This is a genomic window from Rossellomorea vietnamensis, from assembly GCF_001305855.1.
Classification (GTDB): Bacteria; Bacillota; Bacilli; order Bacillales; family Bacillaceae_B; genus Rossellomorea; species Rossellomorea vietnamensis_A.
This window is the reverse complement of record NZ_LIXZ01000019.1, coordinates 1-56,086: the sequence shown is the minus strand read 5'-3', so window position 1 is coordinate 56,086 and position 56,086 is coordinate 1. Positions and strand designations below refer to the sequence as shown.

The 56,086-nt window shown below is 42.8% G+C and carries 72 protein-coding genes, 1 rRNA gene and 2 other annotated features (1 of these 75 cut by a window edge); of the genes, 71 read left to right on the top strand and 2 right to left on the bottom strand.

The window, feature by feature from the left end; translation table 11 throughout:
* From clpC to AM506_RS18195, 68 genes are all read left to right on the top strand, one after another.
* On the top strand, positions 1-1,022 hold the 3' portion of the coding sequence (clpC, locus tag AM506_RS18525; protein ID WP_060674165.1) for an ATP-dependent protease ATP-binding subunit ClpC. Its footprint begins 1,426 nt before the window's first position; only the last 1,022 of its 2,448 coding nucleotides appear in the window; its start codon lies beyond the left edge, outside the window; the stop codon is at positions 1,020-1,022.
* Between the two features lie 319 nt (positions 1,023-1,341).
* On the top strand, positions 1,342-2,718 hold the full coding sequence (radA, locus tag AM506_RS18520; RefSeq protein WP_060674163.1) for a DNA repair protein RadA: 1,377 nt from the start codon (positions 1,342-1,344) through the stop codon (positions 2,716-2,718).
* A 3-nt stretch (positions 2,719-2,721) separates the two neighbouring features.
* Complete coding sequence (disA, locus tag AM506_RS18515) at positions 2,722-3,795, top strand: DNA integrity scanning diadenylate cyclase DisA (protein WP_034766024.1); 1,074 nt, start codon at positions 2,722-2,724, stop codon at positions 3,793-3,795.
* A 213-nt stretch (positions 3,796-4,008) separates the two neighbouring features.
* Positions 4,009-5,100, top strand: coding sequence for a PIN/TRAM domain-containing protein (locus AM506_RS18510; RefSeq protein ID WP_060674161.1), 1,092 nt, complete (start codon positions 4,009-4,011; stop codon positions 5,098-5,100).
* A gap of 80 nt (positions 5,101-5,180) precedes the next feature.
* The gene (ispD, locus tag AM506_RS18505) at positions 5,181-5,885 is read left to right on the top strand and encodes a 2-C-methyl-D-erythritol 4-phosphate cytidylyltransferase (protein WP_060674159.1); all 705 of its coding nucleotides are present in this window, start codon (positions 5,181-5,183) and stop codon (positions 5,883-5,885) included.
* Positions 5,878-6,354, top strand: coding sequence for a 2-C-methyl-D-erythritol 2,4-cyclodiphosphate synthase (ispF, locus tag AM506_RS18500; RefSeq protein WP_060674157.1), 477 nt, complete (start codon positions 5,878-5,880; stop codon positions 6,352-6,354). The genes ispD and ispF overlap by 8 nt, the downstream gene beginning before the upstream one ends.
* 82 nt (positions 6,355-6,436) lie before the next feature.
* Positions 6,437-7,894 (top strand): glutamate--tRNA ligase, encoded by a 1,458-nt coding sequence (gene gltX, locus AM506_RS18495; protein ID WP_060674155.1) that lies wholly within the window; start codon positions 6,437-6,439, stop codon positions 7,892-7,894.
* 43 nt (positions 7,895-7,937) lie between these two features.
* Positions 7,938-8,157: a binding site (T-box leader), on the top strand.
* A 73-nt stretch (positions 8,158-8,230) separates the two neighbouring features.
* Positions 8,231-8,881, top strand: a complete 651-nt coding sequence (gene cysE, locus AM506_RS18490; RefSeq protein ID WP_034766017.1) for a serine O-acetyltransferase — start codon at positions 8,231-8,233, stop codon at positions 8,879-8,881.
* Positions 8,878-10,278, top strand: coding sequence for a cysteine--tRNA ligase (gene cysS, locus AM506_RS18485; protein ID WP_060674153.1), 1,401 nt, complete (start codon positions 8,878-8,880; stop codon positions 10,276-10,278). The genes cysE and cysS overlap by 4 nt, the downstream gene beginning before the upstream one ends.
* Positions 10,278-10,703 (top strand): Mini-ribonuclease 3, encoded by a 426-nt coding sequence (locus AM506_RS18480; RefSeq protein ID WP_060674151.1) that lies wholly within the window; start codon positions 10,278-10,280, stop codon positions 10,701-10,703. Before cysS ends, AM506_RS18480 begins: the two co-directional genes overlap by 1 nt.
* Complete coding sequence (gene rlmB / locus AM506_RS18475; RefSeq protein ID WP_060674149.1) at positions 10,700-11,443, top strand: 23S rRNA (guanosine(2251)-2'-O)-methyltransferase RlmB; 744 nt, start codon at positions 10,700-10,702, stop codon at positions 11,441-11,443. The genes AM506_RS18480 and rlmB overlap by 4 nt, the downstream gene beginning before the upstream one ends.
* A 4-nt stretch (positions 11,444-11,447) precedes the next feature.
* Positions 11,448-11,957, top strand: coding sequence for an NYN domain-containing protein (locus tag AM506_RS18470; RefSeq protein ID WP_060674147.1), 510 nt, complete (start codon positions 11,448-11,450; stop codon positions 11,955-11,957).
* A 62-nt stretch (positions 11,958-12,019) separates the two neighbouring features.
* The gene (sigH, locus tag AM506_RS18465; protein ID WP_152968631.1) at positions 12,020-12,679 is read left to right on the top strand and encodes an RNA polymerase sporulation sigma factor SigH; all 660 of its coding nucleotides are present in this window, start codon (positions 12,020-12,022) and stop codon (positions 12,677-12,679) included.
* Between the two features lie 72 nt (positions 12,680-12,751).
* Positions 12,752-12,898, top strand: coding sequence for a 50S ribosomal protein L33 (rpmG, locus tag AM506_RS22290; protein ID WP_082386443.1), 147 nt, complete (start codon positions 12,752-12,754; stop codon positions 12,896-12,898).
* A gap of 44 nt (positions 12,899-12,942) precedes the next feature.
* Positions 12,943-13,122 (top strand): preprotein translocase subunit SecE, encoded by a 180-nt coding sequence (gene secE, locus AM506_RS18460; RefSeq protein WP_044340513.1) that lies wholly within the window; start codon positions 12,943-12,945, stop codon positions 13,120-13,122.
* A 170-nt stretch (positions 13,123-13,292) separates the two neighbouring features.
* The gene (gene nusG, locus AM506_RS18455) at positions 13,293-13,826 is read left to right on the top strand and encodes a transcription termination/antitermination protein NusG (protein ID WP_060674143.1); all 534 of its coding nucleotides are present in this window, start codon (positions 13,293-13,295) and stop codon (positions 13,824-13,826) included.
* Positions 13,827-14,002: 176 nt separating this feature from the next.
* Positions 14,003-14,428 (top strand): 50S ribosomal protein L11, encoded by a 426-nt coding sequence (gene rplK / locus AM506_RS18450; RefSeq protein WP_032085258.1) that lies wholly within the window; start codon positions 14,003-14,005, stop codon positions 14,426-14,428.
* Between the two features lie 125 nt (positions 14,429-14,553).
* Entirely contained in the window at positions 14,554-15,255 is a 702-nt protein-coding gene (rplA, locus tag AM506_RS18445) for a 50S ribosomal protein L1 (RefSeq protein WP_060674142.1), read from the top strand.
* Between the two features lie 51 nt (positions 15,256-15,306).
* Positions 15,307-15,451, top strand: a sequence feature (ribosomal protein L10 leader region).
* A 42-nt stretch (positions 15,452-15,493) separates the two neighbouring features.
* Entirely contained in the window at positions 15,494-15,994 is a 501-nt protein-coding gene (rplJ, locus tag AM506_RS18440; RefSeq protein WP_060674140.1) for a 50S ribosomal protein L10, read from the top strand.
* A gap of 57 nt (positions 15,995-16,051) precedes the next feature.
* On the top strand, positions 16,052-16,411 hold the full coding sequence (rplL, locus tag AM506_RS18435; RefSeq protein ID WP_060674138.1) for a 50S ribosomal protein L7/L12: 360 nt from the start codon (positions 16,052-16,054) through the stop codon (positions 16,409-16,411).
* A 114-nt stretch (positions 16,412-16,525) separates the two neighbouring features.
* Positions 16,526-17,134, top strand: coding sequence for a class I SAM-dependent methyltransferase (locus tag AM506_RS18430; RefSeq protein WP_060674136.1), 609 nt, complete (start codon positions 16,526-16,528; stop codon positions 17,132-17,134).
* A gap of 232 nt (positions 17,135-17,366) precedes the next feature.
* Positions 17,367-20,924, top strand: a complete 3,558-nt coding sequence (rpoB, locus tag AM506_RS18425) for a DNA-directed RNA polymerase subunit beta (protein ID WP_060674134.1) — start codon at positions 17,367-17,369, stop codon at positions 20,922-20,924.
* Between the two features lie 51 nt (positions 20,925-20,975).
* A complete protein-coding gene (gene rpoC, locus AM506_RS18420; protein WP_060674131.1) occupies positions 20,976-24,575 on the top strand; it encodes a DNA-directed RNA polymerase subunit beta' in 3,600 nt (1,199 codons plus the stop codon).
* Positions 24,576-24,735: 160 nt separating this feature from the next.
* Positions 24,736-24,984, top strand: a complete 249-nt coding sequence (locus tag AM506_RS18415) for a 50S ribosomal protein L7ae-like protein (protein ID WP_034765997.1) — start codon at positions 24,736-24,738, stop codon at positions 24,982-24,984.
* A 99-nt stretch (positions 24,985-25,083) separates the two neighbouring features.
* Positions 25,084-25,506, top strand: a complete 423-nt coding sequence (rpsL, locus tag AM506_RS18410; protein WP_034765995.1) for a 30S ribosomal protein S12 — start codon at positions 25,084-25,086, stop codon at positions 25,504-25,506.
* 44 nt (positions 25,507-25,550) lie between these two features.
* Positions 25,551-26,021, top strand: coding sequence for a 30S ribosomal protein S7 (rpsG, locus tag AM506_RS18405; protein ID WP_034765993.1), 471 nt, complete (start codon positions 25,551-25,553; stop codon positions 26,019-26,021).
* A 51-nt stretch (positions 26,022-26,072) separates the two neighbouring features.
* Positions 26,073-28,151, top strand: coding sequence for an elongation factor G (gene fusA / locus AM506_RS18400; RefSeq protein ID WP_060674128.1), 2,079 nt, complete (start codon positions 26,073-26,075; stop codon positions 28,149-28,151).
* Positions 28,152-28,277: 126 nt separating this feature from the next.
* A complete protein-coding gene (gene tuf, locus AM506_RS18395) occupies positions 28,278-29,468 on the top strand; it encodes an elongation factor Tu (protein ID WP_060674126.1) in 1,191 nt (396 codons plus the stop codon).
* 959 nt (positions 29,469-30,427) lie between these two features.
* Positions 30,428-30,736, top strand: coding sequence for a 30S ribosomal protein S10 (rpsJ, locus tag AM506_RS18390; RefSeq protein ID WP_034676072.1), 309 nt, complete (start codon positions 30,428-30,430; stop codon positions 30,734-30,736).
* Positions 30,737-30,771: 35 nt separating this feature from the next.
* Positions 30,772-31,401, top strand: coding sequence for a 50S ribosomal protein L3 (rplC, locus tag AM506_RS18385; RefSeq protein ID WP_060674124.1), 630 nt, complete (start codon positions 30,772-30,774; stop codon positions 31,399-31,401).
* 30 nt (positions 31,402-31,431) lie between these two features.
* Complete coding sequence (rplD, locus tag AM506_RS18380) at positions 31,432-32,055, top strand: 50S ribosomal protein L4 (protein ID WP_034765984.1); 624 nt, start codon at positions 31,432-31,434, stop codon at positions 32,053-32,055.
* A complete protein-coding gene (rplW, locus tag AM506_RS18375) occupies positions 32,055-32,339 on the top strand; it encodes a 50S ribosomal protein L23 (RefSeq protein ID WP_034765982.1) in 285 nt (94 codons plus the stop codon). The genes rplD and rplW overlap by 1 nt, the downstream gene beginning before the upstream one ends.
* A gap of 31 nt (positions 32,340-32,370) precedes the next feature.
* Positions 32,371-33,201, top strand: coding sequence for a 50S ribosomal protein L2 (rplB, locus tag AM506_RS18370; RefSeq protein WP_060674122.1), 831 nt, complete (start codon positions 32,371-32,373; stop codon positions 33,199-33,201).
* Positions 33,202-33,261: 60 nt separating this feature from the next.
* The gene (gene rpsS / locus AM506_RS18365; protein WP_060674120.1) at positions 33,262-33,540 is read left to right on the top strand and encodes a 30S ribosomal protein S19; all 279 of its coding nucleotides are present in this window, start codon (positions 33,262-33,264) and stop codon (positions 33,538-33,540) included.
* A 19-nt stretch (positions 33,541-33,559) separates the two neighbouring features.
* Positions 33,560-33,901, top strand: coding sequence for a 50S ribosomal protein L22 (gene rplV, locus AM506_RS18360; protein WP_034765976.1), 342 nt, complete (start codon positions 33,560-33,562; stop codon positions 33,899-33,901).
* 3 nt (positions 33,902-33,904) lie between these two features.
* Entirely contained in the window at positions 33,905-34,561 is a 657-nt protein-coding gene (gene rpsC / locus AM506_RS18355) for a 30S ribosomal protein S3 (RefSeq protein ID WP_060674118.1), read from the top strand.
* A 2-nt stretch (positions 34,562-34,563) separates the two neighbouring features.
* A complete protein-coding gene (gene rplP / locus AM506_RS18350) occupies positions 34,564-34,998 on the top strand; it encodes a 50S ribosomal protein L16 (protein ID WP_060674116.1) in 435 nt (144 codons plus the stop codon).
* Entirely contained in the window at positions 34,988-35,191 is a 204-nt protein-coding gene (rpmC, locus tag AM506_RS18345) for a 50S ribosomal protein L29 (RefSeq protein ID WP_060674114.1), read from the top strand. Before rplP ends, rpmC begins: the two co-directional genes overlap by 11 nt.
* Before the next feature lie 20 nt (positions 35,192-35,211).
* Positions 35,212-35,475 carry a 30S ribosomal protein S17 gene (gene rpsQ, locus AM506_RS18340; RefSeq protein ID WP_032085279.1) on the top strand — a complete coding sequence of 88 codons (264 nt, stop codon included), beginning with the start codon at positions 35,212-35,214 and terminating at the stop codon, positions 35,473-35,475.
* A 44-nt stretch (positions 35,476-35,519) separates the two neighbouring features.
* Positions 35,520-35,888 carry a 50S ribosomal protein L14 gene (gene rplN, locus AM506_RS18335; protein WP_060674112.1) on the top strand — a complete coding sequence of 123 codons (369 nt, stop codon included), beginning with the start codon at positions 35,520-35,522 and terminating at the stop codon, positions 35,886-35,888.
* A 39-nt stretch (positions 35,889-35,927) separates the two neighbouring features.
* Positions 35,928-36,239, top strand: coding sequence for a 50S ribosomal protein L24 (gene rplX, locus AM506_RS18330; RefSeq protein WP_034765969.1), 312 nt, complete (start codon positions 35,928-35,930; stop codon positions 36,237-36,239).
* A gap of 26 nt (positions 36,240-36,265) precedes the next feature.
* A complete protein-coding gene (gene rplE / locus AM506_RS18325; protein WP_060674110.1) occupies positions 36,266-36,805 on the top strand; it encodes a 50S ribosomal protein L5 in 540 nt (179 codons plus the stop codon).
* 24 nt (positions 36,806-36,829) lie between these two features.
* Complete coding sequence (locus AM506_RS18320; protein ID WP_010191505.1) at positions 36,830-37,015, top strand: type Z 30S ribosomal protein S14; 186 nt, start codon at positions 36,830-36,832, stop codon at positions 37,013-37,015.
* Positions 37,016-37,045: 30 nt separating this feature from the next.
* Positions 37,046-37,444 carry a 30S ribosomal protein S8 gene (rpsH, locus tag AM506_RS18315; protein WP_060674108.1) on the top strand — a complete coding sequence of 133 codons (399 nt, stop codon included), beginning with the start codon at positions 37,046-37,048 and terminating at the stop codon, positions 37,442-37,444.
* Positions 37,445-37,474: 30 nt separating this feature from the next.
* A complete protein-coding gene (gene rplF / locus AM506_RS18310; protein WP_060674106.1) occupies positions 37,475-38,014 on the top strand; it encodes a 50S ribosomal protein L6 in 540 nt (179 codons plus the stop codon).
* A 33-nt stretch (positions 38,015-38,047) separates the two neighbouring features.
* The gene (gene rplR, locus AM506_RS18305; protein ID WP_060674105.1) at positions 38,048-38,410 is read left to right on the top strand and encodes a 50S ribosomal protein L18; all 363 of its coding nucleotides are present in this window, start codon (positions 38,048-38,050) and stop codon (positions 38,408-38,410) included.
* A 23-nt stretch (positions 38,411-38,433) separates the two neighbouring features.
* Positions 38,434-38,934, top strand: coding sequence for a 30S ribosomal protein S5 (gene rpsE, locus AM506_RS18300; protein WP_060674103.1), 501 nt, complete (start codon positions 38,434-38,436; stop codon positions 38,932-38,934).
* Positions 38,935-38,947: 13 nt separating this feature from the next.
* Positions 38,948-39,130: a 50S ribosomal protein L30 gene (rpmD, locus tag AM506_RS18295; RefSeq protein WP_034765956.1), complete on the top strand. Its 183-nt coding sequence runs from the start codon at positions 38,948-38,950 to the stop codon at positions 39,128-39,130.
* 32 nt (positions 39,131-39,162) lie between these two features.
* On the top strand, positions 39,163-39,603 hold the full coding sequence (gene rplO / locus AM506_RS18290) for a 50S ribosomal protein L15 (protein ID WP_060674101.1): 441 nt from the start codon (positions 39,163-39,165) through the stop codon (positions 39,601-39,603).
* On the top strand, positions 39,603-40,895 hold the full coding sequence (gene secY / locus AM506_RS18285) for a preprotein translocase subunit SecY (RefSeq protein WP_060674099.1): 1,293 nt from the start codon (positions 39,603-39,605) through the stop codon (positions 40,893-40,895). Before rplO ends, secY begins: the two co-directional genes overlap by 1 nt.
* Before the next feature lie 61 nt (positions 40,896-40,956).
* On the top strand, positions 40,957-41,607 hold the full coding sequence (locus AM506_RS18280; protein ID WP_034765951.1) for an adenylate kinase: 651 nt from the start codon (positions 40,957-40,959) through the stop codon (positions 41,605-41,607).
* Positions 41,607-42,353: a type I methionyl aminopeptidase gene (map, locus tag AM506_RS18275; RefSeq protein WP_060674098.1), complete on the top strand. Its 747-nt coding sequence runs from the start codon at positions 41,607-41,609 to the stop codon at positions 42,351-42,353. The genes AM506_RS18280 and map overlap by 1 nt, the downstream gene beginning before the upstream one ends.
* A 15-nt stretch (positions 42,354-42,368) precedes the next feature.
* Positions 42,369-42,692, top strand: coding sequence for a KOW domain-containing RNA-binding protein (locus AM506_RS18270; RefSeq protein WP_034765947.1), 324 nt, complete (start codon positions 42,369-42,371; stop codon positions 42,690-42,692).
* Entirely contained in the window at positions 42,685-42,903 is a 219-nt protein-coding gene (infA, locus tag AM506_RS18265) for a translation initiation factor IF-1 (RefSeq protein ID WP_034765945.1), read from the top strand. The genes AM506_RS18270 and infA overlap by 8 nt, the downstream gene beginning before the upstream one ends.
* A gap of 38 nt (positions 42,904-42,941) precedes the next feature.
* Entirely contained in the window at positions 42,942-43,055 is a 114-nt protein-coding gene (gene rpmJ, locus AM506_RS18260) for a 50S ribosomal protein L36 (protein ID WP_003156543.1), read from the top strand.
* A gap of 24 nt (positions 43,056-43,079) precedes the next feature.
* Positions 43,080-43,445, top strand: coding sequence for a 30S ribosomal protein S13 (rpsM, locus tag AM506_RS18255; RefSeq protein ID WP_034765943.1), 366 nt, complete (start codon positions 43,080-43,082; stop codon positions 43,443-43,445).
* A gap of 25 nt (positions 43,446-43,470) precedes the next feature.
* Positions 43,471-43,860, top strand: coding sequence for a 30S ribosomal protein S11 (gene rpsK, locus AM506_RS18250; RefSeq protein ID WP_032085294.1), 390 nt, complete (start codon positions 43,471-43,473; stop codon positions 43,858-43,860).
* Between the two features lie 170 nt (positions 43,861-44,030).
* Positions 44,031-44,975 (top strand): DNA-directed RNA polymerase subunit alpha, encoded by a 945-nt coding sequence (locus AM506_RS18245; RefSeq protein WP_060674096.1) that lies wholly within the window; start codon positions 44,031-44,033, stop codon positions 44,973-44,975.
* A 46-nt stretch (positions 44,976-45,021) separates the two neighbouring features.
* Positions 45,022-45,384: a 50S ribosomal protein L17 gene (rplQ, locus tag AM506_RS18240; protein WP_034765940.1), complete on the top strand. Its 363-nt coding sequence runs from the start codon at positions 45,022-45,024 to the stop codon at positions 45,382-45,384.
* A gap of 279 nt (positions 45,385-45,663) precedes the next feature.
* Positions 45,664-46,500: an energy-coupling factor ABC transporter ATP-binding protein gene (locus AM506_RS18235; RefSeq protein WP_060674094.1), complete on the top strand. Its 837-nt coding sequence runs from the start codon at positions 45,664-45,666 to the stop codon at positions 46,498-46,500.
* Positions 46,476-47,345, top strand: coding sequence for an energy-coupling factor ABC transporter ATP-binding protein (locus AM506_RS18230; RefSeq protein WP_060674092.1), 870 nt, complete (start codon positions 46,476-46,478; stop codon positions 47,343-47,345). The genes AM506_RS18235 and AM506_RS18230 overlap by 25 nt, the downstream gene beginning before the upstream one ends.
* On the top strand, positions 47,342-48,139 hold the full coding sequence (locus tag AM506_RS18225; protein ID WP_060674091.1) for an energy-coupling factor transporter transmembrane component T family protein: 798 nt from the start codon (positions 47,342-47,344) through the stop codon (positions 48,137-48,139). The genes AM506_RS18230 and AM506_RS18225 overlap by 4 nt, the downstream gene beginning before the upstream one ends.
* Before the next feature lie 14 nt (positions 48,140-48,153).
* On the top strand, positions 48,154-48,906 hold the full coding sequence (gene truA, locus AM506_RS18220) for a tRNA pseudouridine(38-40) synthase TruA (RefSeq protein ID WP_060674089.1): 753 nt from the start codon (positions 48,154-48,156) through the stop codon (positions 48,904-48,906).
* Positions 48,907-49,088: 182 nt separating this feature from the next.
* Complete coding sequence (gene rplM, locus AM506_RS18215) at positions 49,089-49,526, top strand: 50S ribosomal protein L13 (RefSeq protein WP_034765935.1); 438 nt, start codon at positions 49,089-49,091, stop codon at positions 49,524-49,526.
* 22 nt (positions 49,527-49,548) lie between these two features.
* Positions 49,549-49,941 carry a 30S ribosomal protein S9 gene (rpsI, locus tag AM506_RS18210; protein WP_060674087.1) on the top strand — a complete coding sequence of 131 codons (393 nt, stop codon included), beginning with the start codon at positions 49,549-49,551 and terminating at the stop codon, positions 49,939-49,941.
* Positions 49,942-50,174: 233 nt separating this feature from the next.
* Entirely contained in the window at positions 50,175-50,621 is a 447-nt protein-coding gene (locus tag AM506_RS18205; RefSeq protein ID WP_060674085.1) for a DUF2521 family protein, read from the top strand.
* A gap of 88 nt (positions 50,622-50,709) precedes the next feature.
* Positions 50,710-51,432: an N-acetylmuramoyl-L-alanine amidase CwlD gene (gene cwlD / locus AM506_RS18200; RefSeq protein ID WP_060674083.1), complete on the top strand. Its 723-nt coding sequence runs from the start codon at positions 50,710-50,712 to the stop codon at positions 51,430-51,432.
* Positions 51,433-51,556: 124 nt separating this feature from the next.
* Positions 51,557-52,606, top strand: coding sequence for an Mrp/NBP35 family ATP-binding protein (locus AM506_RS18195; RefSeq protein WP_060674081.1), 1,050 nt, complete (start codon positions 51,557-51,559; stop codon positions 52,604-52,606).
* Positions 52,607-52,682: 76 nt separating this feature from the next.
* On the opposite strand, the gene gerD is transcribed toward AM506_RS18195, so the two are convergent.
* Complete coding sequence (gene gerD, locus AM506_RS18190) at positions 52,683-53,327, bottom strand: spore germination lipoprotein GerD (RefSeq protein WP_060674079.1); 645 nt, start codon at positions 53,325-53,327, stop codon at positions 52,683-52,685.
* A gap of 149 nt (positions 53,328-53,476) precedes the next feature.
* On the opposite strand from gerD, the gene AM506_RS18185 reads away from it, so the two are divergent.
* Positions 53,477-54,112: a KinB-signaling pathway activation protein gene (locus AM506_RS18185; protein ID WP_060674077.1), complete on the top strand. Its 636-nt coding sequence runs from the start codon at positions 53,477-53,479 to the stop codon at positions 54,110-54,112.
* A 45-nt stretch (positions 54,113-54,157) separates the two neighbouring features.
* Here the strand turns inward: AM506_RS18185 and pdaB are convergent, their stop codons facing one another.
* On the bottom strand, positions 54,158-54,907 hold the full coding sequence (gene pdaB, locus AM506_RS18180) for a polysaccharide deacetylase family sporulation protein PdaB (protein WP_060674076.1): 750 nt from the start codon (positions 54,905-54,907) through the stop codon (positions 54,158-54,160).
* Between the two features lie 138 nt (positions 54,908-55,045).
* Here pdaB and AM506_RS18175 point away from each other — a divergent pair, with 138 nt between their 5' ends.
* Together AM506_RS18175 and AM506_RS18170 are read left to right on the top strand one after the other, a co-directional pair.
* Entirely contained in the window at positions 55,046-55,273 is a 228-nt protein-coding gene (locus AM506_RS18175) for a hypothetical protein (protein ID WP_060674075.1), read from the top strand.
* Between the two features lie 345 nt (positions 55,274-55,618).
* Positions 55,619-56,086: ribosomal RNA gene (locus AM506_RS18170) — 16S ribosomal RNA — on the top strand; the annotation flags it as partial.

Genomic DNA, 56,086 nt, shown 5'->3' with positions numbered 1-56,086 from the left:
TTGCGAAGGTTGTTTCAAACTGGACGGGAGTTCCGGTATCGAAATTAGCTCAAACGGAAACGGATCGTTTACTCAAATTAGAGGAAATCCTTCATTCCAGAGTCATCGGGCAGTCAGAAGCAGTAGTTGCGGTATCAAAAGCCGTCCGCCGTGCAAGAGCGGGTCTGAAAGATCCAAAGCGTCCGATTGGTTCCTTCATTTTCTTGGGACCTACAGGAGTCGGGAAAACGGAATTGGCACGTGCACTTGCAGAGTCTATGTTCGGTGATGAAGAGGCAATGATCCGTATCGATATGTCCGAGTACATGGAGAAGCATTCGACCTCCCGTTTGGTCGGTTCACCTCCAGGATATGTAGGATACGAAGAAGGCGGACAGTTAACGGAAAAGGTTCGTCGCAAGCCATATTCGGTCGTTCTTTTAGATGAAATTGAAAAAGCGCATCCGGATGTATTCAACATTCTCCTTCAAGTATTAGAGGATGGCCGTTTGACAGATTCCAAAGGAAGAACCGTCGACTTCAGGAATACGGTGTTGATCATGACTTCAAACGTTGGTGCACAGTCCCTTAAGAGCAACAAGTACGTGGGTTTCAATATCCAGGACGGGAAACAGGATTATAAAGATATGAAAGGAAAGGTCATGGAAGAGCTGAAGCGTGCGTTCCGACCTGAATTCCTAAACCGTATCGATGAAATCATCGTGTTCCACTCTCTTGAAAAAGACCACTTGAAAGAGATTGTGACATTGATGTCGAATCAATTGACAAACCGCTTGAAAGAGCAGGATATTCATTTAGAGCTTTCTCTTGCAGCCAAAGAAAAGATTGCAGATGAAGGGTTCGATCCTGAATACGGAGCAAGGCCTCTGCGTCGCGCCATCCAGAAACATGTAGAGGATAAACTGTCAGAGGAATTATTAAGAGGAAAAGTGCTGACAGGGCAGAATATTTTGATCGACGTAGAAGAAAGTGAATTTGTTGTAAAGGTTAATAAAGAGGAAGCAGCCAATACTCCGACATAATAGCAAGGTGATAAAGAGGTACACGTATATGTTTTTCGTGTACCTCTTTTATCATAATGAATGCTTTTCGGGCCTGGTCAAGCCGGCTGCGCTTTTCTTGTTGTCTAGCTCCGCCGGCTAGTCCCTCGAGGTCATAAGTCAATCTCGCCAAAAAGGCAAAGAACGCCTTTTCAGCGAGCTCGTCTTATGCTTTTCGGGCCTGGTCAAGCCGGCTGCGCTTTTCAATTGAATCCCATACATAAAACCGATACAATCATTCCAAATGGTATTATCCTGAATGGGTAGGAGTACAAATAGAGTAAAAGAGGGGAAGAATAGATTGGTAAAGAAAAAGACTAAGTTTGTGTGTTCATCTTGTGGATATGAGTCTGCTAAATGGATGGGGAAATGTCCGGGGTGTAACGAGTGGAATACGATGGTGGAAGAGGTTGAAATGACCGGGAAGAAACCCAGGACGTCGTTTATGCACTCAGAAAACACAGGACCTTCTAAAGCAGAGAAGCTGATCTCCATCGAAACCAAGCAGGAGCCGAGGGTATTGACCGAGTCGAAAGAGTTGAACCGGGTGCTCGGGGGAGGAGTAGTGCCAGGGTCGCTTGTGTTGATTGGTGGAGACCCGGGCATCGGAAAATCCACTTTGTTGCTTCAAGTGTCGGCTCAGCTTGCTGATCAGAAGCAGAAGGTTTTATACATCTCCGGAGAGGAATCCATCAAGCAAACCAAGCTCCGGGCAGATCGACTGCGTGTGAAATCAGATGATTTATATATATTTGCGGAAACGAATCTGGAGCTGATTCATCAAACGATTGAGCAAATCTCACCGGATTTCGTCATCATCGATTCGATTCAAACGGTTTTTCATCCTGACGTGACGTCTGCCCCCGGCAGTGTATCCCAGGTAAGGGAGTGTACGGCAGAGTTGATGAGAATCGGGAAAACAAAGGGCATTGCCATCTTTATTGTAGGGCATGTTACCAAGGAAGGCTCGATTGCAGGACCACGTTTGTTGGAACATATGGTCGATACCGTACTGTATTTTGAAGGGGAACGTCATCACTCCTATCGGATTTTAAGAGCGGTGAAGAACCGTTTCGGATCTACAAACGAGATGGGGATTTTTGAAATGAAGGAACTGGGCCTTGAGGAAGTGGCCAATCCCTCTGAGATATTCCTGGAAGAGCGTTCACAAGGTGCAGCGGGTTCAACGGTCGTTGCCTCGATGGAAGGAACGAGGCCGGTTCTTGTGGAGATTCAAGCCCTTGTGACCCCAACGAGTTTTAACAATCCCAGAAGGATGGCAACAGGGATCGATCATAGCCGTGTTTCACTGATCATGGCTGTGTTGGAGAAGCGTGCAGGGATGCTTTTGCAGCAGCAGGATGCCTATCTGAAAGTGGCTGGCGGGGTGAAGCTTGATGAACCGGCGATTGATTTGGCTGTCGCTGCAAGTATCGCTTCAAGTTTTCGTGATAGGGCGTCCAGTGCCCATGATTGCATCATCGGTGAAGTCGGTTTAACAGGTGAGATCAGAAGGGTATCAAGAATTGAGCAACGCGTACAGGAAGCAGCCAAGTTGGGTTTTAAGAGAGTGATCATTCCCCAGAATAACTTAAGCGGGTGGCAGCCTCCTTCTGATATAGAGGTCACAGGTGTATCGAATATCAATGAAGCACTGTCAATTATTTTAGGAGGATAAGAAATGGAAGATAAGAAGGCAAGAGATAAGTCTATGTCGGATATACTGCAATTCGTTGCTCCGGGTGCCCCGATCAGGGACGGCATTGATAATGTGCTGAGGGCCAATACGGGGGGACTTATTGTTGTTGGGTACAATGATAAGGTGAAATCTGTCCTGGACGGGGGATTTCATATCAATTGTGCATTCTCTCCCAGCTACCTGTATGAACTGGCCAAGATGGATGGGGCCATCATTCTGAATGAAGCGGGAACGAAGATCATTTTGGCGAACGCACAGCTTGCTCCCGATGTGTACGTACCTTCCACGGAAACGGGTATGAGACATCGGACGGCAGAGCGGGTTGCGAGACAAACCAATGCCCTTGTCATTGCCATCTCTCAACGGAGAAACGTCATCACCCTGTATCAAGGGAACTTCCGATATGCCCTAAAGGACATCTCTGTCATCTTGACGAAAGCCAACCAGGCGATCCAAACCTTGGAGAAATATAAGGTGGTTCTCGATCAAAGTATTTCTAATTTGTCCGTGCTTGAGTTTGAGGAGCTTGTCACCCAAAGTGACTTACTGCAGGTTCTTCACCGCTTCGAGATGGTTCTCCGGATCAAGAACGAGTTATTGACTTATCTCAGCGAGCTCGGTGTCGAGGGCAGATTGATCCGCCTGCAGATGAATGAACTGTTGGCGGATATTGAAGATGAAGCGATGCTCATCATCAGGGACTATTCCCAGGAAAGAAATATCAAACCGTTCGAACTTCTCTATAAGTTCCAGGAACTTGTTCACTCTGAAGTATTAGAAGATAATGTTTTATTAAAATTACTCGGATACCACGGATATGTCCATCACGATGATGCCATCTATCCACGAGGATACCGCGTGTTGAATAAGATCCCGCGACTGCCGATCGTGATCATTGAAAATCTTATCACGAGATTTGAAACCCTCCATCATGTAGTGAGGGCCTCAGTCGATGATTTGGATGAAGTTGAAGGGATCGGTGAAGTGAGGGCAAGGAAAATCAAAGAGGGTCTAAAATTGATCAAGGAACAGACGTTTGCAGATCGACAGCTGTAGGTAGAGAGGCCTATATCTGCCAGAAATGGGATAATTGTATCATTTTCAAAAAATTGACAGTTTGATTTAGACGTGTTAGCCTTCATTTAAGGAAGCTAATAAGATGGGATAAGTGTATCAAAATCGTTTCCGTTGTATTAAATTTCAAATTTTCAAGGTTAAGACGTTTCAAAAATAGTAAATTGTTTATAATGAGTAGGAGGAGGTGAGGGAATGTTAAAAAGAATCGTTCAAGCGTGCTTCCTCATTGTCGGAGGAACACTGGGGATATTTCTACTTCCCGAATTATTTACCGTCATAAACTTATCGGACATTCCTTTAATTAATAACCCTTATATGACTGCTATATTTGGTGCCATCATTTTTTATATTCTTACGTTTTGGGCAGTCGAGTATGTCGTCAATTTCGTCAAGTGGTTTGAAGATAGCTTGGTAAAGGCACCGGTAACGGATTTGTTATTTGGCAGTTTAGGCCTGATTATCGGTTTATTTGTTGCGTATTTGTTTGGGATCCCGTTCAATCAAATGGAGATTCCGATCGTCAATACGGTGATTCCCATTCTATTAACATTGCTTCTTGGATATTTAGGATTCCAGGTTGGATTTAAGAAAAGGGATGAACTGGTCAATCTATTCGGCACGGCAAATCGAGGTAAGAAAAAAGGGTCGGAAGAGGATTTGGATGAAGAGGGTGTGAAGACCCTTAAGATATTGGATACGAGCGTGATCATTGACGGACGTATCGCGGATATCTGCCAAACAGGATTTTTAGAAGGAATCGTGGTGATTCCACAATTCGTACTTGAAGAGCTCCAGCATATTGCTGATTCTTCCGATGTATTGAAGCGTAATCGTGGACGTCGCGGCCTTGATATTTTAAACCGCATTCAAAAAGAGCTTCCTGTAGAGGTTCAGATTTATGAAGGGGACTTCGAAGAAATTCAGGAAGTGGATTCGAAGCTGGTGAAATTAGCGAAGCTTACGAATGGAATCGTTGTGACGAACGATTTCAACCTGAATAAAGTGTGTGATCTTCAAGGTGTACAAGTATTGAACATCAATGATCTGGCCAATGCCGTCAAGCCGGTTGTATTACCTGGAGAAGAATTGAAGGTACAGGTCATCAAAGATGGTAAGGAGCATAACCAGGGAATCGCTTATCTGGATGATGGTACGATGATCGTCGTGGAAGAAGGGCGTAATTACATCGGTAAGTATATCGATGTCCTTGTCACATCCGTTCTTCAAACATCTGCAGGCAGGATGATCTTTGCGAAACCGAAGCAATTGGAAAAAGCATTGTAAGAAAACGGTTTGCAGCCTGACTCCATTGATGCAGTAAGGTATAATGATTAGTATTACTTATGTGTTAAAGGAGTTATATTATGGAATATGAAGTCGTCATTCCGGCTGCAGGTCAGGGGAAAAGGATGAAAGCGGGCAAAAACAAACTGCTCCTTGAGTTGAATAGCTGTCCTGTCATCATTCATACATTGCGTGTTTTCGAGCATGACACCCGTTGTAAGGGAATCTATTTAGCCATCCATCCATCAGAGCGACATGTGTTTGAGGCCCTGTTGGAGCGCTACGGCATCAAGAAGGTCGTGAAGCTTGTTGATGGTGGGGAAGAAAGACAGCATAGTGTATACAATGCGTTGCTTGAGGTTGATCATGAGATTGTTCTGGTACATGACGGAGCAAGACCATTTATTAAAGAATCCACGATTCACCAATTAGTCGAAAAGACATATTCAACAGGGGCTGCCATTGCGGCGGTTCCTGTTAAAGATACGATCAAGAAAGTACTGGATGGCGAAGTCGAGGAAACGATTGAACGCTCAAGCTTGTGGATGGTTCAGACCCCACAAGCTTTTCGCGTTTCCGTTTTAACACAGGCACATAAAGAAGCCGATCAAGATGGTTTCCTTGGTACAGATGATGCTTCACTGGTGGAAAGGTCGGATATTGAAGTCGCTGTCGTTGAAAGTGATTATGACAATATTAAATTGACAACACCTGAGGATTTATATTTTGCCGAGGCGATTTTGAAGAAGCGAGAGGAAATGAGTGGAGGAGAGAAACATGTTTAGGATCGGACAAGGATTTGATGTTCATCAGTTAGTGGAAGAAAGACCCCTTATCATGGGGGGCATTACGATCCCATATGAAAAGGGATTATTGGGGCACTCTGATGCGGATGTCCTGCTGCATGCTGTAGCGGATGCGTGTCTGGGTGCCATTGCGGCAGGGGATATCGGGAAGCATTTTCCTGATACCGACCCAGAATTCAAGGATGCTGATTCGGCAAAGCTTCTCCAGCACGTATGGGCCCTTGTGAAAAAAGAAGGCTATGAATTAGGTAATATCGATTGCACAATCATTGCCCAGAAGCCTAAGATGGCCCCTTATATTGATGAAATGAGACAAAGCATCGCCACGTTATTAGAAGCGGATATAGCAGAAGTGAACGTTAAGGCCACAACTTCCGAGAAGCTTGGCTTTACCGGAAGAGGCGAAGGGATTGCTGCACAAACCACGATATTGATTAAAAAGAAGTAGGGGACAAATTCGCTTTATTCCCATACTTAACGGTGTTAAAATAGGTCAGAGACTTTAATGAGTAATTTGAGGAGGAACATACATGACACAGGAAGTACGCGTCCGTTATGCCCCGAGTCCAACGGGTCATTTACATATTGGAAATGCAAGAACCGCTTTATTTAATTACCTATACGCCCGCAGCACAGGTGGAAAGTTCATCATCCGTATTGAAGACACGGATAAGAAACGTAATATCGAAGGTGGAGAAGAAAGTCAGCTTAAGTATCTCAAGTGGCTGGGGATTGATTGGGATGAAAGTACAGATAAGCCGGGTGAATACGGACCTTATCGCCAATCCGAGCGTAATCATATCTATGAGCAGTATCTGAATGAGCTGCTTGAATCAGGTCAAGCCTATAAATGCTACTGTACGGAAGAAGAGCTTGAAGCGGAGCGTGAAGCTCAATCAGCATCGGGACAAATGCCCCGCTACTCCGGGAAATGCCGAAACCTGACGGAAGAGGATCAGGAGAAATTGGCAGCAGAAGGCCGCAAGCCGAGCATTCGTTTCCGTGTACCTGCAGGTAAAGTGTATTCCTTCAACGATATCGTGAAAGAGGATGTCGCATTTGAATCAGACGGTATCGGTGACTTTGTCATCGCAAAAAAGGACGGTACACCAACGTATAACTTCGCTGTTGCAGTCGATGATTATTTGATGAAAATCACCCATGTTCTTCGCGGAGAAGATCATATTTCCAATACACCGAAACAGTTGATGATTTTTGAAGCACTTGGGTGGGAAGCACCTGTTTACGGGCATATGACATTGATCGTCAATGAAAGCCGTAAAAAGTTGAGTAAGCGGGATGAAAGCATCATTCAGTTCATCGAGCAGTACGAAGCATTAGGATACTTACCAGAAGCGTTGTTCAACTTCATTGCGCTACTCGGCTGGTCTCCAAAAGGAGAAGAAGAACTGTTTTCGAAAGATGAGTTCATTGAAATCTTTGATCCTGAACGTTTATCCACTTCTTCTGCCCTGTTCGATAATCAGAAGCTTACATGGATGAACAATCAGTACATGAAGAACTTAGAACTGGCTCAAGTGGTGGAGCTATCCCTTCCTCATTTAATCAGTGCGGGTAAATTGGACGGGAACATGTCCGATGAACAGCGCGAGTGGGCGAGCCGCGTCATTTCTTTATACCAAGAGCAAATGAGCTTCGGTGCTGAAATCGTGGAACTGTCTGAAATGTTCTTCAAGACGGACCTTGAATATGATGAAGAGGCGAAAGCGGTACTTGAAGAAGAGCAAGTACCAGAAGTGCTACAGGCTTTCTTGAACGAGATCGAGGCACTTGAAACGTACGAAGCGGCAGAAATCAAATCCTCGATAAAAGCTGTCCAAAAATCGACCGGACATAAAGGGAAGAAGCTGTTCATGCCGATCCGTGTAGCCGTTACAGGCCAGACACATGGCCCTGAATTGCCGAATGCCATCGAGCTTTTAGGGAAAGATACAGTTAAACACCGTCTTCAAAGTCTTTTAGGTTAACATTTTGGAGGATATGTAATATAGTAAGAGTATCACGTTAAATGATATCGCGTTGATGAGGAGAAGTAAGAAAAGGATGCTTAGTAGAGAGAACCATCACCGGCTGAAAGTGGTTTAAGCCCCTCCGATTCTGAAATGCACCTCTGAGCCCGTTACTGAAATAGAGTAGGTAAAGGCGGTTTCCTACCGTTAACAGGATTCGAGTTGGAGAAGATTTTGTCTTCTCAATCAGAGTGGAACCGCGCCTATAAAGCGTCTCTGTCAGTTTATTGACAGGGGCGTTTTTTTATTGTCATCAGCTTATATTTTTTTAAAAAGGAAGGGGGATGGATCCGAATGTTTAAGTCGTTTAGGGAAGATATAGATGTGGTGTTTGATCAGGATCCGGCTGCGAGGAATTATGTGGAGGTCATCCTCACGTATTCGGGTCTTCATGCCATTTGGGCTCATCGTGTTGCCCATGCATTTTTTAAACGGAAATTCTTCTTCATTGCCCGGGTCATTTCACAGGTCAGCCGCTTCTTCACCGGAGTGGAGATCCACCCTGGAGCTAAGATCGGCCGTCGCTTTTTCATCGACCACGGGATGGGTGTGGTGATAGGCGAGACGTGTGAAATCGGAGACAATGTCACGCTCTTCCAAGGGGTCACCCTCGGTGGAACCGGGAAGGAAAAAGGGAAACGTCACCCGACGATCCAGGATAATGCGTTGATTGCGACAGGTGCGAAAGTATTAGGATCGATCGTTGTTGGGGAAAATTCTAAGGTAGGGGCAGGATCCGTTGTCCTGAAAGATGTTCCGCCCAATTCAACCGTCGTCGGTATTCCCGGGAAGGTGGTCATCCAGGACGGAGTGAAGATACAGAAGGATCTGAATCACTGTGATCTGCCGGATCCGATGAACGACCGAATGAAACAGCTTGAAAAAGAAGTGAATGAATTGAAATCATTATTAAGGGAATATGAGGGAAGGAGTCGATCATCATGACGATTCGTTTATATAACACACTGACAAGGCAGAAAGAGGAATTCAAACCCCTGGAAGAGGGTAAGGTCAAAATGTATGTGTGCGGGCCGACGGTTTATAACTATATTCATATAGGGAATGCCCGTCCTGCGATTGTGTTTGACACAGTGAGGCGTTATCTGGAATACAGGGGCTACGATGTTCAGTTCGTCTCTAACTTCACGGATGTAGACGATAAATTAATTAGAGCGGCTAAGGAACTGGGAGAAGATGTCCCGACGATTGCCAAGCGCTTTATCGATGCTTACTTCGAAGATACGGGAGCCCTCGGCTGCCGGAAAGCCGATGTACATCCGACTGTAACAGATAATATTGACACCATTGTTGATTTCATCTCAGCACTTGTCGATAAAGGGTATGCCTATGAATCCCAGGGAGACGTTTACTATCGTACCAGAAAGTTTGATGGCTACGGTAAGCTGTCTCATCAGCCGATCGATGAACTGAAAGCGGGAGCCCGCATCGATGTAGGGGACAAAAAAGAAGATGCCCTTGATTTCGTTCTTTGGAAATCAGCGAAAGAAGGGGAAATTTCATGGGAGAGTCCGTGGGGTGAAGGACGCCCGGGCTGGCATATCGAGTGCTCGGCTATGGCAAAGCGCTACTTGGGAGATACGATCGATATTCACGCCGGAGGACAGGATTTGACATTCCCGCATCATGAGAATGAAATCGCCCAATCAGAGGCGCTTACAGGCAAGACATTCGCCAATTACTGGATGCACAACGGGTATATTAATATTGATAACGAGAAGATGTCGAAATCACTCGGTAATTTCGTGTTGGTTCACGACATTATTAAAGAACAAGATCCGCAGGTACTTCGTTTCTTCATGCTATCCGTTCATTACCGTCATCCGATCAACTACAATCTTGAACTTCTACAGAATGCAGAGACTTCGCTGGATCGAATCAAGACAGCGTATGAAAACTTGAAGCATCGCAAGGAATCAAGTACAAACTTAGCTGATAACAACCAGGAATGGCTGGGTAAAATTGCGGGGTTGAAAGATCAGTTCATTGCAGACATGGATGATGATTTTAATACTGCCAATGGGATTTCCGTTCTATTCGAACTATCCAGACAGGCGAATTATTATTTGATGGAGAAAAATACATCAACAGAAGTCATTGACGAATTCTTACACCGATTTGAAGATTTCTTCTCTGTCCTTGGGCTGACTCTTCAGGAAGCGGGAATATTGGACGAAGAAGTGGAAGAAATGATTGAAAAGCGTATTCAAGCCCGAAAAGACCGAAACTTCCAACTGGCAGATGAAATCCGTGACACACTGAAAGACATGGATATCATTTTGGAAGATACTCCTCAAGGCACCCGCTGGAAAAGGGGATCTTGATGCTCTACGAGACAAACGAACAAATCGACGCGAAACAAATCAATGCACTTGCACTGGCTTATATGGGGGATGCTGTATATGAAACATATGTACGGCAGCTCCTCTTGACCAAGGGTAAGATCAAACCGAATCAACTGCACAGGGCTGCGACGAAGTATGTGTCTGCTAAAGCGCAAGCGGCCATTCTCAGAACGCTGTTCGATCAGGACCTCTTAACGGAAGAAGAGATATCGATTGTCAAGCGCGGCCGGAATGCGAAATCGGGGACAACGCCCAAAAATACAGATGTACAAACGTATAAACATAGCACTGCTTTTGAGGCTCTTATTGGATATTTGTTTTTACTTAATCGGACCGAGCGATTAGAGGAACTGTTGAAAATCATTTTTGACCAAGCCCAGGCAGGAAAGGAGGAACAGAAATGAGTAAAGATTTTATCGGAGGAAGAAATCCCGTCATTGAAGCGTTAAAGTCAGGAAGGGATATCAATAAGATTTGGATAGCGGAAGGATCACAGAAAGGTTCCATCCAGCAAATCGTCGGACTTGCCAAGGAGTCCAATGTCATGGTCCAGTATGTCCCAAAGAAGAAAATCGAGCAGATGATATCGGAGAATCACCAGGGAGTCGTCGCTTCAGTTGCTGCTTATCAGTATGCTGAACTGGATGATTTATTTCAAAAGGCAGAACAAAAAGGGGAGGATCCTTTTATTCTGATCCTGGATGAATTGGAAGACCCCCATAACCTGGGATCCATCATGAGGACGGCAGATGCAGCGGGTGCCCACGGGATCATCATCCCGAAGCGAAGAGCGGTGGGACTTACTTCCACTGTAGCGAAGGCTTCGACCGGTGCGATTGAACATATTCCCGTGGCCCGTGTGACGAATCTGTCGAGAGCGGTGGATGAACTGAAAGAACGCGGTGTATGGGTGGCAGGAACGGATGCTAAGGGTAAGCAGGATTTCCGCCAATTGGACGGGACGCTTCCTATCGGTTTAATTATCGGAAGTGAAGGAAAAGGAATGAGCCGTATCCTGAGGGATAAATGTGATTTCCTTGTTCAGTTGCCTATGATCGGTCATGTGACATCACTAAACGCTTCGGTGGCAGCTAGTATTTTAATGTATGAGGTTTATCGTAAACGCCACCCGTTGGGAGAATAGGGAGATGGATATCCTCCTTGTGGATGGCTATAACATAATTGGTGCCTGGCCGGAATTGAATGATTTGAAGCAGAAGGATTTAGCCGCAGCAAGAGACCGTTTGGTCGAACAAATGGCAGAATATCAAGGGTATACGGGCTACCGTGTCATTGTCGTGTTTGATGCATACTACGTCCAGGGAATCGCCCGGAAATATCAAAATTATAAAGTGGAAGTACTATTCACGAGAGAAAATGAAACGGCAGATGAACGAATTGAAAGATTGGCTATTGAATTAAGCAATATTAAAACACAGATTCATGTAGCCACCTCTGATTTTACAGAGCAATGGGCCATCTTTGGTCAGGGAGCCCTTCGCAAATCAGCGAGGGAGCTCTTGACCGAGGTAGAGGTCATCGAAAAAAAGATTGAAAGAAAAGTAAGGAATTCAAGTGAGAAACGGCCGGCTTCCAAGATCCAGTTATCAGAAGAAGTTGCTGAAATTTTCGAAAAATGGCGCCGCGGGGAACAATGATAGGTTGACGATTGAATTTTCTGTAATGTATAATATTTCTATCTATTGTTTTGCTCGGGGGGATGTGTGTGAGCAATATCATCAGGACAGAAGCATTTGATAATCGATTAGAAGGCATGGATGATGAAGAGATAATAGAAGCCGTCCATCAGGGTCACAGCGAAGCGCTCGATTTTTTGATCAGGAAATACCGTAATTTCGTTAGAGCGAAAGCCCGCTCGTATTTTTTAATCGGGGCAGATAAGGAAGATATCGTCCAGGAGGGTATGATTGGATTATACAAGGCCATCCGTGATTATAAAGAGGACAAGCTGACTTCTTTTAAAGCGTTTGCAGAGCTTTGTATCACAAGACAAATCATTACAGCCATTAAGACAGCCACGAGACAGAAGCATATACCACTGAATTCATATGTTTCACTGGATAAACCCATTTATGATGATGAATCTGACCGAACGCTATTAGATGTCATTTCAGGAACGAAAGTAATGGATCCGGAAGCGCTAATTATCAATCGCGAAGAATTTGATAATATGGAAGACAAGATGGCCCAGCTGTTAAGTGATCTTGAGAGGAAAGTACTGGCCCTTTATTTGGACGGGCAATCCTATCAGGAGATATCAGAAGAGCTGAACCGCCATGTGAAATCCATCGACAATGCATTACAGCGGGTGAAACGGAAGCTTGAACGATACTTGGAAGTTCGCGAAATAACGATGTGAAGTCATATTGACACATTTTGGTGGCCGTGTTATTTTTGATAGGACTTACTATGTATAGTATAGGTGGAAAATATGACTACTAAATTAATACTGGCTTGTACGGTATGCGGTTCCAGGAATTATACCGTGCCGGGAAACCGTAATCAGGCCGTTCGATTAGAATTAAAGAAATTCTGTAATACATGTAATGCTCACACCCTACACAAAGAGACTAAATAGTGTAGAAGTCTTGCGTATTGATATTAGTTGGAGGTTACTAACGGATGTTTAAATTCTTTCGCAATGTTGCATCGGAAATGAGAAAGGTCAGCTGGCCTAAACGTAAAGAGTTAACGCGCTATACGATCACGGTTATTACAACAGTGGTATTTGTTGCCCTTTTCTTTGCTGTTATCGACCTGGGCATCTCAGAACTTATGCGATTGATCATTGGTTCTAAGTAAGAGAAACATAGAATTAGTTGTATATATACCATGAAAGCATGGTATAATGAATGTTAATAGAGTACATGACCTTAGAGCCCGTTATCTTTTTACGGGTTTTTTCATTTGGAGAAAAAAGGCGAATGAGTATTCTTAAATAGCGAGGAGGGACGGACGTCTAGTCCTATGTAATGGAGAAGAATTGGTATGTAGTCCATACGTATTCAGGATATGAGAATAAGGTAAAAGCAAACCTTGAGAAACGTGTTGAAACGATGGGGATGCAAGATAAGATCTTCCGAGTGATCGTTCCTGAAGAAGAAGAAACGGACTTTAAGAACGGTAAGAAGAGAGTAGTTAAGAAGAAAGTATTTCCAGGTTATGTAATTGTTGAGATCGTCATGACGGATGATTCGTGGTATGTCGTTCGAAACACACCTGGAGTGACAGGTTTCGTCGGTTCATCAGGATCAGGTTCAAAGCCTACTCCGTTATTACCGGAAGAAGTGACAAATCTTCTGAAACAAATGGGTATGACAGAGAAAAAGGTAGAGATCGACTTCGAATTAGGGGAAACTGTAAAAGTGAACGAAGGTCCATTTGCAAACTTTACAGGTTCGATTGAAGAGATCGATAATGCGAAAGCTAAAGTCAAAGTCCACGTTAATATGTTTGGTAGAGATACCCCGGTAGAACTGGATTTCTCCCAGATTGATAAATTATAATGGAAAAGAACTTGAAATCATTCTGAAAAAATGGTACTATTTCATAAGTCAGTGCGTCTCCACAAAGAGATACTGAAACTAATAGACGTTCTTTATGTTGATAAAGACATTTTTTACATTGAGTGGGAGGGTGAAATACCCAATAACCACATCACGGACTTAAGGAGGTGTGTCTCGTGGCTAAAAAAGTTATCAAAATGGTTAAATTGCAGATTCCTGCCGGTAAAGCTAATCCAGCTCCACCAGTTGGTCCTGCACTAGGTCAAGCAGGTGTTAACATCATGGGATTCTGTAAGGAATTCAATGCTCGTACAGCAGATCAAGCTGGCTTAATCATTCCTGTTGAAATCACGGTATTTGAAGACCGTTCATTTACATTCATCACAAAAACTCCACCCGCTGCTGTTCTTCTTAAGAAAGCTGCAGGTATCGAGTCTGGTTCAGGCGAACCAAACAGCAAGAAAGTGGCAACACTTAAACGCGATAAAGTACGTGAAATTGCTGAAACAAAAATGCCTGACTTAAATGCAGCTAGTGTTGAATCAGCTATGCGCATGGTAGAAGGAACTGCGCGCAGCATGGGTATCGTCATCGAAGACTAATCCCTGCTTCGTTAAAGTAGAGGTTCCTGTTGAACGAGGTTGCGATGATGAAATGTACGTTTCACTCGCAACCTTATTTCGTGGGAGGTTATTCCGCTAAAACCACATATAGGAGGAAATTTATAATGGCTAAAAAAGGTAAAAAGTTTCTTGAAGCTCAAAAGCTTGTAGATCGTACTACAGCTTACTCAGTGGAAGAAGCAATCGAACTAGTTAAGAAAACAAACTTCGCTAAGTTTGACGCAACGATTGAAGTAGCGTTCCGCTTAGGTGTAGATACACGTAAAAATGACCAGCAAATCCGTGGAGCAGTTGTGCTTCCTCATGGAACTGGTAAAACTCAAAAGGTTCTTGTATTCGCTAAAGGCGAAAAAGCTAAAGAAGCAGAAGCTGCTGGCGCTGATTTCGTAGGTGATGCAGAACTTATCAACAAGATCAACCAAGGTTGGTTCGAGTTCGACGTAATCGTTGCAACTCCAGACATGATGGGTGAAGTTGGTAAACTTGGTCGCGTATTAGGACCTAAAGGTTTAATGCCAAACCCTAAAACTGGAACAGTAACATTCGACGTAACGAAAGCTGTAAATGAAATCAAAGCTGGTAAAGTTGAATACCGTGCTGACAAATCAGGTAACGTTCACGTTCCTGTTGGAAAGATTTCATTCGACAACGAAAAGCTTGTTGAAAACTTTGCTACAATGTATGAAACAATGCTTAAAGTTAAACCTGCTGCTGCAAAAGGAACTTACATGAAAAATGTTTCTGTAACTTCTACAATGGGACCTGGCGTTAAAGTCGATCCTTCTACTTTCGCAGTTAAGGCATAATTTGGTATTGACTTACTAAGAACTAGTGATTATAATTAGTTCTGTTGTTAAAAAACGAATACATTTGTACCGTAGACAGTAGGAGCTCATTACGAGCTTAATATCCTGCCGAGGTAATTGCGATAAAATAACCGCTTTTAGCGTGTTTGCAATGCCCTTATGTCTACCTTGATATAAGGGCATTTTTTATTGGATGACGGTATAAATGTTCATCAGTCAATCTACAGGAGGTGTAATGATGAGCAGCATTCTAGATCAAAAGAAACACATCGTTGGAGAGATCTCTGACAAGCTAAAAAACAGTGTATCTACAATCGTTGTAGATTACCGTGGCTTAGACGTTTCCGAATTAACTGAGCTTCGTAAACAACTTCGTGAAGCTGGCATCGAGTTCAAAGTGTACAAAAACACTATGGTACGTCGTGCAGCAGAAGAAGCTGGTCTTGAAGGGTTAAACGAATTCTTAACTGGTCCTAACGCAATCGCGTTCAGTACAGAAGAAGTAGTTGCACCTGCAAAGATCCTTAACAGCTTCGCTAAAGAACACGAAGCACTTGAAATCAAAACGGGTGTCATCGAAGGAACAATCACTTCTGTTGAGGATGTTAAAGCAATCGCTGAACTTCCAAACCGCGAAGGACTTCTTTCTATGCTACTCAGCGTGCTACAAGCACCAATGCGCAACTTCGCGTTGGCAACAAAAGCCGTTGCAGATCAAAAAGAAGAGCAAGGCGCGTAAGCTAAAGCAAGTCGTTTAAATAAAAAATAAGCAAACATCACAAGGAGGAAATATAAAATGAGTAAAGAGCAAATCATTGACGCGATTAAAGAAATGTCAGTTCTTGAACTAAATGATCTAGTTAAAGCAATCGAAGAAGAATTCGGAGTAACTGCTGCTGCACCTGTAGCTGCTGCTGCTGGTGGCGCTGACGCTGCTGCAGAACAAACTGAATTCGACTTAATTCTTGAGAGCGCTGGAGCTCAAAAAATCAAGGTTATCAAAGTTGTTCGTGAAATCACAGGTCTTGGCCTTAAAGAAGCGAAAGAAATGGTTGATAACACTCCAAAAGCACTTAAAGAAGGTATTGCTAAAGAGGAAGCTGAAGAACTTAAAGCTAAACTTGAAGAAGTTGGAGCTGGCGTAGAAGTTAAGTAATGATTGTATAGATGAAAAGCTCGCTATATTTGGCGGGCTTTTTTCTTGTCTGGCAGCTATTCAGGCACTATTTTGGTTGCCGGGCGGGATCTATCAATGGATGGAGATGATATAATGACCAATCACTATTATTCCCATAACCCTGATGTGGAAAGTAACCCGGGGAAGATCGCCTTTGAATTAAGGGGACATACATTCCGTTTTAAAACAGACCAGGGTGTCTTCTCGAAAAAGGAAGTTGACTTTGGATCAAGAGCGTTGATTGAAGCGTTTGAATTACCTGATGTTAAGGGGCCGATACTTGATGTCGGCTGCGGTTATGGCCCGGTCGGATTATCCATGGCGAAAGACTTTGGTGATCGGACGGTCCATATGATTGATGTAAACGAGAGGGCTCTATCTTTAGCGAAAGAAAATGCTGGGGAAAATAAAGTTCAAAACGTTAAAGTCTATCAAAGTGATCGATATGCTAATGTCGTTGAAAAGGAATTTGCCGCTATTTTAACTAACCCTCCGATACGAGCAGGGAAAGAAACGGTTCATTCGATTCTTGAGAACAGTTACGAACATCTGACGGATCGCGGAGAATTGTGGGTCGTTATTCAAAAGAAGCAAGGTGCTCCATCTGCCATGGATAAAATGGAAAAAATATTTTCAAATGTAGAAGTCGTCACCAGAAAAAAGGGATACTACATCTTGAAATCGGTAAAAGAAATCCGTTGACGTAGCTTATTTGCTATGATAACATTATAAAATGCAAAAATATTATTTTCCGGTATTATGTCCACATGTATATATGTTGGATAAATTGGAAAAGATTATAAAATAATAGTTCGTCATTTGAAAATGAGGTTTTATCATTAAAACCCTTTTTCTTTTTGTCTTGTGTAGAGTAGAAATCCTACTTTAAGGCATATAGACACAACCAAAACGCTTGATTTGAGGGGTGAATCAGTTGACAGGTCAACTAGTTCAGTATGGACGACACCGCCAACGCAGAAGTTTTGCGCGTATCAGTGAAGTTTTAGAATTACCGAATTTAATCGAAATTCAAACTTCCTCGTATCAATGGTTTCTTGATGAGGGGTTAAGAGAAATGTTCCGTGACATTTCTCCGATTGAGGACTTCACTGGTAATCTCTCTTTGGAATTTATTGATTATAGTCTGGGAGAGCCAAAGTACTCGGTGGAAGAATCAAAGGAAAGAGATGTTACTTACTCTGCACCGCTTAGAGTAAAAGTCCGTCTTGTGAACAAGGAAACAGGAGAAGTAAAAGATCAAGACGTATTTATGGGTGATTTCCCATTAATGACAGATACAGGTACGTTTGTCATCAATGGTGCTGAGCGTGTTATCGTATCTCAGCTGGTACGTTCACCTAGTGTTTACTTTAGTGGAAAAGTAGATAAGAACGGAAAGAAAGGGTTTACTGCTACCGTTATACCAAACCGCGGAGCTTGGCTTGAGTATGAAACAGATGCAAAAGATGTTGTATATGTGCGAATTGATCGAACTCGCAAACTACCGGTAACGGTTCTTTTACGTGCCCTTGGGTTTGGCTCTGATCAAGAAATCATCGATTTGATCGGTGATAATGAGTACATTCGTAACACGCTCGAGAAAGACAACACGGAAGGTATCGACAAGGCATTGCTCGAGATTTATGAGCGTCTGCGTCCGGGAGAGCCTCCTACAGTAGAAAATGCTAAAAGTTTACTCGTTTCTCGTTTCTTTGATCCTAAGCGTTATGACTTAGCAAACGTTGGACGTTACAAAATGAACAAAAAGCTTCACATTAAGAACCGTTTATTCGGTCAAACTCTAGCAGAAACTCTAGCAGATCCGGAAACGGGAGAGATTCTGGCAGAGAAAGGCACGGTTCTTGACCGTCGCGCCCTGGATAAGGTCATCCCTTATTTAGAAAACGGCATTGGTTTCAAAAACTACCAACAGTCCGGCGGCGTATTAGAAGAAGACGTAGTTCTTCAATCTATCAAAATCTATTCTCCTAACGAAGAGGGAGATTTTGAAATCAACGTAATCAGCAATGCATATGTTGAAGAAGAGGTTAAGTACATTACGCCTGCAGATATCATCTCTTCCATTTCTTACTTCTTTAACTTATTACATGGAGTAGGACTGACAGATGATATTGACCATTTAGGTAACCGTCGTTTACGTTCGGTTGGTGAATTGCTTCAGAACCAATTCCGTATCGGTTTATCACGTATGGAGCGTGTGGTCCGTGAAAGAATGTCCATTCAGGACACCAACACGATCACGCCTCAACAACTGATCAACATCCGTCCTGTTATTGCATCAATTAAAGAGTTCTTTGGAAGCTCTCAATTGTCTCAATTCATGGATCAAACGAATCCTCTTGCAGAATTAACGCACAAACGTCGTCTTTCTGCTTTAGGGCCCGGTGGATTAACACGAGAACGTGCTGGATTCGAAGTACGTGACGTCCATTATTCCCACTATGGTCGTATGTGTCCGATTGAAACACCTGAGGGTCCGAACATCGGACTGATCAACTCACTTTCCTCCTTTGCGAAAGTGAATAAATTCGGCTTTATCGAAACGCCGTATCGTCGCGTCGACCCTGATACAGGGAAAGTAACCGATCGTATCGATTACTTGACAGCAGACGAAGAAGATAACTATGTAGTGGCACAAGCGAACGCACGTCTTGGAGATGACGGCGCATTCCTTGATGAAGAAGTCATCTCCCGTTTCCGCGGTGAGAATACGGTCATCAAGCGTGAACGCCTTGACTACATGGATGTATCTCCTAAACAAGTAGTATCAGCTGCGACAGCATGTATTCCATTCTTGGAGAACGATGACTCCAACCGTGCTCTAATGGGAGCGAACATGCAGCGTCAAGCAGTACCTTTAATGAATCCGGAATCACCGATCGTCGGAACAGGTATGGAACACGTATCTGCGAAAGACTCCGGTGCAGCCGTGATCTGTAAATACGAAGGTATTGTGGAAAAAGTTGAAGCGAAACAAGTTTGGGTGCGTCGTGTGAAAGAAATCGATGGTCAGGAAGTAAAAGGTGACCTCGATAAGTATCGTATGCAGAAATTCATCCGTTCTAATCAGGGTACATGTTACAACCAGCGTCCGATCGTAAGTGAAGGCGACCGTGTAGTAAAAGGAGAAATCCTTGCTGATGGTCCTTCCATGGAGAAAGGTGAACTCGCCTTAGGACGTAACGTCATGGTTGGATTCATGACTTGGGACGGTTACAACTATGAAGATGCGATCATCATGAGTGAACGTCTTGTAAAAGACGATGTATACACTTCTATTCATATTGAAGAATATGAGTCCGAATCTCGTGATACGAAATTAGGACCTGAAGAGATCACTCGTGATATTCCAAACGTCGGTGAAGATGCCCTTCGCAATCTTGATGAGCGCGGAATCATCCGCATCGGTGCTGAAGTGAAAGATGGCGACCTACTTGTTGGTAAAGTAACGCCTAAAGGTGTAACAGAGTTGACTGCTGAAGAGCGTCTTTTACATGCAATCTTCGGTGAGAAAGCTCGTGAAGTTCGAGATACATCTCTTCGTGTACCACATGGTGGTGGAGGGATCATCCTTGATGTTAAAGTCTTCAATCGCGAAGATGGCGACGAATTACCACCAGGTGTTAACCAGCTTGTACGTGTGTATATCGTTCAGAAACGTAAGATTTCTGAAGGGGACAAAATGGCTGGTCGTCATGGTAACAAAGGTGTTATCTCAAAAATCCTTCCTGAAGAAGACATGCCGTTCTTACCAGACGGCACACCGATCGATATCATGTTGAACCCATTAGGGGTACCATCTCGTATGAATATCGGACAGGTGCTGGAGCTTCATTTAGGTATGGCTGCCAGATACCTTGGAATTCATGTTGCTTCACCAGTATTTGATGGAGCGCGTGAGGAAGATGTATGGGCAACCATTGAAGAAGCAGGTATGGCGCGCGATGCCAAAACCGTACTTTACGATGGTAGAAGTGGTGAACCGTTTGATAACCGTGTATCAGTTGGAATCATGTATATGATCAAACTAGCTCACATGGTTGATGACAAGCTTCACGCACGTTCAACTGGTCCTTATTCACTTGTTACGCAGCAACCATTGGGTGGTAAAGCTCAATTCGGTGGACAGCGTTTCGGTGAGATGGAGGTATGGGCACTGGAAGCGTATGGTGCTGCTTACACTCTACAAGAAATTCTAACGGTTAAGTCGGATGATGTTGTGGGTCGTGTGAAAACATACGAAGCCATTGTCAAAGGTGAAAACGTTCCTGAGCCTGGAGTTCCGGAATCATTCAAGGTTCTGATCAAAGAGCTTCAAAGTTTAGGTATGGATGTTAAAATCCTCTCTAGTACCGAAGAAGAAATTGAAATGCGTGACTTAGAGGATGAAGAAGAAGTACAACAAGCAGACACGCTAAATATCTCTGAATCTAATGCAAAAGAATCCGAGACAGTAGGGTCAAAAGAATAAATTTAGAGCAAATAGGGTTAGAGCCTGTAGATTAAAAGGGAGGTAGGCCCCTTGCTAGATGTAAATAATTTTGAGTATATGAAAATTGGTTTAGCTTCCCCCGATAAGATCCGTTCGTGGTCTTTCGGGGAAGTTAAAAAACCCGAAACGATTAACTATCGTACGTTAAAACCAGAAAAAGATGGTTTGTTCTGTGAACGTATCTTCGGTCCTACGAAGGACTGGGAATGTCACTGTGGTAAATACAAGCGTGTCCGTTATAAAGGCGTCGTTTGTGACCGCTGTGGTGTCGAAGTAACAAAGGCTAAAGTTCGTCGTGAGCGTATGGGTCACATTGAACTTGCAGCCCCTGTATCCCACATCTGGTACTTCAAAGGAATTCCAAGTCGTATGGGACTTGTTTTAGACATGTCTCCACGTGCATTGGAAGAAGTAATCTACTTCGCTTCCTATGTTGTAACAGAACCAGGTGACACGGCTCTAGAGAGAAAGCAACTTCTTTCAGAAAAAGAGTACCGTGCTTACCGTGAGAAATACGGTGTGAAATTCCAGGCAGCAATGGGAGCTGAAGCGATTAAGAAGCTTCTTCAAGACATTGACTTGGATAAAGAAGCTGATTTCTTAAAAGAAGAACTGAAAACGGCACAGGGTCAACGCCGTACACGTGCGATTAAACGTTTGGAAGTTGTGGAATCTTTCAGAAACTCAGGAAATGATCCGGATTGGATGATTCTTGATGTACTGCCTGTCATTCCTCCAGAGCTTCGCCCGATGGTTCAACTTGACGGTGGACGTTTTGCTACTTCTGACTTAAATGATTTATATCGTCGAGTGATTAACCGTAATAACCGTCTTAAGCGTTTATTGGACCTTGGTGCTCCAAGCATCATCGTTCAAAACGAGAAGCGTATGCTTCAAGAAGCGGTGGATGCTTTAATTGATAATGGTCGTCGCGGCCGTCCAGTTACTGGACCAGGTAACCGTCCATTAAAATCCCTTTCACATATGCTTAAAGGGAAGCAAGGTCGTTTCCGTCAGAACCTTCTTGGTAAACGTGTTGACTATTCCGGCCGTTCAGTAATCGTTGTTGGACCTAACCTTAAGATGTACCAATGTGGTCTTCCTAAAGAAATGGCTCTTGAGTTATTCAAACCTTTCGTTATGAAAGAACTCGTTGAAAAAGGATTGGCCCACAACATCAAGAGTGCCAAGCGCAAGATTGAACGCGTCCAGCCGGAAGTATGGGATGTATTAGAAGGCGTCATCAAAGAACATCCGGTACTGTTAAACCGTGCACCTACACTTCACAGACTTGGTATTCAAGCATTTGAACCAACGCTTGTCGAAGGTAGAGCGATCCGTCTTCACCCACTTGTATGTACAGCATACAACGCGGATTTTGATGGTGACCAAATGGCGGTTCACGTACCGTTATCTTCTGAAGCTCAAGCTGAAGCGCGCATGCTGATGCTTGCAGCACAAAACATCCTAAATCCGAAAGACGGTAAACCAGTTGTTACTCCGTCCCAGGATATGGTATTAGGAAACTATTACCTGACACTTGAACGTGAAAATGCTGTTGGTGAAGGTATGATCTTCAATGATGCAAGTGAAGTCATCCTTGCATATCAAAATGGTTATGTACACTTGCATACCCGTATTGCGATCCATGCAAGCACCATCAACAACAAAACGTTCACCGAGAAACAAAACAAACAATTATTATTAACAACGGTAGGTAAAGTAATCTTTAACGAGATCTTACCTGATACATTCCCGTTCATCAACGAACCAACAAGAACGAACTTGGAAGTTGCGACTCCTGAGAACTACTTTGTTGATCCGTCTACGGACGTGAAGGAAGTATTCCAAAGCCGTGAGTTAATCAACCCGTTCAAAAAAGGTTTCTTAGGGAATATCATCGCGGAAGTATTCAAGAAGTTTGCCATCACGGAAACGTCTCGTATGCTTGATAAGATGAAGGACCTTGGATTCAAATATTCTACTAAAGCCGGTATTACGGTTGGTATCGCAGATATCGTCGTACTAGCGGAAAAAGAAGAAATCTTGATCGAAGCCCAAAGTAAAGTAGACAACGTATTGAAACAATTCAAACGTGGTCTCATTACAGAAGATGAAAGATACGATCGTGTTATCTCCATCTGGAGTGCTGCGAAAGATACGATTCAAGGTAAGTTAATGGCAACATTGGATAAACGCAACCCGATCTTCATGATGAGTGACTCAGGTGCCCGTGGTAACGCATCTAACTTCACTCAGCTTGCCGGTATGCGTGGACTGATGGCCAACCCGGCTGGTCGTATCATCGAGTTACCGATCAAATCAAGTTTCCGTGAAGGTCTGACGGTTCTTGAGTACTTCATCTCTACCCATGGTGCCCGTAAAGGTCTTGCCGATACAGCACTGAAAACAGCTGACTCAGGTTACCTGACGCGTCGACTAGTTGACGTTGCACAGGACGTTATCGTTCGTGAGGAAGACTGTGGAACGGACAGAGGCTTACTTGTAGGCTCCATTAAAGAGGGTACGGAAATCATCGAACCTCTTGAAGAACGTTTACTCGGTCGTTATTCACGTAAGACGTTACGTCACCCTGAGACAGATGAAATCATCATTACAGAAAATCAGCTGATCACAGAAGACTTGGCTAAGACGATCATTGATGCTGGTGTCGAACATGTTTCGATCCGTTCTGCCTTCACATGTAACACAAGACACGGTGTATGTGAAAAATGTTACGGAACGAACCTTGCGACAGGTCAAAAAGTCGAAGTCGGGGAAGCTGTCGGTATTATCGCTGCTCAATCCATCGGGGAACCGGGTACTCAGTTAACGATGCGTACGTTCCATACAGGTGGGGTTGCAGGAGACGATATCACTCAAGGTTTACCGCGTATCCAAGAGATTTTCGAGGCGCGTAACCCTAAAGGTCAAGCTGTCATCTCTGAAATCGATGGTGTGATTACATCCATCAGTGAAGGAAAAGATCGTCAGTACGAAATTACCGTACAAGGTGATGTGGAAACGAGAAGTTACACAGCTCCTTACACAGCGCGCTTGAAGTTCGCTGTAAACGATAAGGTCGCACGCGGTCAGGAAATCACTGAAGGTTCGATCGATCCGAAAGAACTTCTTAAAGTCCGTGATGTGTCTGCCGTTCAAGAATACTTGCTTCGCGAAGTACAAAAGGTATATCGTATGCAAGGGGTTGAAATCGGCGACAAACACGTTGAAGTCATGGTCCGTCAAATGTTACGTAAAGTCCGCGTCATCGATGCTGGTGAATCTGAAGTACTTCCGGGTACTCTTATGGATATCCACCAATTCAGAGATGCGAACGAGAAAGCATTGTTCGGCGGTAAGCTTCCGGCAACAGGACGTCCTGTACTGCTCGGGATCACCAAGGCTTCACTTGAAACAGATTCCTTCTTATCCGCAGCATCATTCCAGGAAACAACTCGTGTGTTAACGGACGCTGCGATCAAAGGAAAACGTGATGAGTTACTAGGATTGAAAGAAAATGTTATCATTGGTAAGCTGGTTCCAGCAGGAACAGGTATGCAACGTTACCGTAAAGCAGAACCGGTATTAGCAGAAGATACTAGTGAAGAGACAGTAACAGTAGAGTAATCTATTTAGGCTAACTCTTAGGCAGGTTTGATTGCTCAAACATCAGGCTTAAGAGTTAGCTTTTATAAATCTTTTAAATCTTTGTTGACATAGAGATTTTAAGATGATAATATATTCAAGGTTGCTCCTATTAATAACCTGTTACTTTGGAGGATATGAAATGTCTTATGAAAAAGTAGCGCAGGCTAAAGAAATTATTGTAGGAACAAAGCAAGCAGTGAAAGCTCTAAAAACAGGTCATGTACTCGAAGTTGTAATTGCGGAGGATGCTGATCCCAAGGTTACAGCAAAAGTAGTTCAGGCCGCGATTGATCTTAATGTACCGGTTAACAAAGTGGATTCGATGAAGAAACTTGGAAAATCGTGCGGAATAGATGTTGGAGCAGCAGCTGTTGCGATTATACAGTAAAATAGTTTTTGTAGAAGAGATCTACAAAAACTTTACTTTTACCCAAAAAAGAACCACCTGGATGTGTGGGCTTACCAAATAAGAAGGGAGGAAAACAAAATGCCAACTATTAACCAATTAGTTCGCAAGCCTCGTCAGTCAAAATCAACTAAATCAAAGTCACCAGCTCTTAACAAAGGTTATAACAGCTTTAAGAAGGTGCACACGAACTTGTCTTCTCCACAAAAACGTGGTGTATGTACTCGTGTTGGTACAATGACTCCAAAGAAACCGAACTCGGCGCTACGTAAATATGCACGTGTTCGTTTAACAAATGGAATCGAGGTTACTGCTTACATTCCTGGTATCGGGCACAACCTTCAAGAGCACAGTGTTGTTCTTATCCGTGGAGGACGTGTAAAGGATTTACCGGGAGTACGTTATCACATCGTACGTGGTGCGCTTGATACAGCTGGAGTTGACGGCCGTATGCAAGGACGTTCTAAATACGGAACTAAGCGCCCTAAAGCAGCTAAAAAATAATCAAATGACTATAAATTCATTTCTCGTTGAAAGGAGGAAATCACATGCCACGTAAAGGTCCTGTAGCAAAAAGAGACGTTTTACCTGATCCAATGTACAATTCTAAATTAGTTACTCGTTTAATCAACAAAATCATGATTGACGGTAAAAGAGGTAAAGCTCAAAAGAAATTATACGCAGCGTTTGATATCATTAGCGAGCGTTCAGGTAAAGATGCAATGGAAGTATTCGATGCAGCTTTAAAAAATATCATGCCGGTATTAGAAGTAAAAGCTCGTCGTGTAGGTGGTTCAAACTATCAAGTACCTGTAGAGGTGCGTCCAGAGCGTCGTACTACATTAGGTCTTCGTTGGTTAGTAAACTACTCTCGTCTTCGCGGTGAGAAGACAATGGAAGAGCGTTTAGCTAACGAAATTCTTGATGCAGCTAACAACACTGGTGCTTCTGTTAAGAAACGTGAAGATACACACAAGATGGCTGAAGCGAACAAAGCGTTTGCTCACTATCGTTGGTAATCTGATCTTAAACAAACAAAACATTCTTATATAAGGAAGGAGAAAGACCGCATGCCTAGAGAGTTCTCCTTAGAAAACACTCGTAATATCGGTATCATGGCTCACATCGATGCCGGTAAAACAACTGCAACTGAGCGTATCCTATTTTATACAGGTCGTATCCATAAAATTGGAGAAACTCACGAAGGTGCTTCTCAAATGGACTGGATGGAGCAAGAGCAGGAACGTGGTATCACTATCACTTCTGCTGCGACAACAGCCCAATGGAAAGGCCATCGTATCAACATCATCGATACACCGGGACACGTAGACTTCACTGTTGAAGTTGAACGTTCCCTGCGTGTACTTGATGGTGCAGTAGCAGTACTTGATGCTCAATCTGGTGTTGAGCCTCAAACTGAAACAGTATGGCGTCAAGCAACAACTTACGGGGTTCCCCGTGTTGTGTTCGTTAACAAAATGGACAAAATCGGTGCTGACTTCCTTTATTCTGTAGGTACACTACATGAGCGTCTACAAGCTAATGCACATCCTATCCAGCTTCCAATCGGTGCTGAGGATGACTTCGAAGGTATCATCGACTTAGTGGAAATGAAAGCATATTTCTATGAAGATGATCTTGGAACTCGCGCAGAAGCTCGTGACATTCCTGAAGAGTACAAAGATCAAGCTGAAGAATACCGCGGAAAATTAATTGAAGCTGTATCTGAACTTGATGAAGAGCTTATGATGAAGTACTTAGAAGGCGAAGAGCTTTCTAACGAAGAAATCAAAGCTGCTATCCGTGCGGCTACACTAACTGTCGAGTTCTACCCGGTAGTATGTGGATCTGCATTCAAAAACAAAGGGGTTCAATTACTAATTGACGCAGTTATCGATTATCTTCCAGCACCAACAGATGTTGAAGATATCAAAGGTTTTGTACCTGATTCAGAAGAAGAAGTAACTCGTCCATCTACTGACGATGCTCCATTCTCTGCATTAGCGTTCAAAGTTGCAACTGACCCTTATGTTGGTAAATTAACATTCTTCCGTGTGTACTCAGGAACATTAGATTCTGGTTCATACGTAAGAAACTCTTCTAAAGGTAAACGTGAACGTGTAGGTCGTATCCTGCAAATGCACGCTAACTCCCGTGAAGAAATCTCTACTGTTTACGCTGGAGACATTGCAGCAGCGGTAGGTCTTAAAGATACTAGTACTGGAGATACACTATGTGATGAAAAGAGCCTTGTTATCTTAGAATCCATGGTATTCCCAGAGCCGGTTATCTCTCTATCTGTTGAGCCTAAATCAAAGGCTGACCAAGATAAAATGACGACTGCTCTTCAAAAACTTCAAGAGGAAGATCCAACATTCCGCGCACACACTGACCAGGAAACAGGTCAAGTAATCATCGCGGGTATGGGTGAGCTTCACTTAGATATCATCGTTGACCGTATGAGACGTGAATTCAAAGTAGAAGCAAACGTAGGTGCTCCTCAAGTATCTTACCGCGAGACTTTCCGTGATACGGCTAAAGTTGAAGGTAAGTTCGCCCGTCAATCTGGTGGACGTGGACAATTCGGACACGTTTGGATCGAATTCTCACCTAACGAAGAAGGTAAAGGATTCGAATTCGAGAACGGTATCGTCGGTGGTGTAGTTCCTCGTGAATACATCCCTGCTGTACAAGCCGGTCTATCTGACGCTTTAGAAAATGGTGTCTTAGCTGGTTTCCCACTTGTTGATGTTAAAGCAAGATTATTCGATGGTTCATACCATGACGTTGACTCCTCTGAGATGGCGTTCAAAATCGCTGCATCAATGGCACTTAAGAATGCTGCTTCTAAATGTAAGCCGGTCATCCTTGAGCCAATGATGAAAGTAGAGGTTGTTATCCCTGAGGAATACCTTGGAGATATCATGGGTGACGTTACTTCCCGTCGTGGACGTGTAGAAGGTATGGAAGCACGCGGTAACGCTCAAGTCGTTAAAGCGTTCGTACCACTATCCGAAATGTTTGGTTATGCGACATCTCTTCGTTCTAACACACAAGGACGTGGAACATACTCCATGCACTTCGATCACTATGAAGAAGTACCTAAATCGATTTCTGAAGAAATCATCAAAAAAAATAAAGGTGAATAATTGATTTATTCGCTTTTATAAAGTATAAATACTAATGTAAGCAATTGTTGTGTCAGAGATGGTTTTCACTGTCTCTGAGACACCCAAAATATACTTATTTTCTTAAAATCAAAGGAGGATTTTCAAATGGGTAAGGAAAAATTTGATCGTTCCAAGCAACATGCGAATATCGGTACAATCGGTCACGTTGACCATGGTAAAACAACTCTAACAGCTGCAATCACAACTACACTTCACAAGAAGTATGGTCGTGGAACTGCAATGGCATATGACCAAATCGACGGTGCTCCAGAAGAAAGAGAACGTGGAATCACAATCTCTACTGCACACGTTGAGTATGAAACTGATACTCGTCACTATGCACACGTTGACTGCCCAGGACATGCTGACTATGTTAAAAACATGATCACTGGTGCTGCACAAATGGATGGTGGGATCCTAGTAGTATCTGCTGCTGATGGCCCAATGCCACAAACTCGTGAGCACATCCTTCTTTCTCGTCAAGTAGGTGTTCCATACCTTGTTGTATTCATGAACAAATGTGACATGGTAGACGACGAAGAACTACTTGAATTAGTAGAAATGGAAGTTCGTGACCTTCTTTCTGAGTACGATTTCCCTGGCGATGACGTACCAGTAATCAAAGGTTCTGCTCTTAAAGCTCTTGAAGGAGATCCTGAGTGGGAAGCGAAAATCTTCGAACTTATGGAAGCTGTAGATAGCTACATCCCAACTCCAGAGCGTGACACTGACAAGCCATTCATGATGCCTGTTGAGGATGTATTCTCAATCACAGGTCGTGGTACAGTTGCTACTGGTCGTGTTGAGCGTGGACAAGTTAAAGTTGGAGACACTATCGACATCATCGGTCTTTCTGAAGAGCCTAAATCTACTACTGTAACAGGTGTAGAAATGTTCCGTAAGCTTCTTGACTATGCTGAAGCTGGAGACAATATCGGTGCACTACTTCGTGGTGTAGCTCGTGAAGATATCCAACGTGGACAAGTACTTGCTAAGCCAGGTACAATCACTCCACACACAAAGTTCAAAGCAGAAGTTTATGTTCTTTCTAAAGAAGAAGGTGGACGTCACACTCCATTCTTCACTAACTACCGCCCACAGTTCTACTTCCGTACAACTGACGTAACTGGTATCTGTAACCTTCCTGAAGGTGTAGAAATGGTTATGCCTGGCGATAACATCGAAATGACTGTTGAGCTTATCGCTCCAATCGCTATCGAAGAAGGTACTAAGTTCTCTATCCGTGAGGGTGGACGTACTGTAGGTGCTGGAGTAGTAGCTACAATCACTGAGTAATCATTGATATCAAAAACAGATGGACATCTTGTCCATCTGTTTTTTTTGTGCGCATTTTTGGAATGGGAAGATACCGCCTCTGACAAAATGATTTAGATCTAATCCACAAGACTAAAAAGAATCAATGTTTTAATGCCGCTGTTGATTTCCGTGCAAGACTCCGCTTTCCTCGGGCGAAAGGCGAGCCTCCTCGTCGCTATCGCTCCTGCGGGGTCTCACCTATTTCGCTTTTTCCGAAGGAGTCTCCGTCTTGCACTCCAATCAACAGCTGGTGACTGCAATATAATAATTACCCGCTTACAATTAATAATAAAGATCTGAACTAATTTGATTTAAAACAAAAATCAATGATTATACTTTCGACTTTCTTCTATACATAATGTATTGCAATGGGAACATTACTATTATTATTTTATATAAGGGTATAAGCGCTTTAATAAGCAGTTTTTAAAATACAGAGTTAGACCTTTAGCCTTTACACCAATTTAAACAAAAACCCATTGTTGATTGTAACGGAAGGCAGCTCGACTCCTGCGGGAAACGCTGGACAGGTGAGACCCCGCAGGGCGAAGCCTGAGGAGGCTCACCGCCAGCCCCGCGGAAAGCGAGCTGCCTGAAGTGGAAATCAACATGCAGTCGCTCTTATACAAATAATATTTACTTTCACAGAATGCTTATAGTACATAAAATAAGTTGTTATATTAAATATTGTGAAAATAACACATAACCTTGAAAATACCACCGTTCGTTTGTATAATAGAGAAAGTGTGCAAAACATAAAGAACTTGCAAGAAACCCTTGCATCTTCTGGGTGTTTTAGTTATAATAGACAATGTTGGTCTTTGACTGCGATGAAACAGAAGGTTGCTGACACACACGGCCGCTTTGCCATGGCGAGTGTGTGGGAAATTTCTGTGGAGAATGTCTATTCAAAAATAGGCGATAAAGGAGGGAAAATAATGGCAAAACAAAAGATTCGTATCCGTTTAAAGGCTTATGATCACAGAATTCTTGATCAATCAGCTGAGAAAATTGTTGAAACAGCAAAACGTTCTGGTGCGGCGGTTTCAGGACCGATCCCACTACCAACGGAAAAGTCAATTTATACAATTTTACGTGCTGTGCACAAATACAAAGATTCTCGTGAGCAATTCGAAATGCGTACTCATAAACGCTTAATCGACATTGTAAATCCGACACCTCAAACAGTAGATGCGCTTATGCGTTTAGACTTACCATCAGGTGTAGATATCGAAATCAAACTTTAATTCATAAAAACCATAATAATTAGGAGGTGTGACTTATGACCAAAGGAATCTTAGGAAGAAAGATTGGTATGACTCAAGTTTTCGCTGAAAACGGTGATCTTATCCCTGTAACTGTTATCGAGGCTGCTCAAAACGTGGTACTTCAAAAGAAATCTACAGACGTTGATGGCTACGAAGCTATCCAAGTAGGTTTTGAAGACAAACGTGAAAAGCTTTCTAACAAACCAGAGAGAGGCCACGTTGCTAAAGCTGAAACTGCTCCTAAGCGCTTCATCCGTGAAATCCGCGGTGTAAACGTAGAAGAGTACGAAGTTGGTCAAGAAGTCAAAGTTGATATTTTCGCTGCAGGCGAAATCGTAGATGTAACAGGAGTTTCAAAAGGTAAAGGTTTCCAAGGTGCTATCAAGCGTCACAACCAATCACGCGGACCTATGTCCCATGGTTCTCGTTATCACCGTCGTCCCGGTTCAATGGGTCCTGTTGATCCAAACCGTGTATTCAAAGGTAAATTACTACCTGGACGTATGGGCGGAGAGCAAATTACAATTCAAAACCTTGAAATTGTAAAAGTTGATGCTGAACGTAACCTTATCTTAGTAAAAGGTAATGTACCTGGACCTAAGAAACAACTGATCAAAGTAAAGTCAGCTATTAAAGCAAACTAATAGAACTTTTCAAGAAAGGAGGAAACAAGAATGCCGAAAGTAGCATTATTTAACCAAAGCGGTTCTAAAGTTGGTGATATCGAACTTAATGACACTGTTTTTGGTATCGAACCAAACACACACGTGATGACTGAAGCAGTATTGATGCAAAGAGCTTCTTTACGCCAAGGAAATCACAAAGTAAAAAATCGTTCTGAAGTACGTGGCGGTGGTCGTAAGCCTTGGCGTCAAAAAGGAACAGGTCGTGCTCGTCAAGGGTCAATCCGTTCTCCACAATGGCGCGGCGGTGGTACTGTATTTGGACCGGTTCCACGCAGCTACAGCTACAAACTTCCTAAGAAAGTTCGTCGCTTAGCGATAAAATCTGCACTATCTTCTAAAGTAGTAGAAGAAAACATCTTAGTATTAGAAGCATTATCATTCGATGCTCCTAAAACAAAAGAATTTGCAAGCGTCCTAAAAGGTCTTTCTGTTGATTCTAAAACATTAGTAATCACTGACGGTCTTGACGAAAACGTAGCACTTTCAGCTCGTAACATCCCTGGTGTCACTGTTGTCACTGCAGAAGGAATTAGCGTTCTGGATGTATTAGGACATGACAAACTAGTGATGACTAAATCAGCTGTTGAAAAAGTAGAGGAGGTGCTCGCATAATGGATGTACGTGAAATCATTAAGCGCCCCGTAATTACAGAGGCTTCAACTGATCTTATGTCTGAGAAAAAGTATACTTTCGAAGTTGATACTAGAGCCAACAAAACTCAAGTAAAAGACGCCGTTCAAGCAATCTTTGACGTTAAAGTAGATAAAGTAAACATCATGAACTACAAAGGTAAGTTCAAGCGCATGGGTAAACACGCTGGTTACACTAACAAGCGTCGTAAAGCTATCGTTAAGCTTACTGCTGACAGTAAAGAAATCGAATTCTTTGAAGTATAAAATTCTTTAATTAAGAAGAGGAGGGAAAAACATGGCGATTAAAAAGTATAAACCTACCTCTAATGGTCGTCGCGGCATGACTAGCTCTGATTTCGCTGAAATCACGACTGATTCTCCGGAAAAGTCACTTCTAGCACCCCTACACAAAAAGGGTGGCCGTAACAACCAAGGTAAGTTAACAGTTCGTCATCAAGGTGGCGGCCATAAGCGCCAATACCGTATCATCGATTTCAAACGTGAAAAAGATGGTATACCTGGACGCGTTGCTACGATCGAATACGATCCAAACCGTTCAGCTAATATTGCACTAATCAACTACGCTGATGGAGAAAAACGTTACATTCTTGCACCTAAAACACTAGTTGTAGGTATGGAAGTAATGTCTGGACCAGAAGCGGATATCAAAGTAGGTAATGCGTTACCACTTATCAACATCCCAGTTGGTACAATCGTACACAATATTGAACTTAAACCAGGTAAAGGTGGTCAGTTAGTTCGTTCTGCTGGTACATCTGCTCAAGTACTTGGTAAAGAAGGTAAATATGTACTTGTACGTTTGAACTCTGGTGAAACTCGTATGATTCTTTCTGCTTGTCGTGCTACTATTGGTCAAGTTGGAAATGAACAACACGAACTTATCAACATTGGTAAAGCCGGTCGTTCTCGTTGGTTAGGTAAACGCCCAACAGTTCGTGGTTCTGTTATGAACCCTAACGATCACCCACACGGTGGTGGTGAAGGTCGCGCTCCAATCGGACGTAAATCACCAATGTCTCCATGGGGTAAACCTACTCTTGGATACAAGACACGTAAGAAAAACAACAAATCTGATAAATTTATTGTGCGTCGTCGCAAAAAATAACGGGATTGTACTACGGTTCCTGAAAAGAGCCGTAGATCAGTCACGAAGGGAGGTTCAAACATGGGTCGCAGCTTAAAAAAAGGACCTTTTGTTGATGATCATTTAATGAATAAGGTTGAAAAATTGAACGAAACTGAAGGCAAACAAGTTGTTAAAACTTGGTCTCGTCGCTCAACAATCTTCCCAGCATTCATCGGTCACACTATCGCAGTTTACGATGGTCGTAAACATGTACCTGTATACGTCACTGAAGACATGGTAGGACACAAGCTTGGTGAATTCGCGCCATCTCGTACTTACAAAGGTCATGCAAGTGATGATAAGAAAACAAGACGCTAATTGAGAGGAGGGTATCCTAATGCAAGCAAAAGCTGTTGCAAGAACAGTACGTATTGCTCCTCGTAAAGTACGTTTAGTCGTTGATCTAATCCGAGGTAAGCAAGTTGGAGAAGCGGTTGCTATTTTAAAGCATACACCTAAAGCTGCTTCACCAGTAATCGAAAAAGTACTTAAGTCTGCTATTGCGAACGCAGAGCACAACTTTGACATGGATATTAATAGCCTAGTGGTAACTGAGGCTTATGTAAATGAAGGACCAACACTTAAACGTTTCCGTCCTCGTGCGATGGGACGTGCAAGTCAAATTAACAAACGTACAAGTCACATTACACTTGTCGTATCAGAAAAGAAGGAGGGATAAGCTGTGGGTCAAAAAGTACATCCGGTCGGACTTCGTGTCGGTATAATCCGTGATTGGGAATCTAAATGGTACGCAGATAAAGATTACGCTAATCTCTTACACGAAGACATTAAAGTACGTGAATATATTGCAAAACGTTTAGTTGACGCTTCTGTTTCTAAAGTAGAAATCGAACGCGCAGCAAATCGTATTAACATTACTGTTCATACAGCTAAACCTGGTATGGTTATCGGTAAAGGTGGTACAGAAGTTGAAGCACTTCGTAAAGCTTTAAACGAACTTACTTCAAAACGTGTACACATCAACATCGTTGAAATCAAAAGAGCTGACGTTGATGCTAAACTAGTAGCTGAAAACATCGCTCGCCAATTAGAAAATCGTGTATCTTTCCGTCGTGCTCAGAAACAATCGCTACAACGTGCGATGCGTGCTGGCGCAAAAGGAATCAAAACACAAGTATCTGGTCGTTTAGGCGGAGCAGATATCGCTCGTTCAGAACATTACAGTGAAGGTACTGTTCCACTTCATACTCTACGCGCTGACATTGACTATGCTCATGCAGAAGCTGATACAACTTATGGTAAGCTTGGCGTTAAAGTGTGGATCTATCGTGGAGAAGTTCTTCCTACAAGAAAGAAATCTGAGGAAGGAGGCAAATAATTATGTTATTACCTAAACGCGTTAAACATCGTCGCGAACACCGCGGGAAAATGCGTGGACGTGCTAAAGGCGGTCAAGAAGTAGCGTTCGGTGAATACGGTTTACAAGCAGTGGAAGCTTCTTGGATCACAAACCGTCAAATCGAAGCATCTCGTATCGCTATGACTCGTTACATGAAACGTGGCGGTAAAGTATGGATTAAAATCTTCCCTCATAAACCTTACACAGCAAAACCTTTAGAAGTTCGTATGGGTTCAGGTAAAGGTGCTCCAGAAGGTTGGGTAGCAGTAGTTAAGCCTGGAAAAATCATGTTTGAAATCGCTGGTGTTTCTGAAGAGGTAGCTCGTGAAGCGCTTCGTCTAGCATCACATAAACTTCCAATCAAAACGAAGTTTGTAAAACGTGAGGAAATTGGTGGTGAATCAAATGAAAAGTAATGAAATTCGTGACCTAACCACTGCTGAAATTGAACAAAAAGTAAAAACTCTGAAAGAAGAGTTATTTAACCTTCGCTTCCAACTTGCGACTGGACAATTAGAAAACACAGCTCGCATCCGTGAAGTCCGCAAAGGGATCGCTCGTATGAAAACTGTAATCCGTGAAAGAGAGATCGGGGTTAACAATCGATAAATGAGAGGAGGTTTGCTTAAATGAGTGACCGCAACCAACGTAAGGTATACACTGGCCGTGTTGTTTCCGACAAAATGGATAAAACAGTAACGGTTATGGTAGAAACTTATAAAAAGCATTCTCTATACGGCAAGCGCGTTAAGTACTCTAAGAAGTTTAAAACTCATGATGAGAACAACGAAGCAAAAGTAGGCGATATCGTACGTATCATGGAGACTCGTCCACTATCTGCTACAAAACGTTTCCGTTTAGTAGAAGTTGTTGAAAAAGCAGTTATTATCTAATATATTTGTTCGGATATTTTATATTCCGAAGGGAGGTTACCTACATGATTCAACAAGAATCACGTTTAAAAGTTGCTGACAACTCTGGTGCTCGTGAAGTATTAACTATTAAAGTGCTTGGTGGTTCTGGACGCAAGACGGCTAACATCGGTGATGTTATCGTGTGTACAGTAAAACAAGCAACACCAGGTGGCGTTGTTAAAAAAGGTGACGTAGTCAGAGCGGTTGTTGTACGTACTAAGTCTGGTGTACGTCGTCAAGACGGTACTTACATTAAGTTCGACGAGAATGCTTGTGTCATTATCCGTGACGATAAAGGACCACGTGGAACTCGTATCTTCGGACCTGTTGCCCGTGAACTGCGTGACAGCAACTTTATGAAAATTGTATCTTTAGCTCCAGAAGTTCTTTAATAGATATTAGCATTGGGCCATTCAAGGAGGTGCGATGAAATGCATGTAAAAAAAGGCGATAAAGTAATGGTCATTACTGGGAAAGACAAAGGTAAGACAGGTGTTGTTCTTGCTTCATTCCCAAAGAAAGACCGAGTGCTAGTTGAAGGAATCAACGTTGTAAAAAAACACGCTAAACCTTCACAGATGAATCCGCAAGGCGGAATCATCAGCCAGGAAGCATCTATCCATGTATCAAATGTTATGCTTCTAGATCCGAAATCTAACGAGCCAACTCGTGTAGGTTATAAGACAGAAGACGGCAAAAAAGTACGTGTAGCAAAAAAATCAGGTGAAGTTCTAGATAAATAGTACGATTAAGAAGGGAGGTATTCTGAATGAACCGCCTAAAAGAAAAATTCCAACAAGAAATCAGTCCAGCTCTAGTTAGCAAATTCAATTACAAATCAGTAATGGAAGTACCTAAAGTTGAAAAGATCGTTGTCAACATGGGTGTCGGCGATGCTGTTTCAAACTCAAAAGCTCTTGATGTAGCTGTTGATGAATTAACTCAAATCACTGGTCAAAAGCCAGTTGTAACAAAAGCTAAAAAATCTATCGCAGGCTTCCGTCTTCGTGAAGGTATGCCAATCGGTGCAAAAGTTACTCTTCGTGGAGAGCGTATGTACCAATTCTTAGATAAATTAATTTCTGTTTCACTTCCACGTGTGCGTGACTTCCGCGGTGTTTCTAAAAAAGCATTCGACGGTCGCGGTAACTATACATTAGGAGTAAAAGAGCAATTGATTTTCCCTGAGATTGATTATGATAAAGTGTCTAAAGCACGTGGTATGGATATCGTAATCGTAACAACTGCGAACACAGACGAAGAAGCTCGTGAATTGTTGACACAAATCGGAATGCCATTCCAAAAGTAATCGCTATATAAGGGAGGCGAAAATGTGGCTAAAAAATCTATGATTGCGAAACAAAAACGCACGCCAAAGCATAATGTTCAAGCGTATACTCGTTGCGAACGTTGCGGACGTCCTCATTCAGTTATCCGTAAATTCAAGCTTTGCCGTATTTGTTTCCGTGAACTTGCATACAAGGGTCAGATTCCTGGCGTTAAGAAAGCTAGTTGGTAATACCCCATATTGGGAAGGAGGTAAATTATTATGACAATGACAGATCCAATTGCAGATTTGCTTACTCGCATCCGTAATGCGAACATGGTTCGTCACGAAAGATTAGAAGTTCCTGCTTCTAACATCAAGAAAGAAATTGCAGAAATCCTCAAACGTGAAGGTTTCGTACGTGACGTAGAATATGTAGAAGATAACAAGCAAGGTGTTATCCGCATTTTCTTGAAATATGGAGCAAACAACGAACGTGTAATCACTGGATTAAAGCGTATCTCTAAACCTGGTTTACGTGTATATGCTAAATCTACAGAGGTACCTAGAGTGTTAAACGGTTTAGGTATCGCGCTTGTTTCTACTTCTACAGGTGTTTTAACTGATAAAGAAGCTCGTGCTCAACAAGTAGGCGGAGAAGTACTAGCTTACGTTTGGTAATATTTTTTATATGAATGGAGGTGCAACAGGATGTCACGTGTAGGAAAACTACCAGTAGAAATTCCATCTGACGTTACTCTAACAGTTGCTGAAGATAACACAGTAACTGTAAAAGGACCTAAAGGGGAACTTTCTCGTACATTCAATTCTGATATTAAAGTTGAATTAGAAGGAAATGTAGCAACAGTTACTCGTCCTTCTGATGCAAAAGAACACCGCGCGTTACACGGTACAACTCGTGCCCTAATCGCGAACATGGTTGAAGGTGTATCTAAAGGATTCCAAAGAAATCTTGAGCTAGTCGGTGTAGGTTACCGTGCTCAAAAACAAGGTACGAAGCTTGTCCTTAACGTTGGTTACTCTCACCCAGTTGAGATCGAGCCAGAACAAGGTATCGAGATCGAAGTACCGGCTAATACAAAGATATCTATCAAAGGTATCGACAAAGAACGTGTTGGAGCATTAGCTGCTAACATTCGTGCTGTACGCTCTCCTGAGCCTTACAAAGGAAAAGGTATTCGCTACGAAGGTGAATATGTTCGTCGTAAAGAAGGTAAAACAGGTAAATAATGCCGCGTAGGCAAAAGAAAGGAGTGACCGTAGGTGATTACTAAGCCAGATAAGAACAAAACACGTAAGAAAAGACATGCTCGTGTCCGTTCAAAGATTACTGGAACTGAAACTCGTCCTCGTTTGAACGTTTTCCGTTCTAACAAAAATATCTACGCTCAACTTATCGATGATGTGAATGGTGTTACTCTAGTTAGTGCATCTTCTCAAGATAAAGATTTCAATCTAGACTCATCTGCTACTGCTGATGCAGCAGCTAAAGTTGGAGAACTAGTTGCGAAACGTGCAGTAGAAAAAGGATTAAAATCCGTAGTATTTGACCGTGGTGGATATTTATATCATGGCCGTATCAAAGCTTTAGCTGAAGCAGCTCGTGAAAACGGCTTAGAATTTTAATAAAAAAAGGAGGGACAATCCAGATGCGTCGTATTGATCCAAGCAAACTAGAATTTGAAGAACGCGTAGTTACAATCAATCGTGTTGCGAAAGTTGTTAAAGGTGGACGTCGTTTCCGTTTCGCTGCTCTTGTAGTAGTGGGCGACAAAAACGGTCACGTTGGTTTCGGAACTGGTAAAGCTCAGGAAGTACCTGAAGCAATCCGTAAAGCGATTGAAGATGCGAAGAAAAATCTAATTGAAGTTCCTATGGTTGAGGGTACAACACCTCACCTAGTAACTGGCCGATTTGGTGCTGGTCAAATCCTGATCAAACCTGCTTCTGCGGGTACAGGAATCATCGCCGGTGGACCTGTTCGTGCCGTACTTGAATTAGCTGGTGTTCAAGATATCCTATCTAAATCATTAGGATCTAACACTCCAATTAACATGGTTCGCGCTACAATCGAAGGTTTAAAACAATTAAAGACCGCTGAAGACGTTGCAAAACTACGTGGTAAATCAGTTGAAGAGATTTTAGGTTAAGGGAGGGATAACGATGGCTAACAAACTAGAAATTACCCTCACTCGTAGCATCATTGGCCGTCCTCAAGATCAACGCAAAACGGTTGAAGCTTTAGGACTTCGCAAAATGCATCAAACTGTTGAGCAACAAGATAATGCTGCTATCCGCGGTATGATCAACAAAGTGGCTCACCTTGTTACAGTAACTGAAAAATAATTCTTAACGCTTAAAAAAAAGGAGGTGCCGACATGAAATTACATGAGTTAAAGCCTACAGAAGGTTCACGTAAAGTCCGCAATCGTGTAGGACGTGGTATTGGTTCAGGTAATGGAAAGACTTCTGGTAAAGGTCATAAAGGACAAAACGCCCGTTCAGGTGGCGGAACTCGTCCTGGCTTTGAGGGTGGTCAAACACCATTGTTCCAACGTCTACCTAAACGTGGATTCACGAACATCAATCGTAAAGAATATGCAATCGTCAATCTTGACGTATTGAATCGCTTCGAAGATGGTACAGAAGTTACTCCAGCTCTACTTGTAGAATCTGGTGTAGTGAGTAACGAAAAAGCAGGAATTAAGATTCTTGGTAAAGGTTCAATCGAGAAAAAGCTTACAGTAAAAGCACACAAATTCTCAACCACTGCTAAAGAAGCTATCGAAGCTGCTGGCGGTACATCCGAGGTGATCTAATGTTTCAAACTGTCTCCAATTTTATGCGCGTGGGTGATATAAGAAACAAAATTATCTTCACCCTTCTAATGTTAATAGTCTTTCGTCTTGGTACCTTTATTCCTGTACCAAGCGTAGATGCTAATGTATTGAAAATGCAAGACCAGGCAGGGATCCTTGGATTCCTGAATACATTTGGTGGCGGTGCGTTAAAGAACTTCTCCATCTTCGCGATGGGAATCATGCCTTATATCACAGCTTCGATCATCGTGCAGCTTCTGCAAATGGATGTTGTACCGAAGTTTACTGAGTGGTCTAAGCAGGGTGAAGTCGGGCGCCGTAAATTAGCTCAGTTCACACGTTATTTCACTATCATTCTTGGATTCATCCAGGCTTTGGGAATGTCCTACGGCTTTAATAGAATTTACGGTGGAATGCTTATCCAAAACCCCGGAGTCAGCACGTACCTACTAATAGCTTTAGTTCTAACAGCTGGTACGGCTTTTCTTATGTGGCTTGGTGAACAAATCACGGCTAAAGGTGTTGGGAATGGTATTTCGATCCTGATCTTTGCAGGTATCGTTGCTGCGATCCCTAACACTGTAAACCAAATCTATGCTCAACAAATTGAGGGAGCAGGCGAACAGCTCTTCCTTCGTATTGTGGTTCTTGCACTTCTTGTTTTAGCAGTTATTGCAATCGTGGTTGGTGTCGTGTTTATCCAACAAGCACTTCGTAAGATTCCGATTCAATATGCAAAACGTTTAGTGGGGCGTAGTCCGGTTGGTGGACAATCAACACATCTACCATTAAAGGTGAATGCTGCGGGTGTTATTCCAGTTATCTTTGCGATTTCTTTTATTATCACGCCACAGACCATTTCATCCTTTTTTGGAGACAATGATGTGACCAGTACTATCCAGTACATCTTTGATTACACCAAACCAGTTGGTATGATCATCTATGTAGCTCTGATCGTTGCCTTTACGTATTTCTATGCTTTCATTCAAGTAAATCCGGAACAAATGGCTGAAAACTTGAAGAAGCAAGGTGGATATATCCCTGGTATTCGTCCAGGTAAAACCACACAAGAGTATCTCACTCGCGTTCTGTATCGTCTAACATTTGTTGGGGCCATTTTCTTAGCTGTTATCGCAGTCCTTCCAGTTTTCTTCATTAACTTTGCAGGTTTACCTCCTGCAGCTCAAATCGGTGGAACAAGCTTACTGATCGTAGTAGGGGTTGCACTTGAGACAATGAAGCAACTAGAGGCACAGTTAGTGAAACGTCACTACAAAGGATTTATTAAATAAGAGGGTTTTCGGGAACGTCTTGTTCCTGAAACCATTTTATAGACAATTAGGGGGAGTACGAGTGAATATAGTTCTTATGGGCTTACCAGGCGCAGGAAAAGGTACTCAAGCTGAAAAAATCGTAGACAAATATGGTATCCCCCATATCTCTACAGGCGATATGTTCCGTGCAGCTATTAAAGAAGGTACTGAACTAGGCTTGAAGGCTAAATCATTCATGGATAATGGCGATCTTGTTCCTGATGAAGTGACAATCGGTATCGTTCGTGAAAGGTTAAGCAAAGAGGACTGTGAAAAAGGCTTCTTACTGGATGGGTTTCCAAGAACGGTTGCTCAGGCAGAAGCACTTGAAAACATCCTAGCTGATCTTGGTAAGAAAATGAATTATGTCATTAATATAAATGTAGATAAGGACATCCTGATGGAGCGCTTGACAGGTCGCAGGATCTGTAAAGAGTGCGGCGCTACTTATCATCTTGTCTTTAATCCGCCAACAGAAGAGGGCGTTTGTGATCGCTGCGGCGGCGAGTTATATCAACGCGCAGATGATAACGAAGAAACGGTTCAAAACCGTTTGGACGTAAATATCAAACAAACCCAACCACTATTGGCTTACTACGAAGATAAAGGCTATCTGAAAAACATTGACGGTCAACAAGACATCCATAGAGTGTTTGATGACATTGATGAACTACTTGGAGGCCTTTCATAATGATCATTTCTAAGACTCCGAGAGAGATTGAGATCATGCGGCATGCTGGTAAAATTGTTGCTTTGACTCATGCGGAATTGCAAAAGTATATTTCTCCGGGAATATCGACGAAGGAATTGGATGCAATTGCTGAAGAATTCATTCGTAAACATGATGCAATTCCATCTTTTAAAGGGTATAATGGGTTTCGTGGCAGCATCTGTGCTTCAGTCAACAATGAGTTGGTACATGGAATTCCAGGCGATCGGGTATTGAAAGATGGCGATATTATCAGTATCGATATCGGTGCTAAATATAATGGTTATCACGGTGACTCGGCTTGGACATATCCAGTTGGAACAATAGATGATGAAACCCGGAAGCTTCTTGACGTAACGGAAGAGTCATTATTTCTGGGCCTTAAAGAAGCGAAACCAGGCGAGCGTCTGTCGAATATCTCTCATAGTATACAAACTTTTGTTGAAGCTAATGGCTTTTCAATCGTTCGGGAGTATGTGGGACACGGAGTTGGTCAAGACTTACATGAGGACCCGCAAATCCCTCATTACGGACCACCCAACAAAGGTCCGCGTTTAAAGCCTGGCATGGTACTGGCTATTGAACCAATGGTTAATGCAGGAAGTCGATATGTTAGAACGTTATCAGATAACTGGACAGTCGTCACAGTAGATGATAAAATGTGTGCGCACTTTGAACACACCATAGCAATTACTGAAGACGGCTATGAGATATTGACGAAAGCCTAAATGAAGGTGATTGGATTGATCGAGTCAGAATCAACGGTCCCGAGGATAGGCCAGATTGTTCAAACCCTCAAAGGGAGAGAGACTGGAAGCTACTCGGTCGTTATTCAGCAGTTGGATGAACGTTTTGTACTGATAGCAGATGGGGATAGACGAAAGTTCGATCGCGCCAAGCGAAAGAACATCGCTCATCTTCACTTGTGTGACTATGTTTCTCCAGAAGTTCAAAACAGTATTATAGAATCAGGCAGAGTAACGAACGGTAAACTGCGTTATGCTGTTTCAAAGTTTGTTAACGAAGTATTAAATGATGAGAAGAAGGGAGACATGTTCGATGGCTAAGGATGATGTAATTGAAGTTGAAGGTAAGGTCGCCGAGACTTTGCCCAATGCGATGTTTAAGGTAGAATTAGAAAATGGTCATACAGTACTGGCACATGTTTCAGGAAAGATCCGTATGCATTTCATTCGTATCCTACCTGGTGACAAGGTAACAGTGGAATTATCACCGTATGACTTAACTCGTGGTAGAATCACTTATCGTTATAAATAATCTATTGCACTCCGTACTATTAAGGAGGTTAGAATAAGATGAAAGTTAGACCATCTGTTAAACCAATCTGCGAAAAATGTAAAGTTATTCGTAGAAAAGGTAAAGTCATGGTTATCTGTGAAAACCCTAAACACAAACAAAAACAAGGCTAATCTTAAAGGAGGTGCGCTATCACTATGGCACGTATTGCTGGTGTAGACATTCCACGTGACAAACGTGTTGTCATTTCATTAACATACATCTACGGTATTGGTAAAAATACTGCAGCGAAAATCTTATCTGAAGCTGGTGTATCTGAGGATACTCGCGTTCGCGATCTAACTGACGACGAACTAGGAAAGATTCGTGATATCGTTGATAAATTAAAAGTAGAAGGTGATCTTCGTCGTGAAGTATCACTAAACATCAAACGTCTTATGGAAATCGGTTCATACCGCGGTCTTCGTCACCGTCGTGGACTACCTGTTCGTGGACAACATACGAAGAACAATGCTCGTACACGTAAAGGTCCTCGTAAGACTGTAGCTAACAAGAAAAAATAATAGGTAAAGGAGGTTACTTCTTAGTATGGCACGTAAAACTAATACTCGTAAACGTCGTGTGAAAAAGAATATCGAAGCTGGTATTGCACACATTCGTTCTACATTCAATAACACAATCGTAACTATTACTGATGTTCACGGAAATGCTGTTGCATGGTCAAGTGCAGGTTCACTAGGATTCAGAGGTTCTCGTAAATCCACTCCATTCGCAGCGCAAATGGCAGCTGAAACAGCAGCTAAAGCTTCTCAGGAACACGGTCTTAAAACTCTTGAAGTAACAGTTAAAGGTCCTGGTGCTGGTCGTGAAGCAGCTATCCGTGCTCTTCAAGCAGCAGGTCTAGAAGTTACTGCAATCAGAGACGTTACTCCAGTTCCTCATAATGGATGCCGTCCACCAAAACGTCGCCGCGTTTAATTTTCTGTATAAATTTTGTATCGTTGTCTATAATGGGATATGATACAAGATACGTTCATTCAGAAAAGTAACCAGTTGTTGGTGCACAATAGGGAACGTAAACATGGGGAATTTCGGACTTTATCTTATTTAGCCCGGAGTTTCGACGTTTTGAAGGAGGGTAAATATTAATGATCGAAATTGAAAAGCCAAAAATTGAAACGGTTGAGATCAGCGATGATGCCACATATGGAAAGTTCGTCGTAGAACCACTTGAGCGTGGATATGGTACAACTTTGGGTAACTCCTTACGTCGTATCCTATTATCGTCACTCCCAGGTGCTGCTGTCACATCTATTCAAATAGATGGAGTACTGCATGAGTTTTCAACAATTGAAGGCGTCGTAGAGGATGTCACATCCATCATTTTGAATATCAAGAAGCTAGCGTTGAAGATCTACTCTGATGAAGAAAAAACGCTGGAGATTGATGTACAGGGCGAAGGAGCCGTAACGGCTGCGGATATTACTCATGATAGTGATGTTGAAGTGTTAAATCCTGATTTACACATTGCAACATTATCTAAGAGTGGTCACTTCCGTGTGCGTTTAAGTGCATCCCGTGGTCGTGGGTACAGACCAGCAGACCAAAACAAACGTGAGGATCTTCCTATTGGCGTGATCCCAATCGATTCTATTTACACTCCAGTTTCACGCGTTAACTATCAAATAGAAAATACTCGTGTTGGTCAAATGACGAACTACGATAAACTTTCTCTTGATGTATGGACTGATGGAAGTATTGGACCGAAAGAAGCGATTTCTTTAGGTGCTAAGATTCTGACAGAACACTTAAATATTTTCGTTGGCCTTACAGATGAAGCGCAGAATGCTGAAATCATGGTAGAAAAAGAAGAAGACCAAAAAGAAAAAGTTCTTGAGATGACCATCGAAGAATTGGATCTTTCTGTTCGTTCTTATAACTGCCTGAAGCGTGCTGGAATCAATACTGTTCAAGAGCTTGCTAACAAGACTGAAGAAGATATGATGAAAGTGCGTAACTTAGGACGTAAATCCCTTGAAGAGGTTAAAGTTAAACTTGAAGACCTTGGACTCGGTTTACGTAAAGACGACTGATAACATCTTCTTGCATATATAGACTCAACAAAGGAGGGAACCCTTAATGGCTTACAGAAAGTTAGGACGTACCAGTGCTCAACGTAAAGCAATGCTACGTGATTTAGCTACAGACCTAATCATTAACGAGCGCATCGAAACAACTGAAACTCGTGCGAAAGAACTTCGTTCAGTTGTGGAAAAAATGATCACACTCGGTAAACGTGGTGACATTCACGCGCGTCGTCAAGCTGGTGCATTCATTCGTAAAGAAGTTGCAAACGCTGAAAACAACCAAGATGCTTTACAAAAGTTATTCTCTGACATCGCTCCTCGTTACACAGAGCGTCAAGGCGGATATACTCGCATTATGAAGGTTGGTCCTCGCCGTGGTGACGGTGCTCCAATGGCAATCATCGAATTAGTTTAATAATTCGTGACTTCTAACATTAAGGGCGGGACAGTTAATCCTTAACTGCATCTTTGCCCTTTTTGTATAAGTGCATGTGATGAAAAGCAGAGCGTTACGATGAGCAGCGCTGTCTGACTCGTCTAGCTCGTGCACCCCTTCCAACTTCTATGTTCATAGAAGCTGTTCAATGGATGAACAAGAAAAGATGTTCTTTTCTTTGGTCGGGGTGCAGGCTTTTTTTTGTATGCAAAGGTTTTAGCAGAGCTGAGTAAGGATAGCGTAGAGGAGGTAACAGAATTGAAGGAAATCATTAAAGTGGAGGATGTACACTTCAGATATCCCGATCAGAATACTTATGCCCTTAAAGGCATCAGCCTGGCGGTCAATCAAGGTGAGTGGCTCGCGATCGTCGGACATAACGGATCCGGTAAATCCACCCTTGCCAAGATGTTGAATGGGCTTCATTTCCCCAAGAAGGGAATAGTGACGGTGGATGGAATCACTCTTGAGGAAAATTCTATCTGGGACATTCGGTCAAAGCTGGGTATGGTTTTTCAGAATCCCGATAATCAATTTGTTGGTGCTACAGTAGAGGATGATGTGGCTTTTGGGTTAGAAAACCATGGGGTACCTTATGATTCGATGGTACAAAGAGTCAATGATGCTTTAAAAAGTGTCCATATGGAAGATTTTCTTGATCAAGAGCCGCACCATTTATCAGGGGGGCAGAAGCAGCGTGTGGCGATTGCAGGTGTAGTAGCCCTGCAGCCATCCATCATCATCCTGGATGAGGCCACTTCGATGCTTGACCCAAAGGGAAGACAGGAAGTTCTTGAGACAGTCCGGAAGCTGAAAGAAGAAGAGAACCTGACGGTGATTTCCATCACCCATGACCTGGAGGAAGCTACGAAGGCAGATCGCATGATTGTTTTGAATCAAGGGAGTGTCTTTAAGGAAGGAATACCGGAAGAGATTTTCCTATTGGAGGACGAGCTCATCAAGCTTGGGTTGGATTCCCCTTTCACCATCAAGCTTGCCGGGGCACTGAAGGAAGCAGGGTTTCCCCTGTCTAAAACATATTTTACAGAAGAAGAGTTGGTGGATGAATTATGCAGATCACATTTCAACAGGTAGAATACCGATATTCATTCAACACTCCATTCGAAAAACTTGCCCTTCAAGATATCAACCTTTCGATTCCAACGGGTCAGTTTCTCGCGGTGATCGGTCACACTGGTTCAGGCAAGTCCACACTGTTGCAGCATCTTAATGGATTATTAAAGCCTACAGAGGGACTTGTTCAAGTAGGCAAGCATGAGATCAAGGCAAAGGAAAAGGCAAAGAATTTAAAGCCCGTCAGACAGAAGGTAGGGATCGTCTTTCAATTTCCTGAGCACCAGCTGTTTGAAGAAACCGTCCTTAAAGATATATGTTATGGTCCAATGAACTTTGGTGTGTCTGAGGAAGAAGCGATACAAAGAGCGAAAGAATTGATTGTAAAGGTTGGTTTGTCTCTGGATGTGCTGCAGAAGTCCCCATTTGATCTTTCAGGGGGACAAATGAGACGTGTCGCCATAGCAGGGGTACTGGCAATGAATCCCGAGGTCATTGTATTGGACGAACCGACAGCAGGACTTGACCCAAGAGGGCAAAGGGAGATCATGGACATGTTCTATGATCTTCATAAGGAAAAGGGACTGACGACTATTCTCGTCACCCACAGCATGGAAGACGCCGCTCACTATGCAGAAGAGATCGTCATCATGCAGAAGGGCCGTTTAAAACGAAAAGGAACCCCTGCGGAAATCTTCTCCGAGACGGACGAACTGTTTGAGATGGGGCTGGACGTACCGGATGTTGTTCGGTTCCAATATCAGTTTGAAAGAAAGACCGGAAAGAAACTTCCGAAGACGTGTCTGACAATAGGCGAATTGGCTTCAGCCATCCGTTCGATCCGTGATGGAGGTGAAGGACTATGATGGAAAAAATGATCTTCGGCCGTTATGTACCGGCGAAATCCATTCTTCACCAAATGGATCCGAGGGCAAAACTTTTATTTATTTTCGGATTTATATGTGTCGTCTTCCTGGCCAATAATGCTGTAACATACGCACTGCTCGGTCTTTTTACGTTTAGCGCACTCATACTATCCAACCTATCCATCCGTTTTATCATCGGAGGATTGAAGCCCATTCTTTGGCTGATTTTGTTTACGTTCTTTTTACATGTGTTTTTTACAAAGGAAGGTCCCGTCCTGTTGGACATGAAAATCCTGTCTGTTCATGAAGAGGGGCTAAGACAGGGGATCTTTATTTCATTACGATTCTTTTATCTGATCCTGGTCACTTCGTTATTAACGCTCACAACCTCACCCATTACGATTACGGACGGTCTTGAAACACTTTTGAACCCATTGAAGAAAGTGAAATTCCCCGTGCATGAACTGGCACTCATGATGTCGATTTCCTTGCGGTTTATTCCAACCTTAATGGAGGAAACCGATAAAATCATGAAAGCACAGATCGCAAGGGGGGCTGAGTTTTCATCAGGCCCTATCAAAGATCGGATCAAAGCCATCATCCCTCTGTTGATTCCTCTCTTCGTCAGTGCATTCAAACGCGCCGAAGACCTGGCAACGGCCATGGAAGCAAGGGGATATCAAGGAGGGGAGGGCAGGACGAAATACCGCCTGTTATCCTGGCATAAGAAGGATACGGGAGCGTTAATCGTCCTTGCCCTCCTCACAACGGTATTAATCATTTTCAGAGGATAACGGGAGTGTCATTTATGCAGAGAGTGAAGTGTACCATCGCTTATGATGGAACGTATTTTCATGGTTATCAAGTACAACCGAATCAACGTACCGTCCAGGGCCTCATAGAGAGCATCTTGTCCACTATCCATAAAGGCGGTCCTGTCCGAATCAGCGGGTCTGGCCGTACCGACGCAGGTGTCCATGCAAACGGTCAGGTCTTTCATTTTGACACACCATTATCCATTCCAGAAGAGAAATGGCCGATCGTTCTGAATACAAGGTTACCGGATGAAGTGACCGTGAAAGAAGCCGAGTTTGTTTCAACAGACTTTCACTCGCGGTTTTCCGTGGAGCAGAAAGAATACCGTTACCGGGTTTATACAGGGAAATCAAGAAGTCCGTTCAACCGGCATTTTGCCCTTCACTACCCCCATACGCTTTCCGTTCCTGATATGGAGCGCGCTGCCCGGCACCTGATCGGGGAGCATGACTTTACAAGCTTTTGTTCAGCGAAGACGGAAGTGGAAGACAAAGTAAGAACCATTCATCATATTGACATTCAGGAACACGAAGAAGAAATCATTTTTTCATTTGTGGGCAATGGATTTTTATATAATATGGTGAGGATATTGGTCGGTACTTTGCTAGAGGTAGGTACTGGGAATATTTCTGTGGATGATGTACCTGGAATACTGCAAGCGCGGGACCGAAACCGGGCAGGAAAGACTGCACCGCCCCATGGATTATATCTGTGGAAGGTGGATTATGATCCTGTTGTGAAATAGGATTGTATGGAATTAATAAAAAAAATACTAAAACAACTAATCCTGGTGTAACATTCTCTTGACAATAGACTGGGAACAAGATAATATAGCATATGGTATGTTATTAACCCCACGATAAGCCCCGGAAACTTATTGTGATTAGAAAATAAATACTACGGATTCATTAAATAGGAGGTTAAATCATGCGTACAACGTATATGGCAAAAGCCAACCAAATCGATCGTAAATGGTTCGTTGTAGATGCTGAAGGCAAAACTCTTGGACGTCTATCCAGTGAAGTTGCTTCAATTCTACGCGGAAAACACAAACCAACATTCACACCACATGTTGACACTGGTGATCATGTAATCATTCTTAATGCTTCAAAAATTGAACTAACTGGGAAGAAGTTAACGGACAAGATCTACTACCGTCACACTAATCACCCTGGTGGTTTAAAACAACGTACAGCATTAGAAATGCGTACAAACTACTCAGAGAAAATGCTTGAGCTTACTATCAAAGGTATGCTTCCAAAAGGTTCTCTAGGTCGTCAAATGTTCAAGAAATTACATGTATATGCTGGAGCAGAGCATCCACATCAAGCACAACAACCTGAAGTTTACGAACTTCGTGGATAATTAATAAGAGGAGGTTATTATCTTGGCTCAAGTTCAATATTACGGAACTGGTCGTCGTAAGAGCTCAGTAGCTCGTGTACGTTTAGTACCAGGTAACGGAAACATTGTTATCAATGATCGTGAAGTAGAAGTTTATATCCCATTCGCAGCACTAAGAGAAGTAATTAAGCAACCACTAGTTGCAACTGAAACTCTTGGTAACTATGACGTTTTAGTTAACGTTAATGGTGGAGGCTATGCTGGTCAAGCTGGTGCGATCCGTCACGGAATCGCTCGTGCTTTACTACAAGCAGACCCTGAATACCGTGGATCTCTAAAACGCGCTGGATTATTAACTCGTGACTCTCGTATGAAAGAGCGTAAAAAATACGGTCTTAAAGGTGCACGTCGCGCGCCACAATTCTCTAAGCGTTAATTATTATTTCACACCAAAGCTCAGCCGATTCTGTCGGTTGGGCTTTTTTTATTGGGTTTGAGGGACGGACCTCCAATTTCACGTCAATCTTGAAGCTAAATCCCTTTGTACCAAGGATTTATTCTTCTTAGAGAGTGTATATGGAGGTCCGTCCCTCCAAGAAAATTGGTAACAGTTACTCGAATGAAGTGGTGGGTTAAGTAGGAAAATACGTTCAAAGGGGTGAATGTTTTTTGAACGTTATTACAACTTTCAATACAAAGAGAAGAGAGAAGCAGATCAAGACGGAAAGAACGTTACTGAAAGAAATTTCAATTAAGATGCTGCAGGAGAGTGTCCGGCGGCATTTTGGATATATAAAGGTTCAAGGCGGCGTATTTATGCAGCAGGGATTTGATGAAGCGTGTTTTGATATAGCCATAGAGGCTTATCTACTTGGAGGGAAGATCAGTAAATTCGGGTACTCAGGTGAAGATACCGAATTAGTGAAGAAGCGTTGTGAGGAAGAATTGAAGCATTTTATTGATACGCTTTATAATTTCTGGCTGTACTGGTCTGAGATGGGTGTATCGAATGAAGTAGATGAGTCCTTTTATTTCTGTTGTGAGCACTTTGTGGAAACATGGTGGTCAGAAGGATATGAAAAGGGAATCAAGCGTCACAAATTACGGTTGCATTAATTTCAGTTCTAAAACCCATTCTTGTCCCATATTTTTTAGTAAAGGCAGCGGTTTTTCCGTCGCCAAGACTTGAAATAGGAGGACTGGAATGGTTCAGAAACTGAAGGTTATCGGGATAATTTCTGCACTGGCTATTTTATTATTCATCATTCAATATAAAATATTAGACAAAGATACATGGGATTCATGGAATCTCCCCTTATCAGGAAAAATCATCTATATAGATCCGGGACATGGTGGCCCGGACGGCGGGGCGGGAGATGAGAAGGCACTTGAGAAGGACATCGCATTAAATGTCTCACTGATGATAAGGGATTATCTTCAGGAGCAAGGTGCCCTTGTGATCCTGACGCGTGAGAAGGATGAAGACCTTGCTGATGAAAGTACGAGAGGATACAGCCGAAGAAAAGTGGAAGACCTTAAGAAAAGGCTAACGTTGATCAATGAATCCCAAGCGGATATGTTTCTCAGCATCCACTTGAATTCGATTCCATCTGCGAAATGGAGCGGGGCCCAGACTTTCTACAATCCAAAGTATGAAGAAAATAAAGCACTCGCCAAAGCGATCCAAGGAGAGCTGACCCGTAATCTGGAAAACACGACCCGGGAAGCAAAAGGTCTGCAAAATGTCTACATCCTGAAACATGCCAAAAAGTCCGGAGCCCTCGTAGAAATTGGTTTCCTCTCCAACCCTGGAGAACGTGCCAATCTACTTAAAGAGGATTACCAGCAAAAGATTGCTGCTTCCGTCTACCAGGGTGTACTGAACTATCTGACCATGGATGACAAAGAAAAAGCTGACGAGGAATAACCTCTCAGCTTTTTTTATTATTTGACAAAAGCATTCAAAACCTTTTGAGCATTCATTCAACTGAGAATATGTTATACTGAAAACAGATGATTGAAAACGAATACATAGAAAAGGGTGGTTATTCATGTTATCGGAACAACAAACACGCGAACTTTTATTTGGATTAAAAGATCCTTTTTTAAATAAAACCTTACAAGAAACAAATGGGGTTGTAGACATCTCCGTTAAAGAAGAAAAGAACCATGTCAGTGTGAAAATCGCCATTGCCAAAACAGGTACCGGCGAGCAAATGCAATTCCAGCAACAAATAGTACAAGTATTAAAGGAGAATGGAGCGGAATCTGTCGGGATCCGTTTCACAGAGCTTCCGGAAGAGGAGCTTGAAAAGCACAGAGGCGCAGGTGGAGAAGGAACGGACCTGTTATCCCCTGCAAGTAAGACGACCTTCATTGCGATTGCCAGTGGAAAAGGCGGCGTAGGAAAATCAACGGTTTCGGTTAACCTTGCCGTGTCACTTGCCAGGCAGGGTAAAAAGGTGGGGCTTGTGGATGCCGACATTTACGGGTTTAGCGTGCCCGATATGATGGGGATTGTGAAGAGACCGATCGTACGCGGGGAAAGAATTATTCCAGTAGAACGATTCGGCGTGAAGGTCATTTCCATGGGATTCTTCGTAGAGGACAATGCACCGGTTATTTGGAGAGGGCCGATGCTTGGTAAGATGCTGAACAACTTCTTCTCTGAAGTCGAGTGGGGCGACTTGGATTATTTACTGCTGGACCTGCCACCGGGAACTGGTGACGTTGCCCTTGATCTTCATACAATGCTTCCACATTGTAAGGAAATCATTGTGACGACACCTCATCCGACAGCGGCCTTCGTAGCAGCCCGTGCAGGAGCCATGGCCCTTCAAACTGACCATGACATCCTGGGTGTTGTTGAGAACATGTCTTACTTTGAAAGCAAACTGACAGGTGAAAAGGAATTCGTGTTCGGTCAAGGCGGGGGAGAGAAGCTTACTGAAGAGCTTCGTACCGATTTACTTGGCAAGCTTCCACTGCAGCAGCCGGACTGGAATGAAGAGGATTTTGCCCCGTCCATTTATGCGGAAGACCACCGACTGGGTCAGATTTATGGGGAAATTGCCCATAAAGTCATTGAAAAACTTTCTTAAAGAAGCAAAAAAGGGACCAATGCCAGCGTGCATCGGTCCCTTTTTATAAGTTGTCATTTCCGGTCAGAGAAAAAATTTATTGCCCTCCGCCGCCACTTCCTGTGCCACCTGAGTCGCCTGAACCATTTTGATCACTACCAGACGATTGACTGTTGCTTCCTTCACTTTTGCCCCCGTCTTTGATTTCACCGGCAGCCTTTAATAATACATCCTGAAGTTTTGCCTTAAATAATGGACTTTGGAAGGTTTCCGTAATCACTTTTTGCAGATGTTCTTTGTATTCCTGGCTCTTTAATACTTCTGTGAGTTCCTTTTTGAATTCAGGATCTTTTAGCAGGTCCATCATCATCCCTTGATACTCGGGGTCCTTCATGAGGTCTTTAAGCAATTTTTCATTTCCATCTTTCATGCTTTTCGCCATGGCTTCAGCGAACTTTGGATCTTCAAAGGATTTCTTCCAGAATTCTGTTCCCTTTTCGGATGTGAGGGTTTTGGAAATTGTATCAGTTACAACACCCTGATCCATAATAAGCTCTGATTTCATTTTTTCATCAGACATGACATCCTGGATGGCTTTTTTTCCATCATCCGTCTTTAATATATCAACAACCATTTTCTTGGTTTCTTCATAATCCATTTTGCCACTGCCCGTATCCCCTCCACCGCCACAAGCGGAAAGAAGAAGAATGGTCAATAGAAAAAGAAAGGAATATCTTTTCATGGGTAAGCTCCTTCCATACAAATTCCCTTACCCTTAATATGAGAAATAACGAAAAAAATATGCACAGGTAAAATTGGAACCTGGATTTTTTAAACATGCGTTGGTACAATCAAGTGAGTGTATATTTTTTTATTTGGAGGAAAATAGAAGTGACCATCCGCAATTGGATTCGTTTATTTATTCATACGTTAGTAATCGGTGGAGCCGTAACAGGTGTGGCCGCCCTCATCATAAGATGGGATCAGTTCGGACCATACTTTCAGGACGGTAACGTGATTGGTATATTATCGAGTTTACTTTGGTTCATATTTGTAGGGTTTACTTTTAGTGTCATCAGTCAAATGGGTTATTTCGCTTACTTAACCATCCATCAATTCGGGATGGGGATGTTCAAAAGCCTATGGAACCCCGTTCAAATGGTGCTGATCGCACTTGTCCTGTTTGATTTGATTTACTTTCGATTCAGAGCCTTCGCTGTGGAAGGAGAGTCGTATACACCTTATATATTACTCGGGATCGGGATCTTTGTGGTTGGTCTTGTCGTTGCTTATATCAAGAATCAACAATCAGAAGCAAAAACCAACACATTTGTATCAGCCCTATTTTTTATGATCGTTGTAACGACACTTGAATGGCTTCCGGTATTATTGGTGAATTCCGTGAAATGGCTGTATCTTATGCTGCTCGCTCTTCTTGCCTGTAACGCATTCCAACTATTGCGACTTCCTAAGTACATAGAGAAATCCCAGACGGAAAGAGAACGCAGGCAATCGGCTAAGAGCTGAATAAAAAAATCCCGCAGGTGAACACCGTTCACTTACGGGATTTTTTTATTGTATAAGGGATGACTTGGCATCACCGTTTGAAATCATGTCGGACACTGTAATGAAGTTTCCTTTTCCTTTTAGCTCCTTCACAATGGAAGGCAAGGCTTCCTTCGTCTGTTTAGCTGAATCTGATGCATGAAGCAGGACAATGTCGCCTTTTTTTGCTTTACTGACGTTATTCAGGATTTCTTCCACACCGGGATTGGTCCAATCCTTTGAGTCCACGCTCCAGTGGACGACCGTTAAGCCGAGGGAATCGGCAACCTTCAACGTTTCTTTATCGAAATGTCCCGTTGGAACGCGTAACAATTTCACTTCTTTCACATTCAATTTCTTAAAGACCTCATCCGCCTTCATTATGTCCTGCTTAATCTTGTTCGGTTCCATCTCCGTATAGTCGGAATAGGCATAGCCGAGGTTTCCGATCTCATAACCCTGCTTCACGATTTGTTCCACTAAATCGGGATGTCGTTCAGCCCAGGCCCCGGAAAGAAAGAAGGTAGCGGAGGTCACATTCATTTTCTTTAATTCTTCAAGGATCGGCTTGGCCTTTTCATCTCCCCAACCAATGTTGAAGGTGATCGCCACGCCCTTTTCTCCTTTGTAAATCGCCTTCGGCCCATCCTTCGTACTGAAAACCGAAAGTGTCGAGAGGTTACTGCTATATACAAACAAAGCAGTAAAGAAAGAAATCACGATGATCAAACTGATTTGCTTCAATTTCTTAGCGTTTACTGTGTGAAACGTATTCAATATCATCCCTCCGTTCAACCGTCTGTCTTTACTAAAGATATGCATGTCCCGCAAAAAAATATCTATCTGACGAAAAAATGATTATAAATATCTTTTAATGGAAAAAACTACAAATACCAACATTAAGGGGTGACATACTTGCTGGGGTTAATGATTAATGATAGAGAGAAACAGGAAATAGAGTATCTGTTGAAAAGAGAAATGGATGAAATACTGTTTGACCTTAAGGATTCTCGAATTGATCATATCGTTAAGAGAGCAATGGATGAACGGTATAAAATCTTATTTTCCCTTTTTAAGCGATTTGCAAGTCATAAGGAATGCTTGAAATATATGAAGACAGCAGCCAAGAAAGAAACAAATTAGTCTCCTTGGGCTTCCCCTTTTATAAGCAGGGGGAGCTCTTATATAATCCAAGGGTGAAATAGAGGTAATAGGAATGAAATATTTTATTAAAAAAGTTCACAAAAAGTATTGACCCGTATTTAAAATCTTGATATAGTAATTAACGTCGCTGAAACACAATGAATTATTTAGAAGAAACACCATTAAATAATTTCGAAAAACAGTTGACATCACATGATGAATTGTGATAAATTAATAAAGTCGCCCGAACGGGAATGACGAAATATTGAACCTTGAAAACTGAACAAAACAAGACAATACGTCAACGTTAATTCTAGATTTATTTTTAAAGAGCTATTCAAACTTTTATCGGAGAGTTTGATCCTGGCTCAGGACGAACGCTGGCGGCGTGCCTAATACATGCAAGTCGAGCGGATTGATGGGAGCTTGCTCCCTGATATCAGCGGCGGACGGGTGAGTAACACGTGGGTAACCTGCCTRTAAGACTGGGATAACTCCGGGAAACCGGGGCTAATACCGGATAACTCATTTCCTCGCATGAGGAAATGTTGAAAGGTGGCTTTTAGCTACCACTTACAGATGGACCCGCGGCGCATTAGCTAGTTGGTGAGGTAACGGCTCACCAAGGCAACGATGCGTAGCCGACCTGAGAGGGTGATCGGCCACACTGGGACTGAGACACGGCCCAGACTCCTACGGGAGGCAGCAGTAGGGAATCTTCCGCAATGGACGAAAGTCTGACGGAGCAACGCCGCGTGAGTGATGAAGGTTTTCGGATCGTAAAGCTCTGTTGTTAGGGAAGAACAAGTGCCG

What these genes read in the sequence shown, in the direction of transcription:
- cysS (WP_060674153.1), top strand. Translation starts at nt 8,878, where the DNA reads ATGACGATTCGTTTATATAACACACTGACAAGGCAGAAAGAGGAATTC.
- rpmD (WP_034765956.1), top strand. Translation starts at nt 38,948, where the DNA reads ATGGCTAACAAACTAGAAATTACCCTCACTCGTAGCATCATTGGCCGT.
- rpmC (WP_060674114.1), top strand. Translation starts at nt 34,988, where the DNA reads ATGAAAAGTAATGAAATTCGTGACCTAACCACTGCTGAAATTGAACAA.
- disA (WP_034766024.1), top strand. Translation starts at nt 2,722, where the DNA reads ATGGAAGATAAGAAGGCAAGAGATAAGTCTATGTCGGATATACTGCAA.
- infA (WP_034765945.1), top strand. Translation starts at nt 42,685, where the DNA reads ATGGCTAAGGATGATGTAATTGAAGTTGAAGGTAAGGTCGCCGAGACT.
- secY (WP_060674099.1), top strand. Translation starts at nt 39,603, where the DNA reads ATGTTTCAAACTGTCTCCAATTTTATGCGCGTGGGTGATATAAGAAAC.
- rplQ (WP_034765940.1), top strand. Translation starts at nt 45,022, where the DNA reads ATGGCTTACAGAAAGTTAGGACGTACCAGTGCTCAACGTAAAGCAATG.
- gltX (WP_060674155.1), top strand. Translation starts at nt 6,437, where the DNA reads ATGACACAGGAAGTACGCGTCCGTTATGCCCCGAGTCCAACGGGTCAT.
- rpsL (WP_034765995.1), top strand. Translation starts at nt 25,084, where the DNA reads ATGCCAACTATTAACCAATTAGTTCGCAAGCCTCGTCAGTCAAAATCA.
- rplE (WP_060674110.1), top strand. Translation starts at nt 36,266, where the DNA reads ATGAACCGCCTAAAAGAAAAATTCCAACAAGAAATCAGTCCAGCTCTA.
- rplD (WP_034765984.1), top strand. Translation starts at nt 31,432, where the DNA reads ATGCCGAAAGTAGCATTATTTAACCAAAGCGGTTCTAAAGTTGGTGAT.
- AM506_RS18245 (WP_060674096.1), top strand. Translation starts at nt 44,031, where the DNA reads ATGATCGAAATTGAAAAGCCAAAAATTGAAACGGTTGAGATCAGCGAT.
- rpmJ (WP_003156543.1), top strand. Translation starts at nt 42,942, where the DNA reads ATGAAAGTTAGACCATCTGTTAAACCAATCTGCGAAAAATGTAAAGTT.
- rpmG (WP_082386443.1), top strand. Translation starts at nt 12,752, where the DNA reads ATGACTACTAAATTAATACTGGCTTGTACGGTATGCGGTTCCAGGAAT.
- ispD (WP_060674159.1), top strand. Translation starts at nt 5,181, where the DNA reads ATGGAATATGAAGTCGTCATTCCGGCTGCAGGTCAGGGGAAAAGGATG.
- AM506_RS18510 (WP_060674161.1), top strand. Translation starts at nt 4,009, where the DNA reads ATGTTAAAAAGAATCGTTCAAGCGTGCTTCCTCATTGTCGGAGGAACA.
- rplN (WP_060674112.1), top strand. Translation starts at nt 35,520, where the DNA reads ATGATTCAACAAGAATCACGTTTAAAAGTTGCTGACAACTCTGGTGCT.
- gerD (WP_060674079.1), bottom strand. Translation starts at nt 53,327, where the DNA reads ATGAAAAGATATTCCTTTCTTTTTCTATTGACCATTCTTCTTCTTTCC.
- nusG (WP_060674143.1), top strand. Translation starts at nt 13,293, where the DNA reads ATGGAGAAGAATTGGTATGTAGTCCATACGTATTCAGGATATGAGAAT.
- rplP (WP_060674116.1), top strand. Translation starts at nt 34,564, where the DNA reads ATGTTATTACCTAAACGCGTTAAACATCGTCGCGAACACCGCGGGAAA.
- rplC (WP_060674124.1), top strand. Translation starts at nt 30,772, where the DNA reads ATGACCAAAGGAATCTTAGGAAGAAAGATTGGTATGACTCAAGTTTTC.
- sigH (WP_152968631.1), top strand. Translation starts at nt 12,020, where the DNA reads ATGTGTGTGAGCAATATCATCAGGACAGAAGCATTTGATAATCGATTA.
- AM506_RS18480 (WP_060674151.1), top strand. Translation starts at nt 10,278, where the DNA reads ATGCTCTACGAGACAAACGAACAAATCGACGCGAAACAAATCAATGCA.
- truA (WP_060674089.1), top strand. Translation starts at nt 48,154, where the DNA reads ATGCAGAGAGTGAAGTGTACCATCGCTTATGATGGAACGTATTTTCAT.
- rplF (WP_060674106.1), top strand. Translation starts at nt 37,475, where the DNA reads ATGTCACGTGTAGGAAAACTACCAGTAGAAATTCCATCTGACGTTACT.
- rpsH (WP_060674108.1), top strand. Translation starts at nt 37,046, where the DNA reads ATGACAATGACAGATCCAATTGCAGATTTGCTTACTCGCATCCGTAAT.
- rpsG (WP_034765993.1), top strand. Translation starts at nt 25,551, where the DNA reads ATGCCACGTAAAGGTCCTGTAGCAAAAAGAGACGTTTTACCTGATCCA.
- rplO (WP_060674101.1), top strand. Translation starts at nt 39,163, where the DNA reads ATGAAATTACATGAGTTAAAGCCTACAGAAGGTTCACGTAAAGTCCGC.
- rplX (WP_034765969.1), top strand. Translation starts at nt 35,928, where the DNA reads ATGCATGTAAAAAAAGGCGATAAAGTAATGGTCATTACTGGGAAAGAC.
- AM506_RS18470 (WP_060674147.1), top strand. Translation starts at nt 11,448, where the DNA reads ATGGATATCCTCCTTGTGGATGGCTATAACATAATTGGTGCCTGGCCG.
- rpsK (WP_032085294.1), top strand. Translation starts at nt 43,471, where the DNA reads ATGGCACGTAAAACTAATACTCGTAAACGTCGTGTGAAAAAGAATATC.
- rlmB (WP_060674149.1), top strand. Translation starts at nt 10,700, where the DNA reads ATGAGTAAAGATTTTATCGGAGGAAGAAATCCCGTCATTGAAGCGTTA.
- rplW (WP_034765982.1), top strand. Translation starts at nt 32,055, where the DNA reads ATGGATGTACGTGAAATCATTAAGCGCCCCGTAATTACAGAGGCTTCA.
- AM506_RS18430 (WP_060674136.1), top strand. Translation starts at nt 16,526, where the DNA reads ATGACCAATCACTATTATTCCCATAACCCTGATGTGGAAAGTAACCCG.
- AM506_RS18415 (WP_034765997.1), top strand. Translation starts at nt 24,736, where the DNA reads ATGTCTTATGAAAAAGTAGCGCAGGCTAAAGAAATTATTGTAGGAACA.
- rplV (WP_034765976.1), top strand. Translation starts at nt 33,560, where the DNA reads ATGCAAGCAAAAGCTGTTGCAAGAACAGTACGTATTGCTCCTCGTAAA.
- rpsJ (WP_034676072.1), top strand. Translation starts at nt 30,428, where the DNA reads ATGGCAAAACAAAAGATTCGTATCCGTTTAAAGGCTTATGATCACAGA.
- rpsM (WP_034765943.1), top strand. Translation starts at nt 43,080, where the DNA reads ATGGCACGTATTGCTGGTGTAGACATTCCACGTGACAAACGTGTTGTC.
- AM506_RS18230 (WP_060674092.1), top strand. Translation starts at nt 46,476, where the DNA reads ATGCAGATCACATTTCAACAGGTAGAATACCGATATTCATTCAACACT.
- rplL (WP_060674138.1), top strand. Translation starts at nt 16,052, where the DNA reads ATGAGTAAAGAGCAAATCATTGACGCGATTAAAGAAATGTCAGTTCTT.
- rpsS (WP_060674120.1), top strand. Translation starts at nt 33,262, where the DNA reads ATGGGTCGCAGCTTAAAAAAAGGACCTTTTGTTGATGATCATTTAATG.
- rplB (WP_060674122.1), top strand. Translation starts at nt 32,371, where the DNA reads ATGGCGATTAAAAAGTATAAACCTACCTCTAATGGTCGTCGCGGCATG.
- rplA (WP_060674142.1), top strand. Translation starts at nt 14,554, where the DNA reads ATGGCTAAAAAAGGTAAAAAGTTTCTTGAAGCTCAAAAGCTTGTAGAT.
- fusA (WP_060674128.1), top strand. Translation starts at nt 26,073, where the DNA reads ATGCCTAGAGAGTTCTCCTTAGAAAACACTCGTAATATCGGTATCATG.
- rplM (WP_034765935.1), top strand. Translation starts at nt 49,089, where the DNA reads ATGCGTACAACGTATATGGCAAAAGCCAACCAAATCGATCGTAAATGG.
- AM506_RS18225 (WP_060674091.1), top strand. Translation starts at nt 47,342, where the DNA reads ATGATGGAAAAAATGATCTTCGGCCGTTATGTACCGGCGAAATCCATT.
- rplJ (WP_060674140.1), top strand. Translation starts at nt 15,494, where the DNA reads ATGAGCAGCATTCTAGATCAAAAGAAACACATCGTTGGAGAGATCTCT.
- cwlD (WP_060674083.1), top strand. Translation starts at nt 50,710, where the DNA reads ATGGTTCAGAAACTGAAGGTTATCGGGATAATTTCTGCACTGGCTATT.
- map (WP_060674098.1), top strand. Translation starts at nt 41,607, where the DNA reads ATGATCATTTCTAAGACTCCGAGAGAGATTGAGATCATGCGGCATGCT.
- rpsQ (WP_032085279.1), top strand. Translation starts at nt 35,212, where the DNA reads ATGAGTGACCGCAACCAACGTAAGGTATACACTGGCCGTGTTGTTTCC.
- cysE (WP_034766017.1), top strand. Translation starts at nt 8,231, where the DNA reads ATGTTTAAGTCGTTTAGGGAAGATATAGATGTGGTGTTTGATCAGGAT.
- ispF (WP_060674157.1), top strand. Translation starts at nt 5,878, where the DNA reads ATGTTTAGGATCGGACAAGGATTTGATGTTCATCAGTTAGTGGAAGAA.
- tuf (WP_060674126.1), top strand. Translation starts at nt 28,278, where the DNA reads ATGGGTAAGGAAAAATTTGATCGTTCCAAGCAACATGCGAATATCGGT.
- AM506_RS18195 (WP_060674081.1), top strand. Translation starts at nt 51,557, where the DNA reads ATGTTATCGGAACAACAAACACGCGAACTTTTATTTGGATTAAAAGAT.
- secE (WP_044340513.1), top strand. Translation starts at nt 12,943, where the DNA reads ATGTTTAAATTCTTTCGCAATGTTGCATCGGAAATGAGAAAGGTCAGC.
- rpsE (WP_060674103.1), top strand. Translation starts at nt 38,434, where the DNA reads ATGCGTCGTATTGATCCAAGCAAACTAGAATTTGAAGAACGCGTAGTT.